This is a genomic window from uncultured Microbulbifer sp., from assembly GCF_947489355.1.
Taxonomy (GTDB): domain Bacteria; phylum Pseudomonadota; class Gammaproteobacteria; order Pseudomonadales; family Cellvibrionaceae; genus Microbulbifer.
Map to the genome: position 1 here is coordinate 1 of NZ_CANLDD010000026.1, position 55,398 is coordinate 55,398.

The following is a 55,398-nucleotide window of genomic DNA, read 5'->3' on the forward strand; positions in this document are numbered from 1 at the left end:
GTTCGTGAACTGAACCTGACCTGACAGACCACCGTCAGAAAAACCGGTAACTGTCAGATCAAGTCTGAACTACTACAGATTACTCACTCAAACTTTTACTCACCACTTCATATATATCTCCTGACAGGTTTCCAGAGTCCATGATCTTCTTTAACGCAATTTTCATTTTAGGGGCAAGATCACCTGTGTATCTCTTCCAGCGGGTAAGGGGAATCACTTGTTGCGCTGCAATCTGTGGATTCAACTTATCCAGAGCTATTACCTGCTCAGCAAGAAATTCAAACCCACTGCCATCACTCTTGTGGAATTGGCTGAAATTTCCTTTCGCGAAGCCACCAATCACTGCCCTGACCCGATTGGGGTTTTTCAAATCAAACGCCGGATGTTGAATGAGTTTTTCAACGGTTTTCAGACTTCCCCTGCGGCAACTCCTGCTCTGCTGGCCAAGCCAGAGTTCGACAACCTGGGCATCCTCTTTCCAACGCCGATAAAATTGCTCGATCGCCGCATTCGCCTGCCTATCACCGGCATGGTTAATCAAGGCACTTAAGGCGGCAGCCGTGTCAGTCATATTGCTCGCTATATCAAACTGCGCTTGCGCCAAAGCCAGTGCATCGGCTGTTTCTGTGACACAGAGATATAAAAGACAGGTATTCTTTAGTTTTCTCTCGGCAATGTCTTTCGCATTGATACTGTAGGGTTTTCGCACATTCAACGCATTATACCGTGCACGCAATTCGCCAGAAAGTGCTTCTGCCAGCGTTTGTAGGGCAAATTTTCGCGCGGCCACTATCGCCTCCGCATCAATGCATGCCGACTCCTCAGCAATAGACTGTTCACTCGGTAACTGTAATATCTCCGCAACCAATGCCGGGTCGAGGTCTCGATTCAGTAGCACACGTTTGTAGGCTTTTATCAATCCAGGCTGAAGCTGCAGCGCCCCACCTTTACGGTACGCCTGCTGAAGATCAGACAGTGCCATAAATGCCAGCCGCTGGGAAGCATTCCACCGGTTGAAGGTATCGGTGTCTTTTGACATCAAAAACAGTAACTGTTCAACACTGTAAGGGTAGTCAATTTTTACAGGAGCTGAAAAACCGCGTAACAGGGATGGCAGGGGCTTATTTTCAAACCCAGTAAATTCAAACGACTGCTCACTTTCTGTAACTTCCAATACACATTGGGTTGAACCAGTGCCATCTAGAATCAGGTCATTTCCACCTTTGTCCAATAACCCCAGCTTCAGGGGAATATGGAACGGGTGTTTTTCTTTCTGGCCGGGAGTTGGCGGACACGATTGACGAACAGTTAATCTATAGGTGCCGCGCGTTTCATCAAAATAGTCAGTTACATTGAGTTGTGGCGTGCCCGCCTGGCTGTACCAGCGCCGGAACTGAACCAGTTTAACCTGGTTGGCATCCTCCATCGCTGTTACAAAATCTTCACATGTGACTGCGCAGCCGTCGTGGCGCTCAAAGTAGAGATCACTCCCCTTGCGAAATCCTTCCGGACCTAACAGGGTGTGTATCATGCGCACCACCTCAGACCCTTTTTCGTATACGGTGAGGGTATAGAAATTTGAAATCTCCATAAAGGAATCCGGTCGGACAGGGTGCGCCATGGGTCCCGCATCCTCTGCAAACTGATTGATGCGCAATAGAGATACATCCTCTATACGTTTAACGGCTCGCGAGTTCAAGTCCGCAGAAAATTCAGCGTCGCGAAAGACTGTAAATCCCTCTTTTAGACTTAATTGAAACCAATCTCGAAGGGTAACCCGGTTACCGGACCAGTTATGAAAATACTCATGGCCAATGATCGATTCAATTCTTTGGAAACCTGCATCTGTTGCGGTCTCTGGACTTGCCAGAACGCAAGCCGAATTGAATATATTCAGCCCTTTATTTTCCATGGCCCCCATGTTGAAGTGATCAACCGCTACAATCATAAAAGCATCGAGATCATATTCTCTACCATAAACTTCCTCATCCCAGCGCATAGCGTTTTTTAGGGACCGTAAAGCGTGGTCGCATTTATAGATATTTTTTTCTTCCGTAAATATCTGTAACTTTACCTTTCTACCACTGGTAGTGGTAAAATAGTCATCCAAATACTTTAGATCTCCTGCTACCAGAGCAAAAAGATACGCAGGCTTGGCAAAAGGATCTTCCCAGGTTACATATTGACGTCCATCTTTACAAAGCCCCCGGTTAACCTCATTGCCATTAGAGAGTAGTACCGGATAATTTTTTGGCGCGACTATGGTAGTGGTAAATTTAGACATAATATCCGGCCTGTCGGGATAGAAAGTGATTTTTCTAAATCCTTCGGCCTCACACTGAGTGCAGTACATTCCATTGGAAAGATACAATCCCTCCAAGGAAGTATTACCCTCGGGATTGATGCGGTTTTGAATTTCCAAGTGAAATTCAGGCTTATCCACGGATATCGAAATTCCTTGCGGTATCTCCTCATAATCCTCTGATGAAAGCGGCATACTATCGATAGCGATGGACAATAGCTCCAGATCCACACCATCCAGAAGTAACGGGGGCAGACCCACCCCCGCCGCAGGATTTCGCCGAATCTTCAGCTGCGATTTGACCAGGGTTGCCTTTGGCTTCAACTCAAACTGCAAATGGGTATTGTCCACCAAGTAGTCTGGTATGCGGTAATCCTTGAGATAGATGGTATTTGGCTTGGCATCTGGCATTGTCAGGAATATCCTCAGTAAAAGTCGTTCACGCTGAAGGGGCATAAGGTATCACTACAAACAGAAACAACAAGTGGAAAAACCCTTATTACTCCGGCAACCAAACTTGCAGGGATAATTGTATCTTCTTGGTTTTGCACCCAGGTAAATAGTGTCGTTCGGAACCACTAACCGGGATAGAACGCCACTTTGGAGCGGTTGAACAGCGTTTGTCAGTACCGAGGCTTGAGGCTAGCATTTCACAACATTCTTCACTCCCAACAAAAGATGCCAAGTCAGCCATTTCCAACCGGCGCCATCCTGTTGTTTACAAAGGGGCATGCGCTTATGGGTAACAAGCTAATCGCTTTGCTACTTTTAATCGGTATTCTGATTTTTATTGGAACACCTGCCTCAGAGTCACGGCCTATCCAGCATAAAGAGTTTTACCTAGATACGTTTTACAGGACGTTTATCCTGCGCCATGAACGTCACTATCGGAAAAACAATAAAATAATATGTATCAATAGCGATTGACTATCATTAGATTGTTAACTCGGCGCAGAGAATAAAAAATGCAGTTTTTGGGTGACAACTTTCAAATTGAAGGCTATGCCATCAGCACTCTGAGGAATACCTCTAAGGTGCCCTCTTTGTATTTATTGTGTCAGGTATGTGAACTGGAGAGCAGGGGTAAGATGCTAAAAATGGCCACAAACCCCGTGGACAAAAATGTGCGCAGCGTGTCCTGACTGATAATTCGCCCTCCAAAGGGAAGTGGCTTACCCCAAGGAAGGAGAAACTAAGAGTACCGGTTAGCAACAACCAGCGTATTTGATATGATCAGCTAAAGTCACGTAGGGTTTCCCTTCAACCCGACTCAACCACGGAGTGACACGAGAGAGGGAAATACAAGCTGTTTCATAGAGCTTCTCCAATGTTTAGAGGTCAAACATCAAAAAGACCCTGAATTACTTATTGGGTTGCCGGGTTGCAAATACACAAGCAATAATACAGCCTTATCATTTCATCCAATGTCGAGAGGTTTAATGTGCGCAAATCACGTATTTTCTTTGCTGTGTTGACATTGGTTTTGATTGCTTTTTCCATTTTCAGTTGGTGTAACAGGGAACAGGTCGTATCGCAACTGATCAATCTATTTTACGGAAAGACTGTTATCCAGAATATCTCCAGTTTGGAATTGGGTTTGAGTGAAATTTCTGTTAATCAGATTCGATTGCAACCTGGCAGGGGTGATACTGTTATCCTAGACAGGGTAACCATTAGCCATCCTTTTCATATTATTTTTAGCCACAATACTGATAAGAGAGTAGATATTTCAATAGGAAAACTGACTCAACATATGGGGAATCGAACAGGGCCGACCAATGCATTGAACACTGCAGAGGAAACGCGTGGTTATCCAGCAATCTATCTAAGCAGAATCATTCAATATATTATCCGCTATATGCCGGATAAAGTTAATATCAACCAGATAGCAATCGATAAGATTGGTTTCATGGGCTCCCTGGAAATCACGCGTCAACATAGCCGTATAACCGTAAAACTGCCATACAAGCTCTCTCAAAAGGAAGAATACAGTTTATCCTTACAAGCAGATGTTGCCCTCGAAAAAATTAAATTAAACGTAAACCTAGACTCCAATAAGATAAATGCTATTTCTTATACCGATATAACTATTTTAAAAAAAGAACATGGTGGATGGATTTTTGATTCAAATATGTTTTTAAATTTGGATAGCATCTCGCCAGTTATAAACACTACCGTAACTTCAATAGTTGGACTTTCACCAGAAATCCATACACGCGGGACTATTACTATCCGTACCACATCCGATATACCCGATAATATCACTGCAATTTCTGGCTATCGAAATATCAGTTTGGAATTTGAGAGTGAGAATCTGAAAGCAGATTTTCACAGTAAACTACTCGATACAATGCTAGAAGCCAAGCTGTCGATTACGACACCTGTTGAGCTCAAATTTAGTGCATTAGATCCGTTAATTCCTGAGTACATCACTGGGTCCGGCAGCTTAAATCTGTTCCCAACGGGAAATCTCTCAGAGCAGAATTTTCTTTTGGACTTTGAATTCGAACCCCCTCTCCAGACAAATATTCCCGATGTACTTGTCAACGGATCGGTTAATTTTTCCTCTGATAAAATATTAACCAACTCTCCTCTCTGGAAAAGAGCTCCAACACTTGCATCACTTAAAAATCAGAATGGAAGGTTAAACTTTTATGGAGAGATCAACTTACAACCCCTGGATCAACTATCTTCTGCAGAAAAAAATGTGCTTGACCGGTTCACTCTGACCTTATCACCTGAAAGCCAAGTGTCTTTTATAGTCCCTATGCAAAATTTTACAGAGGGCTCCCCATTACAACCATTTGGCTTTGACAAAAGTCGGGTACAAGTGGAAATAGAGGACAGCCTTACAATCACGGGAGTAGCCTCTCAGTCCAACCAGATTAACCTGGCGGTCGATGGCGGAACCGTTTCTATAGGAATGAAGGGAGAGAAAAGCAACAGTTCAATCCAGAGCCATTTTCGGAAAATCCAATGCAAGATTACTGACAGTGCCGAGTGTGCTTTTGAGATAGAAGCTGAGATTCCAGAAATTGTCAATCCCACTTCCGGGATCTCTATTATACAGTTGTTTTCAGCGGCTAAAGTACATGTCAAAAAAATCGGCGATAAGCATAGATTGCAAGTCAAGCAGTTCAAACTTACTGCAAAAGAGATAAAAGATAGAAGCCTGCATCTGAAGAACTCCGAACTCTTTGCCCCAGATATAAACTGTGTCTTTCATAGGCAAAAATCCAGCTGTAACAGCACAGAGTGGAACAGTAACCTCACAGCAATTTTCGATGAGTCTCCCTCACTCTCAGGCGATGTCAATTTCAGTAATCTCAAGCTACAGATCGATGACGGAAAGACCGATTTTAGCAGCACATATAACAGTAAAAACCTGCATCTGACCACTCTGGAAAAATACGCTGTTGATGCCAGTCTATCTGGGTTTGTTTCTCTCACCGACAATGTGCTAGAGGGAAAAGGAAACCTGGTTTCCGGCTCATTGATAATCAATTCTCATTTACAGCATAACCTGAAACAAACAAAAGGCAGCATTCTCTTTTCCCTGCCGCCAGTCGATTTCAGCCCCATGCACCCCCTAAGCCAAACGGTTAAGGGACTCCCTATTGATGTGATTTCAGGGCAAATATCAGCCAATGGAACACTCTCCTGGCCCCAGCAACAAGACAGTGCCATCCAGTTGAGTTTGTCTGATATAGCCACTGTTTATGCAGACAGTTTTGCAACAGGCATTCACGGACAGTTGTTGCTTAAGGAAGATAATGGACAGTGGATCACAGCGGGACCACAAACACTGTCAGTAGAATCCATTGACGCGGGCATGCCCCTGGAAAAAATCCACTTCTCCCTTGTGTTAGACAGGGAAAAAGACCTGGTCCTGAGAAATTTCACTGCAGAGTTTCTCGACGGGGAGATGACTTCGAAAGCGCTGACATGGAACCTGTCTCATAAGAAGCGACAGAGCAAACTGTACGTGCAGGATATATCCCTGGAGCAACTGGCCCGCATAACAGAATCAAAACACTTTGAGGCTAAAGGGCGCCTCAATCTCACCATTCCCATCGTCACGGGTGCCGATGGGATCACTGTGGAAAATGGACAGATAAGGGCGCTCGCGCCCGGTGGCCAACTGCGCTACTACGGTGCCTTTTCTGCACAGATGCTGGCAGATAACCCGCAACTGATACTGGTTTCCAACGCCTTGGAGGATTATCTCTACCGCACGCTCGAAGGCAATATGGAGTACTCTCCCAAGGGAGACCTTCAGTTGAAACTTAAGCTTGTGGGGCGCAGTGACTCTGTGGATACTGACAGGGACCTGATTATCAATCTCAACCTTGAGAACAATATTCCAGCCATGTTGCACTCCCTCCAATCCAGCCGGGACATGGCAGAGGCGCTGAAAAAGCAGCTGGACCAATAGGCCGCTGATAAAGTAGGCTCTGCTGAGCTGGATTGAGCCCTGGGCGCAAGCCCCGGCCAGTTCAGAACCGGTTAAGATTGGGTCAGTACCATGGGGAGATATGGCCGCGCTTCCGACCCGATTGCCGAACCTGGCCGATCAGTTGCGGCAATCGCTGATGATGCCGCAAGTTAAAAGGTGCCCGACCGGCATTGCGAGGAATGTGAGATGAGAGCCAGACGACTGATTTCCGTGGGGTTGCTATACGCTATGGTTGTTACAGGGTGCACGCCAACCGTCGCTGTGAAGGCCCCCACCGAACCGATTACTGTCAATCTAAACATAAAGATTGAGCACGAAATCCGGGTCAAAGTGGACCGGGATCTCGATACTTTGTTCGAAGGTAAGGATGGCATTTTCTGAGGAGGAAAACATGAATATGCTGAAAAAAACCCTGCTGCTTTTGGGTATCCTAGTCACACTGCCGGCCTTGGCGATTTCTCTGGATGAAGCCAAGGGCCAGGGGCTGATCGGTGAGGCAAACAGCGGCTACATCGCAATCGTAGAGACCAGCTCTCCTGAACTGGTAAAACTTGTGAAACAAGTCAATACAAAGCGCAAGTCCGCCTATGCCCAGATTGCCAAGCGCAACAACATCGATATCGCCCAGGTGGCAGCACGCGCGGCAGAGAAACTGGAACAGCGTCTCTCACCGGGCGAGTTTTACCAGGATAACCTCGGGCGCTGGGTACAGAAGTAGATAAAATCAAGCCCGCTGTATTCACCCAAAACCCCACGAAGGCACCGTCTTCGCTGGGTGCTTACCTTGAGGGCCAGGTTTACAGGTTTCCGAACAGGGATTGTCCATCCAATCCTTGCTTTTCCATCACTTCGCGCAAGCGTTTGAGTGCATCGACCTGGATCTGGCGAACCCGCTCCCGGGTGAGCCCGATTTCCCGCCCAACCTCTTCGAGGGTACTGGCTTCAAAACCACGCAGCCCGAATCGACGTGAAACCACTTCACACTGTTTTTCGGGTAGCTCCCCAAGCCAGCGGTTGATGCTTTCAAAAAGGTCATTGTCCTGCAACAATTCCGCCGGATCAGACTCCTGCTGGTCGGGAATGGTATCCACCAGGGTCTTTTCAGAAGAGGGCCCTATCGGCGTATCCACGGAGGTAACCCGCTCGTTGAGCCCCAGCATCCGCTCGACATCCTCTACCGGCTTCTCCAGCAGATTGGCAATCTCTTCTGCAGACGGTTCGTGATCCAGTTTCTGTGCCAGCTCGCGGGAGGCCCGCAGATAAACATTTAATTCCTTGACCACATGAATGGGTAGGCGGATAGTCCGAGTCTGATTCATGATCGCGCGTTCTATCGTTTGCCGTATCCACCAGGTAGCATACGTGGAAAAGCGGAAACCACGTTCCGGATCAAACTTTTCTACAGCGCGGATTAACCCCAGGTTGCCCTCTTCAATCAAGTCCAGCAGAGCCAAGCCACGGCTGACATATCGGCGTGCAATCTTTACCACAAGGCGCAGATTGCTTTCAATCATCCGCTTTCTGGCCGCGGCATCTCCGCGCAACGCTTTGCGTGCGTAATAGACTTCCTCTTCAGCAGTCAATAAGGGGGAGAAGCCTATTTCATCGAGGTAGAGCTGGGTCGCATCCAGGTTTTTTTGCAAATGACCATCGCCATTCAGCCTGCGAACCCGGCTCTTTTCCGAGGGAGACGCGATGGAGTTATTTTTTGCCGCTTTTTTCCGCGTACGGCCTGTATCTATCCCTTTATCCCGATCCAGTTGCTGTCCATCATTTTTTACAACCAACTCTGGAGGAAAGTCTTCTGCCTGGCCAGCCATTGATTGGTCTTGCCGCTGTGCTTCCATTTCCCCTGCTCCTTGTACTTTGCCAATATCAGCCGCCAAACACACTTTAGAGACTGTTCAGGTGACAACCAGTCGCTTTGGGCATGTGGCGACAGCCACTGAATCAGCTGACCTTGCGGTCGTCACGATTACAGTGACTACCTCAAGTGGTATCAATAAAAAGTCCATTTTTATTACAGGGCCGCAGAACATCCGTCCGGCTTACGGCAAATAGGCAAGAGGGTCTACTGGCTGACCGTTTCTGCGAATTTCAAAGTGGAGCTTGTTGCGGTCGGTACCACTCGAACCCAATTCCGCTATCCGTTGTCCCGCTTTGACTTTGCTGCCCTCTCTCACCAGCAACCGGTGGTTGTGGGCATAAGCACTCAGATACTCATCACTGTGCTTCACGATCAGCAGCTTTCCATAACCTCTCAATGCACTTCCCGCGTAGATAACGGTGCCATCGGCCGCTGCCAGTACAGATTCTCCCTTTTCTCCGGCGATATCAACTCCCTTGCGCAGGGAGTCTCCGGAACGGAATTGGTTGATCACTTTTCCACGTGCGGGCCAACGCCAGTGAATTGAGCCCGTCCGCCGGGTCTGGCCCGAATGGCGCTTGGTACTTCGCGTTAAAGATTTTTTACTGGATGCAGAAACAGTCTTCTTTGCAGCCACCTTGCTGCTCGGCGTTTTATTAGCCTTTTCACGCGCCCCCGAAGCTGTGCTGACAGGGGCTTTTCCGCGCAGCTTCAGGCGCTGACCCGGGTAGATATAATAGGGGGATGTTATGCCGTTGAGTGCGGCCAGTTGCCGGAAATCCTTGCCGTAGCGCCAGGCGATCGAATACAGCGTATCTCCCCGGCTCACAGTGTGATAGTTCAACCGAATGTCGGGGGGCTGTTTCAGGGCACTGCTGGGAGCCCTGTGGGTACTACAGGAAAACAGGCTCAAAAGTAGCACGCCAGTGCCTAATATCTTTAACAACCTAAACAAAAAATGACCAGGTCCCAAACTATTGCCCCGCCAAAAACGGGGTTCAGGATGTTGTAAAAAATGACATTCCATTATTCTCTTTTTAAATCAGACCGCGGCATTTATGGAAAAAGCGTCTAAAGAAAAGCAGCAAAAATCCCGGAAAAAGCCACCTAAAAAGCTGCCATACCGAGATTTTCCAGATCTTATTGCGGTGTGGCACAAGATTTCCCCCTATGAGCTGCGCCAAAAAAGTCCACTGCAAGTACCAACAGGATAGCGGCAAGAGCCGAGATAACAGCCGCACCAAAGTGGGCCTCTTCGCCACTTTGCACAACAAAGTGTCCCGGAGAGATATTCGTCTGAAGAGGGGCCAGCTTACTGGACGTCACAATTTCCCCGCCCACAGGCAACTTCCAGGGCCAGAGTATTTTCAAGCTGCCCAGCAATATCCCGGCCAGAAAAGCCAGTGTTCTGGCGACATACTGGTGTATCAGCCACGAGAGCAGACGACTGAACAAGATCAAACCCACTGCAGCGCCAGCGGCAAAGCAAAATAAGTTGATGATCTGCAGTTCGTGCACTGCGGTGAGCACCTTGGGATAGATCCCAATCAACAAGAGAATGAAAGCTCCGGAAATACCCGGCAACACCATGGCGCAAATAGCCAGAGCACCGGAAAAAAACAGAGTCAGCGGGGTTGCGGGGACATCACCGGGACGCAGTTCACTCACTGTAACCGCCAGAATCGTCCCCAGCAGTAGAAAGACAAAGACCGATAGGGACCATCTGGGAATCTTGCGTAAAACGGGCACAGAGGATGCCAGTACTAGACCGAAAAAAAAGGACCAGACCACAATGGGATAGTCGTTGAGCAGATCACTGATCAGGCGCGCAAGGCTAAAAATACTGATCAATACGCCAACAAACAGGGATAGCAAAAAGCTGCCATTGATGTATTTCCATAGCGCCACTACCCCTTCATACTTCAACAGGGTAATGCAACGCGGGCCTATTTGGCTCAAAGAGTCCAGCAACTCCCGGTAAATACCGGTGATAAAAGCGATGGTACCGCCGGAAACACCGGGGACAACATCCGCCGCGCCCATTGCCATTCCACGCAGTAGCACTGCGGGATAACGACTTTTAAAGATTTCAACCAACTTCATCGAACAACACCACTGAGGAGTGGCACAAAACGCACCGCCTCCAGTTTTTCTACATCGAACAAATCACTGTCCTGGCGACGGATCAGCAGGGTCAAATACTGCTGCTCAGACCCTACCGGGATAACCATCACACCATTGGGCGCTAACTGCCGCTTCAACTCATCCGGCACGACTACCGGTGCCGCCGCCGCAAGAATGGCATTGTAGGGACCCTGATCCGGCCAGCCAAAGCCCCCGTTGCTGAGCTTGTACTCAACATTGTACAGACCCAGCTCTGCCAGACGTCGGCGTGCCTTTTCCAGCAGGGGTTCGACACGCTCAACAGAGTAAAGTTGTTCGACCAGACCGGCGAGTATGGCTGTTTGATAGCCGGAACCGGTGCCCACTTCGAGTACGCGACGAAGGGACTTTGCCCGACCCAGCAGCAACTCTGTCATGCGTGCAACAATATAGGGTTGGGAGATGGTCTGGCCGTAGCCGATGGGCAGGGCCGTATCCTCGTAAGCGCGAATCGCCAGGGCTTCATCCAGGAACAGGTGGCGGGGGATGGAAGCCATCACTTCCAGAACCTGCTCATTTTTAATCCCTTCTTCCCGCAGCCTCTGTATCAGACGGTTGCGGGTGCGCCGGGAGGTCATTCCCAAGCCTTCGTGTCTTAAACGGTCCATATACAGTTTAATTCCATGCCCTGTAAAACACCTGTCGCTTCCAGTACCGAATTTTATGTACTTGAACTCACATTGACCAGTTGAGCAACTTCCCTTAACAGAGCCGTTGCAAATTCGCCACGGGACAGAGAAAACTCAAGCACCAGATTGTCATCTTCCCATTGGTAGTTAAACGCCTCGGGGCGTAGAACCAAGGCCCGGCGTTCCTGCATGAGCCCACAGTGCTCCAACCAGTTGCACCAGGGCTGCCAGGGAAGCAGAACCCTCTGCTCCAACTCCTGCTGTACACGGGATGCAGGATTGCGTCCGCGCCCCCAAAGGGGGCCGCTGGGTTTTTCTTCCGGTTCACCATCGAGCACCTCCCGCCAATTACCCGCATCGACCCTTTCTGCCAGGACCTGATTAAACAGCCAACTGCGCGCTGTGGACATGGCGAAGGTTTTTTCGCTTTTGCGGCAGCGCCCGCCACCCTCGGCCAAACAGCGGACCAAATCCAGATTGCCCCCGTGGATACCAAAGCGCTGCTCACCAAAGTAATTGGGCACACCGGCGCCAATTTTATCCAGTGCCGGCTCGGCAGCAGCGTGTTCCCCGCGAATACTGCGCAGGCGAATTTTGAACCGGTTGCCACTGTGCTCTCCACGGCGCAACTTGCGCGAGCCGCGAAAAGTGTGCAGCACAGATATCTCCGCACCGTTTAGTCGCGACCAGTCCGCCTCGGGCCTTCTCCCCAACCATACACTGAACCACTGAGTGGTTACCGCATGGCGGTCTTTCAAACCGAAATAGCCCACATCCAGGCTGTTTACGCCGGCAAGGATCGCCAGCTGCTTTGCCACCCAGGCGGTATTTGCACCGCGCTTTTTGATCTGCAAATAAACGTGCTCACCGTTTTCAGAGGGTGGGGGAAACGCCAGTTCTTCAACAACAAAGTCTTCCGGCTCGGTGCGAAAGTTTGCGCTAACACGCACTGCGCCCAATGCCCGCGGCCAATCCAGTTTCCAACCTTCAGTCATGGGAGCACTCGAGCAAAACAACGGCCTGGGCTGCGATGCCTTCACCGCGCCCGGGAAACCCGAGTCTCTCCGTTGTCGTCGCCTTGACACTGATATCGCCAGGTACAACACCACAATCTGTGGCGATATTGGCACGCATGGCTTCAATATGGGGAGCCATCTTCGGCGCCTGGGCAATCAGGGTGACGTCGGCATTCACCAGGCGATACCCCTTGCGATTGACCAGGGTGACAGTCTGTCGTAACAACTTGCGGCTATCCACATTGGCGTAGCGGACATCCGTCTCCGGAAAATGGTGGCCGATATCTCCCAGGGCCAGGGCACCCAGCAGCGCATCCGCCAGGGCATGTAAAAGTACATCACCGTCTGAATGGGCCTCAAGGCCGTGCTCGTACGGAATGTTCACTCCGCCGATGACAATATGATTACCTGGACCAAAAGCATGTACATCAACGCCCTGGCCTATTCGAAAGCTCACTACTGTTTATCCTCTGTGGGGGCATAGCGCAGGCGCAAAATGGCCTCCGCTACCAGAATATCGGAAGGGTGGGTCACTTTGAGATTGTCGCCCTGTCCCGCTACGAGCTGTGGCGAGTGACCATACATTTCGAGTGCGCTGGCCTCATCGGTGACCGTTTTACCCTGCTTGAGGGCCTGGCTCAGGCAGGCATACAGCAATTGTAAAGGGGCGCGCTGCGGCGTTTGTGCAAGCCAGATGCGCTCCCGATCCAGTGTCTGTTCCGCACAGGGTGCTCCACCCAGAATACGGCTCTGCTTCACCGTATCACTGGCCGGGCGCGCTAAGAGGGCAGTGGACGAAACGTCTTCGTCGAGCAGTGCACCGATATCCTCCAGTGCAACACAGGGGCGGGCGGCATCATGGACGAGTACCGGCGTGTCATCCGCCGCACGCCCGGTGAGATACTGCAGCGCGGCCAGAACAGAATCTGCCCGCTCGGCACCACCAATAACCGTGTGTATCCGGGGGTTTTGGGCCTCTTTGAGATGGGGGAAAAAGCCGTCCTCATTCGACAGGGCCACGACAATGCCCGCAAGCCCTGGCCAGCTTAAAATATTCTCCAGTGTCAGGGATAACAGCGGTCGCCCCATAAGCGGCAGATACTGCTTTGGCCGGTCGGCACCCATGCGTTTGCCGGCACCGGCAGCGGGCACGACAACCCAGTAATCCCTAATCACTGCCCGGCCTCTTGCGCATCCAGAAAGATAAACAGCGTCTCCCCTTCCTTGATCAGTCCCAGGTCATAGCGTGCCCTGGCCTCAATCCCATCGGTACCCTCTTTGAGACTGCGCACCTCCCTGAACAATTGGCGATTTTCCTGCTCAAGAGCAGCATTTTTCTCTCGTTGTAAAGCGAGTTGCCGCTTGAGACGGGTGATTTCGGCGAAGCTGCCCGGGCCGATCCAGAGCCGATACTGGGAGGCGAGCAGTAGGATGGTGAGGATTGCCAGCAGCCATTTCATACGAGACCAAAATTGTTTCGCTGATAAAAGGGATTCACCTGGTAGCTGAACGGGCTACCAGGTGATTCGACTCGGGGCAAAGCCGTCAACCGCAGGCCACCGCAAGCCCATAAAGTACAGACAGCTCAGCGCATTTACCCCCATATTTCAAGGGCGACAGTCAGTAAAGTCATCGAAGCCCGATTTGCTGACCGGGTGAACATACACTGCAGCAGACCTCTCCCGCTGTGCGCTTGCACCCGGCAAGAACCGTCAGGTGAATTCAGCCCGGCCTCGGTAGGCCGCAGCACCATTCAGCTCCGCTTCGATACGCAGCAGGCGGTTGTACTTTGCGACGCGGTCCGAGCGGCAAAGAGAGCCGGTTTTGATCTGGCCCGCGGCGGTGGCGACGGCCAGATCTGCGATCGTGGTGTCCTCGGTTTCACCGGAACGGTGGGAAATGACTACGGTGTAACCAGCCTCTTTGGCCATTTTGATGGCGTCCAGCGTTTCCGACAGAGTGCCGATCTGGTTGAACTTGATCAAAATGGCGTTGCCCACCCCCTTTTCAATACCCTCTCTGAGGATCCTGGTATTGGTCACAAACAGGTCATCGCCCACCAACTGCACTTTCTCACCAATCTTATCGGTCAGTATTTTCCAGCCATCCCAATCGCTCTCATCCATACCATCTTCGATGGACAGGATCGGGTAGTTGGAAGACAGCTCAGCCAGGTAGTTGGCGAAGCCTTCACTGTCGAACTGCTTGTCCTCTCCTGCCAGATCGTACTTGCCATCCTTGTAAAATTCGGAGGAGGCGCAGTCCAGCGCCAGGACGATGTCATCACCCAGGGTGTAACCGGCCTTTTCCACCGCTTCGGCAATCACTTTCAGAGCCGCCTCGTTGGAGGGCAGGTTCGGGGCAAAGCCGCCCTCATCCCCTACGGCAGTACTGAGCTTATTGCACGACAGCACTTTTTTCAGGCTGTGGAAAATCTCGGCCCCCTGGCGCAGAGCCTCGGCAAAAGTTGTGGCTTTTACCGGCTGAATCATAAATTCCTGAATATCCACGTTGTTGTCGGCGTGCTCTCCGCCATTGAGGATATTCATCATGGGGACCGGCATGGAATACTGACCGGCAGTACCATTGACTTCTGCAATGTGCTGGTACAGCGGGATTTTTTTCGACGCCGCCGCGGCTTTGGCTGCAGCCAGGGATACAGCCAGGATGGTGTTTGCGCCCAGCCTGGCTTTGTTTTCAGTACCATCGGCATCGATCATCGCTTTGTCCAGGGCGCGCTGATCCACTGCATCCATGCCTCTAAGCAGATCGGCAACGATGGTATTGATATTCTCAACAGCCTTCAGAACGCCCTTGCCAAGATAACGGGCCTCGTCCCCATCGCGCAGCTCAAGCGCCTCGCGGGAACCGGTGGATGCGCCGGAGGGGGCACAGGCGGAACCGATAGAGCCATCTTCCAGAATCACGTCGGCTTCAACGGTAGGGTTACCGCGGGAATCCAGCACCTCGTAGGCTTTAACAGCGACAATCTTGCTCATTAAAACGGGCTCCATATCATACTTACTCAAAACAGGTCATGACTGAAAAGGGGATACAAACTGTTGCGCGAAGAGTATCGCCGGTTAAGCGACACCCGATCGGACAATCATTCCGCGGTTGAGGTATTGACAGCCGTTTCGCAACGGAAGTGCCACTGTAATAAGCATACCGCATCCGGGAAAGGGGTTCCCCGCGAATATTTTTTGCTGTTATTTTGTATCCAGTGCGGCAAAGCTTTTAACCAGATCATCCACCGCTTTCATTTGTGCAAGGAAAGGTTCCAGCTTGTCCAAAGTCAGCGCGCTGGGCCCATCGCACAGGGCCTTGTCCGGTTCCGGATGCGCTTCGAGGAACAAACCGGCGATACCGATCGCCAGGCCCGCGCGCCCCAGTTCTGTAACCTGTGCCCTGCGCCCACCGGATGCGGCACCAGAGGGGTCGCGCATCTGCAGCGAGTGAGTCACATCAAAGATCACCGGGGCCCCTGCGGAAGCATCCATCATGGTGCGAAAGCCAAGCATGTCGACCACGAGGTTATCGTAGCCAAAACAGGTCCCGCGCTCACATAAAATAATATTTTCATTGCCACACTCGGCAAATTTCCCCACTATATTTTTCACCTGGGGCGGACTCATAAACTGCGGCTTCTTCACATTGATCACTGCCCCGGTAGCGGCCATGGCCGCTACCAGATCGGTCTGGCGGGCAAGAAAAGCGGGCAACTGGATAATATCCACAACCTCGGCCACAGGCGTCACCTGGGACTGCTCGTGAATATCGGTAATCAGGGGAACATTAAAGGTCTCCTTGATTTCCTGAAAAATCTTCAGGCCCGCTTCCATTCCCGGCCCGCGATAAGCGCCAATCGAGGAGCGGTTAGCCTTGTCAAAAGAGGCCTTGAAAACATACGCAACACCCAGCTTTTGGCTGACTTCAACGAAGTGCTCTGCCACCTGCATGGCCAGATCGCGGGACTCCAGTACATTCATACCGCCAAACAGAACAAAGGGCCTGTCATTCGCAATCTGAATATTTCCGATATCAATGGTTTTCACTGTCTGTTTCCTGTTCTTTCCCCCAGGCCTTTTAAGCCAGTGGCGGAATGGTATTTTTTATTTTAGCCCCGACTCTCATGCTGCTGCATGGCTGCGGCAACAAAGCTCTCAAACAGCGGGTGGCCATCGCGGGGTGTGGAGGTAAATTCCGGGTGAAACTGACAGGCGACAAACCAAGGGTGGTTCGGCAGTTCAACCATTTCCACCAGTGTATCATCCGCTGAAAAGCCGCCGACCTTAAGGCCAGCCTGCTGCAGGCGGTCGACATAATTATTATTCACTTCATAACGGTGACGGTGGCGCTCCATAATCACATTTGCAGCATAAATTTCACGGGCTCTGGAGCCCTCTGCCAGACGGCACTCCTGGCCCCCCAGACGCATGGTACCACCGAGGTCGGATTGCTCATCGCGCGTCTCTACATTGCCTTCGCTGTCAATCCACTCTGTGATCAGGCCAATCACCGGATGTGGCGTCTTGGTATCGAATTCCGTACTGTTGGCACCTTCTAGGCCGAGCACATTGCGGGCGAACTCAATCACCACCGACTGCAATCCAAGACAGATACCCAGGTAGGGGATATCGTTTTCACGGGCGTAGCGCACGGCTTCCAACTTACCCTCAAGACCGCGCCCACCGAAACCGCCGGGTACCAGGATTGCATCGGCGCCCGCAATCAGATCGATACCACTCGGCCCCTCTACGTCCTCCGCATTGATAAAGTCAATATCCACTTTACAGCGGTGTTTGATCCCCGCATGGGTGAGGGATTCGATCAGCGACTTGTAGGCATCCAGCAACTCCATATACTTGCCAACCATGGCAACCCTGATTTCTTTGCGGGGATTGAGCTTGCCATCCACTACCCTGTCCCATTCGGACAGGTCCGGGGCCTGGCATTCCAACTGCAGCTTTTCCACAACGATATCGTCGAGACCATGGCTGTGCAGCAGGCGCGGTACACCGTAGATGGTTTTGGCATCGGGCAAGGGGACAACCGCGCGCTCCTCCACATTGGTGAACAATGCGATCTTGCGGCGGGCATCTTTGTGGATCTCACGCTCGGATCGACACAGCAGTATGTCCGGTTGCAGGCCAATGGAACGCAGCTCCTTGACGGAATGCTGGGTCGGCTTGGTTTTGGTTTCTCCAGCGGTGGTGATAAAGGGGACATAACTCAGATGAATCAGCAGTGCGCGGTTTATGCCCATCTCAACGCGCAGCTGGCGCACGGATTCCAAGAATGGCTGGGATTCGATATCGCCGACGGTACCGCCTATCTCGACGATGGCCACATCCATATCGCGACCGCCTTCCAGTACGCGGCGCTTGATCTCGTCAGTAATATGGGGGATCACTTGTACGGTACCGCCCAAGTAGTCTCCGCGGCGCTCCTTGCGCAGTACGGTTTCGTAAACCCGGCCAGTGGTGAAGTTGTTGCGCTTGGACATCCGTGTGCGAATAAAACGTTCATAGTGACCCAGGTCTAGGTCGGTCTCAGCACCATCTTCTGTGACATAGACCTCCCCGTGCTGAAAGGGGCTCATGGTGCCCGGGTCAACGTTGATGTAAGGGTCCAGTTTCAGGATGGTTACCTTGAGACCACGGGCCTCGAGAATAGCGGCCAGAGAGGCGGAGGCGATTCCTTTTCCCAATGAGGAAACCACGCCACCAGTGACAAATATATAGCGCGTCATGCAAAACCTTGATCAGTTGGGTGCTCGATGAAAGTCAAGCTTACAGGGCAGGCCCGGGCGTATAATCCAGCTTGTCCCGGTGCCATTGAGACGGGGGGCCAGACTAGCAGAAAACCCCTTTCCACTCAATCGGAAAACTGCCATCTGGGCGGCGGTGCCTGGGTGAGGCCCGCCACTTCGCAGGTAAACAGGCCGCCGACGGCCACCAGTTCCCCCGCGCGATACACCAGTGGCACCCTGTCTCTCAGCCAGGGCTCCAGGGCCCGCTCCTGCAATAACTTCTTCAGGGTCTGGGAGTGTACCCGATCCGATGGATGTGCCCGTTCACCCCCGCGACGATAGCGGACCCGATACTCTGAACCTGGCCAGCCCGGTGAGGGTGCCAGCACACCGCCTCCCGGCAGAAGCAACTCGGAGATACCATCCCAGCGCCACTGGTCCCCAATCTCTTTCATTGAGTAATGCACCAACTCAGGGGTCAGATATAAGCGTCCCTGATAGCGCCTCACCACTCTGCCTCCCAGTTGCACTGCAACCTGGGCATCGGCTGCCGCCGCGCTCAACTGTGCCAGTGCCTGCTGTAAAGGGGCCCACTCCGGCGCCTTACCGCCCTGTTGCAAACTCCAGTAGCGCAACAGGTTCTTGCGCCGGGCCAAACTCAGACCGGCAAACACCCCCAGCGCCAGACTCTCCCCACAGCGCTCCCGCCGGAATCCACAGTCGTGCAGATCCGCAAGTGCCAACGCCTGCAACAATTCGGCGGATTCCCGCAGGTTGTCCACTGCCCGCGCAACCCGCTGCCTGGCCGGCCAGCGCGCGGAAAGCGCAGGCAATACCCTGTGGCGCAGGTAGTTGCGATCCAGCGACTCATCGGCATTGCTCTCATCATTGATCCAGCTGAGCCCGTGATCCGCAGCCCAGGCCGCCAGCTCAGCACGGCTCGCCCCCAACAGCGGTCTCAACAGGGACCTGCCCGCACCCACGGTGCGTGATTCCGCGATACCGGCCAAACCCAATACACCTGCACCGCGCATGAGGCGCAGCAGGAAGGTCTCTGCCTGGTCATCGCCGTGGTGGCCAAGCAGAATCTGATCCCCCACAGACATCGCCTGGGCAAAAGCCCGATACCTCGCCCGGCGGGCCCGCTGCTCCAACCCTCCTTTGCCTGAATTCACATGTATCCGCACCGCAGTAAAGGGTACCGACAGACTACCGGCGAACTTCCGACAGTGGCTCAACCACCGGTCCGCATTCGCGCTCAAGCCATGATGCACATGCAGCGCCCGCACGGGAATTTGGCAGCTGGCGAGCAGATGCAGCAAAACCGTGGAATCCAGGCCACCGGAGAAGCCGACCCAGAGATGACCTGACACAGGGTGGCGCTGCAGTGCCGCCTGCAGGCGTGTCGGAAGCGGTTCTGGAATAGTGCATGTCACTGGATGGCAAGCCCGTTATTAACCTCGCCACAGTATACTCAAATGTATGATCCGGGCGGAAAGAGGATGCCCCCAGGGAAGACAGGATGGGATTGGAGAGAAATTGTCATTTACCCGGCAATCAATCCGGTATTGCTTGCTGCCCTTGAAAGCCCGGTAACTGCGTGGCGTTGCCGGGCTTTCAATACATTGCGCCAGCCTGCGACGGCACCTCTGCGTACCGCATTCACCCAGCCAGCAAAAAGCCAGTGAGGGTTAATCCCCCTGTGCGCCCTTCTACTGCCGGGTGAATCGTATCCAGTTCAGGTTCCATCCCCCCTGGGGCACGCCGACTCCAAAATTCTGCCTCCCGGCATCCAGGTAAACGGTCATGGAAATCGTTGTCCAGTTTTGCCATCCATCCGTATCGGGAATTCCCAATGTACCATAAACAGGATTGCCACCTGCGCGTTCAAAACTGAGGGTGCCACCATCCAGGGCCGCCACACGGAACTCTACCGTATAGTTTCCGCTCGAAGGGATATCAATATCGTGGTACGCCATCCAGTCTCCCACATCTATCCACCCAACGTTCTGTCCTCCACCGATATCACTGGTGGGCTCAACCTGTACGCCACCCATATAAGTGTAATTCTCGGCTTCGATAACGATCCCCTCACTGGGTGGGTCGGGGTTATTATTACTACTCTGAATATCCAACCAATTGAGATTCCAGGCGGGACCCAGAACCGCAATGGCTATCTCCTGCTCTCCGGCATCCAGTTGAACAGTCTTTTGAATCGTGGTCCAGCTTTGCCAGTCACCGGTATTGGGGATATCAAGTTGACCATATACCGGTGAACCGCCACGTCTTTCCAACTGCAATACGCCGCCGGTACCCATCGCAGCCACCCGGTAGGACACCGTATAGCCACCACTGCTGGGCACACTGATTTTGTAACTCATCCAGTCGCCTGCATCGAGATAGCCAACATTGCTGCCACCGTCCACATCCGTAGTGCTCTCAATCTGAACACCGGACATCTCGCAGAGATCCTCTGCTTCAATTCTTGCGGGCAAGGTGACTATGTCGCAGTCGGACGGGGTTGGAGGTGTATTCCCTCCCCAGGATCGAATAATCTGACGCACTTTATTCCCGGATTCAGTCAAACTGGAGGCAGACCAGCCGCCACCTGTATTCGCCCCAGGCCAGAGGGCAGAAGCCCCCTCATTTTTGTCATTGATTGACCAGTTTGCATGACTGATATTGTTGGACTTCAGAAAATCCATCCAACTATCCGTTTCAACATGATTCACTCCACCATTGCCGTCTGCATTCACAGTTCCCCATTCAGTGGCAAATAGCGCAATGCCATTGTTGAGTGCAGTTTGCGCTTTGTCTCTCAAGTATTGGCCGTGCGTACCAGCATAAAAATGCAGCGTATAGGCAATATTGGCGTAACCCCTAATTGGGTTATAAGAAGCCTCGTCGACATCCTGAGACCAGGTCGGTGTTCCGACAATAATCAGATTATCTGGATCGATAGCGCGTATGGCACTGATCACCGACTCGGCATAAGGCTTGACATCACTACTCCAGGAAACCTGTTTGGGCTCATTGTAAATTTCATAGATCACATGGTTTGTATGACCGTAATCAGAGGCCATACGCTTAAAGAAATTGATCGCCTGGCTCCAGTCATGGGTATGGGCATAGTGGGAGTGCCAATCAATAATAACGTACATATCATTGGCAATGGCCGCGTCCACTACCACTCGCACCTTGGCTTCGTTACCGGCCGGATCTTCAAAATATCCCCCACCGTCTTCAACCCCCATTGCAGCACGGACCAGTGTAGAATTCCAATCCGACTTCAGCCAATTGACAGTGCTCGCATTGTAGTATTTTTCTCCACCCCAGCCATTATTACTCCAGAAATAGCTATTGCCCGCAAGGCTGCCTGGTTGGCCACCAATCAAAATCTGGTTGCCATTGACACTCAGGGGGTCCACTGCGAATACACCGGCGGAGTGCAACAGCCACCAGCCTGTCAATAATGCCATAATGGCCCGCCCAGAGCGGAAAATACAATTGTTTGTTGTGTGCTTTCTCATTACTATTTTTATCCTTCGCTAATTATTCTTGTTCCACCGCATCTTGCAATGCGCAGTTTCTATGCCCAAAGGATATATCTACGGATAGGGATTTGTGATTTCCTCAGCTGTACCTGCGTCCCAGAGCCCGCTACACCGCGAATCTATCATTCATTCCACACCGACATTGGGCAATAAAAATCAGGTAAAGTGGTTCTTTCTCAAGGCGATACGGACCCTGCGTCCTGCACATATTGTCAGTTGTATCGGAAATACGACTTTCGCCCTGCCCCGACAGGATCATAGAATTGCGCCAGGCAAGTTCAAGCATCGCTCCATCACAGAGGCGATGACGGCCTTACTCCTCTGCATCTCCACGCAAATCCGGCGAGAAGGCCCCGTAGTAGACGATAAAGCAATAACACAGCAGAGGCACCAGAAATGAAACCTGGATACCGGCGTTATCTGCGACCAGGCCCTGTAAAAGCGGAATGATTGCCCCCCCCACGATTGCCATACAAAGCACACCACTACCCTGGCAGGTATGCCCACCCAGCCCGCGCAGGGCGAGGCTGAATATGGTTGGAAACATAATCGAATTACACAGCCCAACCGCAACGATTGACCACACAGCAATAGCACCGGAGGAATGCATAGCCACCGCAATCAGCGCTACTGAGCCCAGACTACAGACCGCCAACATTTTCCCGGCAGAGACGTAGCGCAGAAGCAATGCGCCGACAAAGCGGCCTATCATCGCACCGCCCCAATACAAAGAGACAAAGTGTGCGGCCTCAAAGGGTCGCATTCTTGCTACTGAAGGCTCCCCGAAAAAGCTCACCAGAAAGCTACCGATAGCAACTTCAGCCCCAACATAGGCAAAGATACCCACCGCTCCCAAAGTCAACCTGGGAAATCGCCAAATAGAAAAGACATCCTTTTCAAGTACCCCACGCCCGGGGGCTTTCAGGTGGTTGGGGGTCACCGGCAGACGTATCCAGGAGAAGAAGGCCACCATCAGCAACAATATGACCGCCAGCCAGAAATAGGGGGTCTCCACCAATGCCGCTTCACGGGCACGAAATTCAGCTATATTCGCGGCAGTATCCGGGTCAGAGCCCACAGAGATCGCGGTAAAAAATACCGCACCACCAATGACTGGTGCGAGCGTCGTTCCCAGAGAATTAAATGCCTGGGTCAGATTCAACCGACTGGGTGCCGAGCGGGCGCCACCCAGGGCGATAACATAGGGATTGGCAGATACCTGCAGTAGGGTAATTCCTGAGGCCAATACAAAGAGTCCCAGTAAAAATACCCCATAGATTTGCAAGCGTGCCGCTGGAATAAATATCAGACAACCGGCACAGGCAACCAACAGGCCCAGCACCAGCCCTAACTGATAACCCACTCTGTGCAGCAGCAATCCCGCAGGTACCGAGACCAGGAAGTAAGCGGCAAAAAAGCAGAACTGTACCAATACGGCCCGGGTATAACTCAGCTCAAAAACATTTTTCAGGTGCGGCACCAGCACATCATTAAGGCCGGTAATAAACCCCCAGATCAAAAATAAAGAAGTCAGGGCAGCCAGATTGAAATAGCCGGGGGCAACGCCCGCCGGCACTGAGCCCTTATGACCCGATTCCTTAACCACTATCTCCTCTGGGGAGCGCCGCGACTCGGGCAACATCTGGCTCATCGGAAAGTAATCCCCAAAACCAATAGTACATTTACCCCAATCAATCCACTCATCCCAAATCCTACAACCCCACCGCGACAAAAACTGCATAAAAGCGCGCATTCACCCGATCTACTAGTAAAGCAGGAAGGAAGCATACCCCACTCCCAGGATCGTATAAGGCATGGATGCCGATTACGAGCGTACAAGGATGTATTCACAGCGTGTCCCGGGAGAGGGATATTCTTTCCTTCCGACCCGGTAGTAAGTCAGCAAGAACTGAATCATACACAAACTACCCCCCTTCAAAATCACTTGCTCAGTTCGGTAAATCTTGAGAACAACCCCTCTGATTACTCTAAAAGCCGAACACAGCGATTTCACGGATAGCCGGCCTAATTTCTACAATCCATGCAACAGGTACAGGCAAGACCACCGATTCCCGCCACCAAGCCCAGATTGCCGGAATTTACTTTATTGTTCACCCCAAAATCAGGCAAAAAGGACTATTTGAGGGATAAGCCGGAAGGTTTGCATTGCCTGGCCCTGGCGGGACCGGGCAAGCCGAGGTAGTATCTACAGGATAATAATGAAGGCGATGGTGAGCGTCTATCCCGGCATTTTCATAATATTAAAAAAACGGGACATCATGCAGTACTCAACCCGTCAAAATAACAACCTAAGCACTGATATTCAGTCCAACCGCTGGTTTTGGAAGTTGCAGCTAGTGAGCTGGGCGGGGATATTGCTGGTCACTTTTCTTTCACTCAGCCTGTGGCATTCCCCCTCAGAATGGCCAAACTTTGAACCGGCAAATACCCTGTTTCAATGCGTTATCGCCTTTGTGCTGTCGCTTTTTCTCAAACCTATATTCGACATAGCCTGGGGTTCAGAGCTGGCCGTGCGCACAGTTATCTATCTGCTTGCAGTGGCGGTGATCTCCGGGATTTGGACGCTGGTGAGGATGGAGGCCTATATCCGCCTGAGCGGCGAACACTCCATCTGGTCTGAATTTGGCGGCTGGTATTACGCCTCTCTCTTCGTATTTTTATTCTGGAGCGCCCTCTATTGCGGAGTGAAATATCATCTTCTGCTGCAAGTTGAGCACAGAAAAATGCTTGAGGTTGCTGCAGTGAACGAACACGAACAACTACGCAGACTGCAAGCTGAGGCTATTGCCAGTGAGGCACAACTGAAAATGTTGCGTTATCAGCTCAACCCGCATTTTCTGTTTAATACGCTGAATTCCATCAATGCGCTAATCCGTTTTGAGCAGGCCGATGAGGCCGGCCAAATGGTAATACGCCTCAGCGACTTCCTGCGTCTGTCGCTCAAAGAAGATCCGATGCAGAAAATCGCGCTGGAACGGGAGATTGAAGCCGTACTGCTTTACCTGGAAATCGAAAAGACCCGCTTCGCCGACCGGCTAATCGTGGACCTGTCTATTGATGAGCAGACGCGGAACGCTCAGGTGCCCAGCATGCTGCTACAGCCTTTGGTGGAAAACTCAGTCAAATACGCCATTGCCCCCAATGAACTCGGTGGAACTATCGCCATTAGCGCACAACATGCCGGTTCCCGCCTGATACTGGAAGTCGCTGATACCGGCTGTTCAAGCAGGTTTTCTGATACGTTGGAGTGCCATTTTACCTCTACCGGCGTCGGCGTGAAAAATGTACGAGAGCGCCTTTGCAATCTGTATCCACAGAATTTCCATATAGAACAGTGTAAAAAAACGGATTCCGGCATGCTGGTGCGTATTGATATTCCGCTGGAAATACCTACACATACTACCCATCTAACACAGGGAGAAACCCTATGAACACACTCACTGTCGCATTGGTGGACGACGAACCCCTCGCCTTGCGACTGCTGAAAAGTATGCTTGAGGAATTCGAGGATTTAGAGATTGTCGCCTGCTGTCGGAATGGCCGGGAAGCACTGCAGGCTGTATTCGACAGCGCTCCGGATCTACTGATCCTAGATGTACAAATGCCCGGTATGAATGGCTTTGAAGTAGTCCGCCGTTTGCAAGGCGACACCATGCCGCTGATCGTATTCACGACAGCCTACGACCGCTACGCACTGAAGGCGTTTGAAGTTCATGCCGTGGACTATGTGTTAAAACCGCTGGACAGCAGGCGCCTGCAAACCGCACTGGAGCGGGTCCGCCAGCGGCTACAGCAAATGCACTCGTCACAGGATGGCAGCCGCCTAGGGCAAAAGGGTCGCCTGCTTAACTCAATTGCAGATGCCAGCCGGCGAGGTAAATTATCTGGTGAAAATGCGCTAACGCAACCTTTTTCCCATCGCCTGGCCATCAAGGATCGCGGCACCATCACCATGGTAAACCAACAGGATATCGAATGGATTGACGCAGCTGGTGACTATATGTGTGTGCATGTGAAAGGCGAGACACATGTGATGCGCAGCACAATCAAGGACCTGCAAAAGCAACTGTGCCCGTATAACTTCAAGCGCATCCACAGATCCACCCTGGTAAACCTGAATTGTATTATGCATATCAAGGTGCTGACTAAAGGCGAGTACTTTCTCACCCTCAGTAGTGGTGCCAAGGTCAAAGTCAGCCGAAACTATCGCCAGCCAATCAAGACATTTCTGGACTCCAACCACAGAGCCCAACAGGCAGCAACAAAAGCCTCTTAACCATAGCCTAACAAATACCACTTAATGGTTTTCACTGTCGATACTGAACTCCTGTTTACTACCGGGTCGGAAGCAAAGAATACCCTCCTCTCGGGACACGTTGTGAATACCTCCCTGTATGCTCGTAATCGGCGTCCATGCCTCATACGGTCCCGAGAGGAGGGTATTCTTCTCTTCCGCCTTGTCAGTAAGTCCAAAGCATCGAAAATTCCACCTGCACCCATTTCCAGTGAAGTTTTTCTAATCCATATTTAATTTTCAATTGTTTTGCAGGGCACACCCCCTGCTCAATATCAAAAAAAGCCGGCATACAGACACCGGCGCAAAGCGTTTAGGAGAGGGGAGGTAGTCCTTCAAGCGCGTTTATTCGGGCGATGCCCGGCGATCCCATAATAGAGAATATAGAGATAACAGAACACTGGCAGAACAAATGCCAGCTGGATACCCACACGATCGGCCAGCAAGCCCTGCAGGAAAGGTACAACAGCACCGCCGACAATTGCCAGACACAAAATCCCCGAACCCTGGCTGGTAGCACGGCCAAGTTTGGCCACTGCCAGGCTGAAAATCGTCGGGAACATAATGGAGTTACTCAAGCCCACCGCCAGTACCGCATACATTGCCAGATAGCCATCGCCAATCACTGTGATTAGCAGCAGAATACAAGAGACGATCGCGCATACAGCCAATACATTTCCGGCGGCAATATATCGCATGATCAGTGCACCGGCGAAGCGGCCCACCATGGCCCCACCCCAGTATAATGAGACAAAAAATGCCGCCTCCGATTCTTCCAGGCCGGCAATGGAATCCTCGGCCATAAAGTTCACCAGGAAACTGCCGATAGAGACTTCAGCCCCCACATACAGGAAAATGGCTACCGCACCCAGCACCAAGTGGCGGTAATTCCAGGCTGACTCAGCCTGTCCCTTGGTAACGGTATGGGCGGTCATTTGTGGCAACTTGAGAATGCCAAACACAATGGCCAGAACCGCAAGCGAGCTTGCCAGTATCAGGTACGGCACTGCAACCGCGGAGGCTCCTGCAGCGCTGGCCGCTACCCCTGCCGCCGGCAGGATCATTATCGCCCCGAATTGGGGGGCTATCGTTGTACCCAGAGAGTTAAAAGCCTGGGTCATAGTGAGACGGCTGGCCGCTGTGTGCTCATCACCCAATACCGTTACATAGGGATTCGCCGATACCTGCAGCAGGGTGATACCGGAAGCCAGAACAAACAGGGCCCCCAGGAAAAGCGCATAAATTTCCATACGCCCGGCGGGAATAAACAGCAAGCAGCCCAACACGGCAACACCCAGCCCCGTCACAATGCCCTTTTGGTATCCGATTCTTGATACCAGGGCACCGGCGGGAAGGGATACCAGAAAATAGGCTCCAAAGAAGCAGGACTGCACCAGCATGGCCTGGGCATAGTTCAGATCAAAAATCCCTTTCAGATAGGGGATAAGAATATCGTTTAGGCAGGTGATAAACCCCCACAGAAAAAACAGAGAAGTCAAAGCCACCAGCGCAAATCTTTGCGCAGACTGGTCGCCGGCTTGCAACTGCGCAGCACCAGATGCTGTGTTACTTTGCAATAATGTCATAGTGATTGATCCTGAGAGTACAGCCTTGGCAGGTGATTCGGTTGGGTGATGGAAAACCCGTACCTATCAAGCCATTTATTCATGCCGCTCTTTTCTATCATGTTAGCGCAGCTGTGCCCCAAGGGTTTTCGACAAAAGGGTAAAAATTGAAGACAACATGGACGTCCGCAGTCAGATTGACGAAGCAGGTTAAACCCGCTGCAACCCATAGCGTTGGATTTTTTCAACAAGTTCACGGTTTTTTGGCAGGGCAGAAAAGCATTGCCGGGCGAAGTTCTTATTCTGTGTGATAAGTTTCTGGTAGTCTTCCGTGTTATGCGCACGATGCCTTGTGGGTCTCGGTTGGGTTTTAAATCCCATTCCATAGAGTACGTATTGCCAGCTTGCGGAGGCAAAAACCTCCTCCACCAGGGGGAAGTCATGTTTGCAGGGGGGCTGCCGGCTCCACAGTTGCAACCATTCCTGCAAACGTTCGGAAGTAGTGGCTTCGCGGGTATGATCACGCCAGTAAGTGGTATCATCACGCTTGGAGATCGCGTAGTGTAGTTTCAGAAAATCAATAATACCCGCCCAGCGATACTCAAACCGACGATTATAGCGCTGGGCAATGGTGTCCATCACCGCTCTGTCCACCGGAAGATCATCACTGATCATGGCTGCTGCCATCTCCACCAGTACCAGCGCTGAGGCTTCCAGGGGTTCAACAAAGCCCGCGGCCATGCCCACAGCAACACAATTCTTATGCCAGAACTTGGCCCTGTGGCCAGGCTCAAAGGTAAGCTGGCGATAAGTTAGTGTATCGACCTGTTGCGCGGGAAGGCATTGCCCCAAGTAGACCCTCAGTGCCTCGTAGGCAGCGTCGTCCTCTATATGCGCGCTAGAATACACATACCCCACCCCCTTGCGCGTAGGGAGGCCAATATCCCAAATCCAACCCCCCTTTTGTGCAGCCCCGATGGTGTGAGAAGCGATGGGATCATTTTCACGGGCATAGGGCACCTGTACCGCAACCGCACGATTATTAAACAGCAGATTGATGCAGGACATAAAAGGAACCTGAAAGTGCTGGCCGATTAGACGGGCGGCACTGCCGGAACAATCGATAAACAGATCACCAGGAATTTCTCCGCCTCCCTCACGTAACAAAGCGGCAATATCCCCATTATTATGACTGCGCACACCGTCAATTTTTACCCGGTGATGCACAACCCCGAGTTTCTCCTGGCAATGGCGCGCCAGCAGCTTGCCGAGTTTTCCCGCATTGATATGGTATGCATAGTTGGCGATGGCAGCATACTCCGGTGTCGTCATCAGCTTAGGCGCCAGGCCGCGTTCGCACAAAAGACTTTGGAAGTTCACACGATCGGCAAAAGACGCACTCACCTCCTCTTCCTGCCACCCTCTCGCCAGATCAACCTCCCCATACCCCTCAGGCACCATCAATGGATGGTAATAGAACTCCCCCGCCTTGCCGGTTTCCCAGCCGCAGAACTTCGCCCCCTGCTTGAAGGAGGCATCACATTCACGGAACAGCTGGGTCTCGTTGAGACCGATCTTACGCAGGGTGTTGCGTATTGTCGGCCAGGTTCCTTCACCCACACCAATCACCGGAATATCCGGTGACTCCACCAATACCACTTGCAGGCCGCACGCATTCGCACCACAATGCTCTGCAGCGAGCAACCCAGCGGTTATCCAGCCCGCCGTTCCACCACCCAATACAACTACCCGCTTGATCATCCTGTTCATGCACAGGTATCCGTTTGCGAACGGCCCTTGCAATATCGCTCTATCGCCTGACGGTGTGTGGGAAATGCCGAAACTCTGGTCTCAACAAATTTTTTGTAGCTCAATAGAAATTTTCCCAGCTCATCGTCACTCATAAGATCGACAATGGGGTGGTAGTCGTTGGGTACCACCCGCTGTCCAAGTAACACCTGCACCCAGGAATCGATTTGAAACAGTTCTCTCTCTGTCCCAGACAACACACCTGTTTCACGAAATAATGCCAAGCGGCCCGCCAGTGAATCTGGAATCGCCATAGTGTTACAGTGTCGCCAGAAAGCACTATCTGTGCGCTCCGTCGCCTTGTAGTGCAGGATAATAAAATCCCTGATCCTCTCAATCTCGCCACGAGTCTGCTCATTAAAAGTGGTTATCGCCAGGTCAGAAATTCCATTCCTGGGGAATAACTTTAGCAAACGCAGAATTGCCGACATGGCTAGATGTATGGACGTGGATTCCACCGGCTCGAGAAAACCGCCCGACAGACCAATGGCCACACAATTCTTGTGCCACGCCAGCTTGCGCCGCCCGGTCCGATAGCGAAACCGGCGGGGCTCAGAGAGCGGTTCGGTGAACAAATTCTGCAACAAACGTTCACCCGCAACGGTATCAGTCACATACTGACTGCTATAGACCAGACCGTTGCCCACCCGGTTTTGTAGTGGAATACACCACTGCCATCCAAATTCCTGCGCTATCGCTTGGGTGTACGGGCGCAACTGGTCCTGTGCAGTACTCTGAACGGTGATCGCCGAATCACAAGGCAAAAAATGCCCATAGGATTCAAAGCCGACGTTCAGGGCAGAACCGATAAGTAGCGCACGAAAACCACTGCAATCGATAAACAAGTCTCCCTGAATTCTGGTACCATCTTCAAGTACCAGTGCATCGATATAACCATCGCTTCCCGTAATTTCTACCCGCTCTATTTTTCCATCAACATGACTACATCCATGCTTCAGCGCATGATGTCGAAGAAATTCCGCATATAAACCCGCATCGAGGTGATAGGCATAATTCAAGTTTCCGGCATCTCCCGGCAATAGGCGCTGTTTTCGCGCAGATTGCAACTCCACACAGTAGTCGCCAAACTCACTTGCCAATGCTTTCTCGCGACCTGCCAGCCAAAAATGATGGAAGTCACAGGCCCAGCAATCCTTACCGGTAATGCCAAAAGAGTGGATATAGCTATCACCCCGCTGTGCCCAGTGCTTGAATTCAATACCCAGCTTAAAAGTGGCCTGGGTTGCTGACATAAACTCAGGTTCCTGGATGCCAAGCAGACGGTGAAAATTCCTCAGAGGCGGTATTGTTGCCTCCCCAACACCGATACGCCCAATCTCTGCAGAATCCACCAGGGTAACCTCTACCTGTTTACCGTAGAGTTTGGCAATAGCTGATGCAGCCAACCACCCGGACGTTCCCCCTCCCGCAATAACGACTTGATGGATTCTGTCCATATCGATTCAACGCTCGCTGGATTTATCGGCATTGGGCATCCGCTCTTCACCCTGCCAGAGTTTATCCAGGTTTGCTGCGGAACTGGCAAGCAAATAGGCACTTCGCAAAGCCCCGCTTCTATTGAGCTGCTGGAGGGGGGCAGGCTGCAAATCCTGCAGTTTCCTTGGATTAATGGAATAGAGTCCCTGCAAATTGCACAAGGGAGCGCCCTTTGGATAGGCTACGGAAATCGGCTCAATCAGGGATTCAGCATTGAGCGCATCCATGAGGTGGTCGCTCTGAATTTTCCCCTGGTGGATCACGGAAAGTATCCTGGCAACTTCTTTTGCAGTCTCAGTGGTGAAGCCCTGTTCATCAAACAAGCGTTGCCCCTGCTCCCCTACGCGTGCATCATTCAAATCCACACACAGGCTCAATGAACCATCATTGCGACCAATCATGCAAGGCCCGCGCCTGGACATCAGGGGGATATAGCGGGAGTCCCAACTGCCATCACTTGAAAATATATTGCCGTTTTCCTGCAGGGAAAGTATAGCCACCAAAAAAAATTGGCCGGTTCCTGAATGTTTTTTAAAGAAAACCGGAAATTCTTTATGGGCAGCCTCTAACTCTGAAGGAAAAACCTGAATATGGCCCAGGCCATCCTGAGGAGTTAACCTGGGTTCAAATGCCACCTTGATATCTCGGTTGCGCTTACTGTCGAGAATTACAATATTGGTCACCCATACGACTCTCTTGTCATTTTTATTCAACCGGTATTGAATAAATTGTCCACCGCCTTTTTGGCTGTCGCATTCAAAAATCCGGCTGAAATGCCTGTAATTCTAATACGCACCTCAGCCCACGGCCGCAGCGTCACCTTAGTCTGGCAAGCTGGTTACCTGCCGGATAAATTCTTTGCCCAAACTACCTGCATGGTCTGACAAGACCTCAGGGCTCCCCCTTCAAAAATGATAGCGGGCACTCAGGGCATAGCGTGGGCCCAATATCTCCATACGCAACAGCTGACTTGTTGAACGCGCAAACTGACGGTGGTCCTCACCCAGTAGATTGATGCCTTCGAGACTGAGTTTCAGATTTTCTTGCACTTCATAGCCAATACTCAGGTCCACCTGACTGTATTCTTCGGTATAGCGTGGACGCCTTCCGCCATCCTCAATTCCAGCGAGGAACGCATCTCTCCAGTTATAGGAAAGCCGGGCAGAAAGGCCATACTTTTCGAAAATCAACGATACATTGGCGGTATCGCTGAGTCCCGTTAAGGCAAATTGCTCCCCTCCATTGATCGCAGGGTCCTGCTCCACATCGTACTCAATATCCCCATTCACAATGGTGTAGTTTGCCTGCAAACCAAAACCAGTCCCGCCAAAGAAGTGCTGAACGCCCAATTCCCAGCCATCAATCACCGCCTTCTCAGAATTTTTGGGTTGTGATACGCGGAAAATGATGGGTTCATCATCAGCATTACCGGTAACATCGACCCGATTTTCAAACTCTTCTGCGGTATAGTCATAGAAATCAACCCCGAGTATATTGGCCGCAACCATTGAAAAAAGATTGGTATCATTGAGTGGCTCTCCCAGTGCTGCCAAATCCGCCATTGCCTGGGTAGCGCGCGGACCGTTGGTGGGATCGGTGAGGCCATACAAGCTGACATCCGTTGTCGCAGTACCGATAAAGTTATCGACATCCTTGCGGAAATAACCCATGGAAACATAGCTGGACTCATCGAAATACCACTCCAGGGACAGATCCAGATTATCCGACTCCAGTGGCAATATACCTGGATTGCCCGATCCCGCTGTACCGAGGGCAGAACCTGAGAGTAGGGTCGGCAAGGAGGGGCCACCCAGGCCGGAGGCGGCAGACCCCATCTGGTCGTAATTGGCTCGAGCAATCGTCTTACTGTAGGAAAAACGCCCTTTCAACCCGGGAATAAATTCGATATCAAAGTCCACATTGGGAAGCCAGTGATTGTATCCCGCCTTTTCAGAGTAAGGGGTGGCCATGGCACCGGCAGGAATTTGGAAATCGTTGTTACTCTGCCAGACTACTTCGGTGGGTAAGTTGGCGAGATCTATGGATTCAATCTCCGTTTTCTCATACCGAAGTCCCACTACCAGATTCACCGGCATATCCCGCCAGTCCGTGCTGAAATAATATTGCGAGTAAGCCCCGTAGACCGTTTCGTGGACAGTGCGATCCAGATTGTCCACCGGGTTAACCGCCCAGGGCAATCCGACCGCGTTGGAGAGATGTCTGCCGATAAGTGCCGCATTGCCGGTGTATCCCAGAAGCAGTGGCCCAGCCCGACCATCGCTGACAAGGTCAAAGAACTCGCGACTGTTTGATCCCAGTGACAAATTATAATCATTGAAAAGCTTGGCATAGTCGATCGGAGACAGGTATTCAGCGGGAACGTCACCGGGATTGGCGATCCCCCATCCTCCGGCCAGCAACTCCTGATAAAAGGAGGATTGCAGGCGCGTTTCCATATCGCGGGATTCAATCCCAAAATCAATCGAATGTGCTTCATTGAACACAAAGTTGGCACCCAGGCGGGCCTGAGTAAACTCTGCCAAGGCGCGGTCATTAAATATCTGTCTTACCGAGGAACCGACTTCCCCCTCGTCCAGCTTCCCATTGCCATTGCCGTACACCTCATCATCGAAGTCTACGACCAGAATGGGCAGGCCATCCCGGGTAAAATCGATTCCCTGGCCGGCGGAGACATTTGCCCCGAGGCCAATATTGATCCAATTTCCATAATCCGCATCTGGCAAACTGGAGGACTTGGATTGATGCGCGTCGAACACCAGTTCAAACTCATCGCTGGGCTGCCATACCAGATTCAGCCCAAGGGATTCCAGTTTATTGACCTGATTTTGCTGCTGCAGAGCCAGGCCAATATCCCGGGGGTTCTGTTCGCGGCGCTCTTCCCAATAGAGCACCGGCGTATGTACCGGACCCGCATCAAAGACGATATCGCTTTTATAGGTGTCCATCCAGGCGGACAGTTCCGAACGGTTTTCATAGATATCCTGCCTGACGTAGGTGTAATCCACAGTGCCGGTCAGGGTATCGATCGGTCGCCACTGCAATGTGAGCTGTGTATTAATGCGGGTACGCTCACGGTCGGAATGGATATAACGTAGATCCGTGGGCAACGATCTCAATGCCCCCAGTTCCGGCTCATTGAGAATATTGATGGGCTCACCAGAGCCCTTACCGGGGGACTGGGGGATGGTGCCATCGTAAGCTTCGGTTATCCAGTTATTGGTATAGGCACCACTCGCGCCGCTGTCGCGCCGCTGGTAGGAACCGGTTAGGGCAAAACCAAGCCTCTCCCCTTCATCGGTCCAACTGAACAGTCCCGCAGCCTCCGGCGTATAGTCATCGCCTACGACATTGGTAGTATCCACCAGAACCTTGGCACCAAGAGACATGTTCAGCCCTGGGCGGTCGAAGGGTCGCTGGGTGATAACATTAATCGTCGCGCCCATTCCGCCAGAGGCAATATCCGCACGCCCCGTTTTGTATACTTCGAGCGCCCTGACACTTTCTGCTGCCAGGTTATCCATATCAAAGGCACGCCCCTGGCTTACCCCGCCACCATTTTGTGCAAGGGAGGTGGACGGCATCTGGCGGCCATTCAGGGTAATAAGGTTGTAGTCCGGCCCAAACCCACGCACGGTGACCCGACTGCCTTCACCGTTGCGGCGGTCGATGGAAACTCCAGTAATACGCTGCAGGGATTCAGCCAGATTGGAATCCGGAAACTTGCCCATGTCCTCGGCGGAAATTGCATCTACAACACCTGCACTATCCCGCTTTACATCCATGGAAGTCTTCAGGCTGGCCCGGATGCCTGTCACCGTCACTTCCTCGAGAGGGGTTTCGCCTTCTGCCGCCAGCACTAATGGGATACTGGTTACTCCCAGGGCGCCAGAAATAATGAACGCCAGGCGGTTTCTGTGAAAACACTTTTGTCTCATGGCTGATCACCCGGATATTGATTTTATGAAGCTAACTGGAAATATCTGTTGTCGCAGATTGGTTTATGACACCCCGGTACAAATGGGATTTCTGTAAGCCATAGCGACAGGTCGTTTTTATAAACTGCCGGCAGTGTGCCTTGCTCGACTCAATCTGCCATTAGGCCAGAGGCATAAACGGGATATTGCGGATTAAATCCGGGATAGCGGGGACTGTACCCTAAGGAAAAGCCCTGGCTAAGGTGATTGCTTAAGATTACAAGTCCCAGTCAAACGATGGGGGGTGAAGGGGAATTGACGGTAGTGTCTCGTCTTTTTTCAGGACACGCCTAAAACCCACAAATCCGTGGCAGACTACCGCCATCGAAAGAAACTCCAGGGCCATAGTGTAATACAACCCGGGCTCTTCGATGCCTAAGACCACTTTCGCACGCAGAATTAACGCGATCTCCTCACCAACCTGGATAGGCGAGTAGATCGAAAAGATTTTTGCGGCACTTTACACAAAGAGCATACAAAGGGACCTACGCGCAACGCCAGCAAAAGACCATTCGAAGGATTGATCTTGGTGTACAACCGACAACGACTCGACCGTCTTCAGAGGTAAAGTGTGTGCACATCTTTGGGGATACAGGCAAATAGATCCGCAGCACACAACGCTGTTCCGGACTTTAAAAGAATCAATTGAATGAGTCCGCTGATTAGACAAATCCAAAAAAATACTTAAGCAATAACCGCGAAAAATTACAAAAGAGATAGCTGATAATTATGGGGGGGTTAGCTCGCTTGTGGGGTAATTCGCCCAATATGGGTGGACCGGATCGTATTTACGCCTTGGTGAATATCCCCTTTTTCGACTGAAATCCGACGTGAATGATGAAGTTGCCGGGGGAGGCCGTGTTGTGCAGAGAGCATACCACTACCGCAATCCATCGCCGTAAGCTCTTTCCAGCGATCCGGGCTGGTTGAGCTTGGCATTCACCCCGGCAAGCGATCAGTTTGCCGGGCACGGTTGGCGTTACGAAGCGGTATTACCGTAGCTCATCAGGCGCTGGTAGCGTTTTTCGAGCAATTCATCAGTGGGGACAGTGCGTAATTGGTCCAGTTGATCGCTAAGTCTGTCCCTCAGTCGCGCCGCCATGGCGTCCGGGTCCCGGTGCGCACCGCCGAGCGGTTCCGGAATGGTTTCATCCACAATACCCAGTTCCTCCAGCACACTTGAGGTCACCCCCATGGCCTCGGCCGCCAGCGGTGCTTTATCCACAGTTTTCCAGATAATGTTGGCACAACCCTCCGGGGAGATCACAAAGTAAGTGGCGTACTGCAGCATATTCAACTGGTCGCCGACACCAATGGCCAGGGCACCGCCGGAAGACCCCTCACCGATCACGGTACAGATAATGGGCGTGCGCAGGCGCGACATCACCGCCAGGTTTTCGGCAATGGCCTCGCTGATACCGCGCTCTTCACTGTCGATACCCGGGTAGGCGCCCGGGGTGTCGATCAGGGTCAACACCGGCAACCTGAAGCGCTCCGCCATTTTCATAATACGCAGCGCCTTGCGGTACCCCTCCGGTTTGGGCATACCGAAGTTGCGCGCCACCTTCTCATTGACAGAGCGGCCTTTCTCCTCGCCGATTACCGCCACGGGTGTGCCCTCAAGGCGCGCAATACCGGCAATGATCGCCTGATCGTCACCAAAATGGCGGTCGCCGTGCAACTCATCCCAGTCAGTAAACAGGCGTTCGATGTAGTCTTTCGTATAGGGGCGCTGCGGGTGGCGGGCCACCTGCACCACCTGCCAGGGCGTCAGGTCGGCGTAGATGGATTCAGTCAGGTTTCTGCTCTTTTCTCGCAGCCGGGCCACCTCTTCGGCAATATTCAGTGCGTTATCGTCACCGACCAGCTGCAACTCCTTGATCTTGCTTTCCAGCTCCGCAATCGGCTGCTCAAATTCGAGAAAATTAAAATTCATGAAATCTGTGCCCTTAACTCTCTTCAACGCCACCGGACAATCACAGCGGCATAGCTTAACTGTCCGGAACCAGCCAGTCGAGCCCGATAGACTTTAGTGTTGCTCTGCATATTGCAGTACCACCCGTTCGCGCCCCAGCAGTTCCCGCAGCGACTGGAGCAACTGATCATTGGGCTCCAGATCCCACTGGGGCGGCAGGCGATAGAGGCCGCGCGCGTCACTGCGCAACACTTCAAGACTAACCTTGCAGTTGCCACCGGTGTACGGCTGCAGGCAGGCAGCCAATTGCTTCGCCAGACCCTGCTGCGCGCTGCCGCTGTGGATCTGTAGGCGCACGCCATGCACGCTGCGCCGGCGCAGTTCGTCCAGTGTCGAGACCCCGTTGACAGTCATCTTCAGACCGCCACTGTAATCGTCGTTGGCCACGGGGCCATCAAGCACCAGCAGGGCATCCTTTACGAGCTTCTCGCGGTGTTCACCAAACGCTTCACTGAATATGGCCGCTTCAATGCGGCCACTGCGGTCATCCAGGCTCACAATCGCCATAGTGTCGCCGCGCTTGGTTTTCATCACCCGCATGGCGACGACAAGCCCCGCCACTTTTTGCGATTCGCGCCCCGGCTTGAGATCGGCAATGCGCGCCTTCACCAGGTACCCCAGTTCATCGGCATACTCGTCGATGGGGTGGCCGGTCAAGTATAGGCCGAGGGTATTTTTCTCACCCTCTAGGCGCTCGCGAATACTCCAACAGCGGGTGCGGCGAAAATCCTCATACACATCCCCGTCGACACTCTGGGGTACCAACGCCCCGAACAGGTCCATCATGCCGGCGTTGGCATTGGCGGTCTGCTGCTCCGCCGCTTTAACCGCCTCATCCAGGGCGTTAAACAGCACTGCGCGGGTGTAGCCCAGGTCTCCGTCGCCGGTATCCGGCCCGATGCTATCCAGGGCGCCGGAGCGTACCAGCGCTTCCATTGCGCGCTTGTTCACCTTGCGCGGATCTACGCGGGCACAAAAATCGAACAGGTTGCAAAAGGGCCCGCCCTGCTTCCGCGCGGCGATTATCGCTTCAATCGGGCCCTCGCCGAGCCCTTTTATGGCACCGAGACCGTAAATAATCCGGTTATCGATATCCACTGAGAACTGGAAGCTACCCAGGTTCACATCCGGGGGCACCAGTGTCAGCCCTATGGCTCGGCACTCCTCGATAAAGGTCACCACCTTGTCGGTTTTGTCCATATCCGAGGACATGGTAGCCGCCATAAACTGGGCCGGATAATGCGCTTTCAACCAGGCCGTCTGGTAGGATACCAGGGCGTAGGCGGCGGAGTGGGATTTGTTAAAGCCGTAACCCGCGAACTTCTCCACCAGGTCAAAAATTTTCATTGCCAGCGTGGGATCAATGCCCTGGGCTTTGGCACCGCTTTCGAAAACAGCACGCTGCTTGGCCATTTCCTCCGGTTTCTTCTTTCCCATGGCGCGGCGCAACAGATCCGCACCACCGAGCGTGTAGCCTGCCAGTTCCTGGGCGATCTGCATCACCTGTTCCTGGTAGACGATCACGCCGTAGGTGGGCTCCAGGATAGGCTGCAGCTTCTCATGCTGATACTTGGCATCCGGATAGGCCACCTGGGCACGGCCGTGTTTGCGATTGATAAAATCGTCCACCATGCCGGACTGCAAAGGGCCCGGGCGAAACAGGGCCACCAGGGCAATCATGTCCTCCAGGCTGTCTGGCTGCAGACGCTTGATCAAATCCTTCATACCGCGGGATTCCAGCTGGAACACCGCAATGGTCTCGGCCCGTTTGAGCATCTTGAAGGTTTTTTCATCGTCCAGCGGTAGCGCGGCGATATCCAGCGGCGCCAGCCCGTCGCGGGCGCGCTGCTTATCCACCATGTGCTTGGCCCAGTCGATAATGGTCAGGGTGCGCAGGCCGAGGAAATCAAATTTGACGAGTCCCGCATCCTCCACATCGTTTTTATCGAACTGTGTGACCAGACCCGCGCCGGTTTCGTCGCAATAAAGGGGGGCAAAGTCCGTGAGCTTGGTGGGCGCGATCACCACACCCCCTGCGTGTTTGCCCACATTGCGTGAAACCCCTTCGAGTTGCAGGGCCATCTCCCAGATTTCCTGGCCCTCATCGTCGCTCTTGAGAAACTCCCGCAGCACATCTTCCTGGTCGTAGGCCTTGTTGAGGGTCATCCCCACATCCGGCGGGATCATTTTCGACAGCTTGTCGGCAAGGCCGTAGGACTTGCCCTGCACCCGCGCCACATCACGTACCACTGCCTTCGCGGCCATGGTGCCAAAAGTGATGATCTGGCTTACCGCCTGGCGGCCGTAGTTGTCGGCCACATAACCGATCACCCGATCGCGCTTCTCCATACAGAAGTCGATATCGAAATCGGGCATGGAAACCCGCTCTGGGTTGAGGAATCGCTCAAACAGCAGGTCGTATTGCAGTGGGTCCAGGTCGGTGATATCCAGTGCGTAAGCCACCAGTGAGCCGGCACCGGAGCCCCTTCCTGGGCCCACCGGAATATCGTGATCCTTGGCCCACTGGATAAAGTCCATCACGATCAGGAAGTAGCCCGGAAAACCCATCTGGAGAATGATGTCGAGTTCGAAGCGCAAGCGCGCCTCGTAGACCCTGCGCCGCTCTGTATACTCTGGGGCAGAGCGGTCCAGGGTTTTTTCCAGGCGCTTTTCCAGACCCTCTTTGGAGATTTTCTCAAAGAACTGGCCTTCGGTCATGCCCCCGGGAATCGGGTATTCCGGCAGGAAGTACTTACCCAGCTGAATCGGCGCTGAGCAGCGCCTGGCGATTTCCACAGTGTTCTGCAGCGCTTCGGGAAGATCGCTGAACAGCGCCCACATCTCCTCGGGTGTGCGAAAATACTGCTCGGCGGAATAACGGCGCTCCCGGCGCGGATCGTCGAGCGTGCGCCCCTCGTGGATACACACACGCACCTCGTGGGCCTCGAACTCACTCTCAGCCATAAAGCGCACGTCGTTGGTGGCCACCACCGGCAGGTTCAGTGCCTGGGCCAGATCCACTGCCCCGTGCAGGTACTCCTCGTCGCCTGCACGACCGGTGCGCTGCAGCTCCAGATAGTAGCGATCGGGGAACAATTCTGCCCACTCCCGGGCCAACTCCTCCGCCTGGGTACGGCGCCCGGCAACCAGGGCACGCCCAACATCACCATATTTGGCACCGGACAGCATCAACACGCCTGCACTGTACTCCCGCATCCACTCGCGCTTTACATAGGCATTACCGTGATACTGCCCCTCCATCCAGGCGCGCGAAATCAGCGCAATGATATTGCGGTAGCCATCGCCATTCATGGCATAGAGGGTGAACAGTGTCGGTTTGCCTTCGCCACCTTCATTTAGCCAGAAATCCGCCCCGGTCACCGGCTTGATACCGGCGCTGAGACAGGCCCGGTAAAATTTTATCTGGCCGTACAGGTTGCACTGGTCAGTCAGCGCCAAAGCCGGCATCTGCAACTCCCGGGCACGGGCGATGGCGGGCTTGATACGCACCAGGCCATCCAACAGGGAAAATTCAGAGTGGACTCTTAAGTGGACAAAGGATTGGGTCATGTGTGCGTTTTACTCAGGGCCCTGTGGGGCTTAGACCCGGCAGAGCACATTCAATTATTTACCAAATACGGCCCATCTGCCGTGCCCGCTCGGTGCAGCGCTTCAGCACCGTACGGCGCTCATCGTTATTCATGGCACCCCAGCGGCTGATCTCTCCCGCGCTGCGAAAACAGCCCTCACATATATCACTGGCATTGAGGGCACATACGGAAATACAGGGGGACTGGACCGGGCGCTGTGCCGATACGGGGGGTTTTACCGGCTGTTTACACATCTTCGGCCCCAAGGGGTACCAACTGCCCGGCAAAGTACTTGCCGTTCGCCGCATAGTGGTCACTGCTGGCTTTGAGCAACTCGCCGACGGCTTGATCCAGGGTCTTCACCACCTTGCCGGGGGTGCCCACTACCATAGAGTAATCGGGCACCACGGTATCCTCGGCGACCAGCGCATTGGCGCCGATAATACAGCACTTGCCGATCACGGCCCGGTTCAACACCACCGCATTGATCCCTATCAGGCTGTAATCGCCAATATCACAGCCGTGCAGCATCACCTTGTGGCCGACAGTGACACCGGTACCCACCACCAGCGGACTGCCGGGGTCGGCGTGAAGTACCGCACCGTCCTGTACATTGCTGTACTCACCGATGGTGATCGGTGCACAGTCTCCGCGCACCACCGCATTAAACCACACAGAACTGTGTCTGAGCATGCGCACATCGCCGATGATATGGGCACCGGGGGCGATATAGTGGCCTTCGCCTACCAACTGTGGCTGTTGACTCCCCAATCTGTACAGCATCCGGTCTCCGCTTTGATGGGACTGCTATGACTTATTATCCCGCGCTGGCAAGGCTGTGGCCAGTGGATAAATCCGGTGTTTTTTGGCCTGAACACTGGCCGGGAATTTTGTCAATCCTGCGAACAGATGAACACCCCGTTCAGGTGTAAATCTCCAAGCAAATCCCTTAAAAAATCCTCCCGCTCAGGTCCCCAGTCCTGACTATGTCGGTGGGTCCATTTGGCGGGCCGGGTAAAACACACGGGTACAGGCAGGACAGGTTGTGACTGTTATCTTGGGGGGATTGTTTCAGGCGGGGGCATGCCATTGTCTTTGGGCATCATAGGTGCCGGCGGCGGCCACTCGGGCAGTCGATCTCAGGGACGTCAGCAGGGCAGGCCGACATCCCTACTCATAAGGAGTCCATTCAGCCTCTATTGGGGCTTATGAGGATTCCGCCGGTGAGATAACGTCCAGGTCGTACCAAGGCGTCGGGTTAATGGGGCAGCGGAAACGGACACCATCCTCAGTAACGGTCACCCGCGAGGTGCGTGTCTCACCCGGTTCCAATGGAAACATGTCTAACCTGGCGCGGGTTTTATAGTTCTGGATTTGAAATCCCACCAGCTTATTCGCTTTATTGGTAACAACGAATTCGTACTCACCGGCTTTCAAACCTGCAACGGTTTCCTTGGCCTCAAAATAGCCGTTGTATTCATCAAGGTGGATCACAGTCACGCCGTCACTATTTTTTTGCGGTGTGCCGGCAAAACCTACCGCAGCCATCAAAAGCCCGGTGGCCAGAATAAACAGGGCTAAGGTCTTTCTGATTGACATGGTTCATCTCTCCAAAATGTTTGATCAGTGTTTGCAACCAGGTTGCGAAATGGACTATAAAGTAGAGATGGATGTACTTAATATGCCTTTTTGTTCATCTTTTCGATCAAATAGTACATTCTTGTGCTTTTACTGGTTATACGGCTGTTATGTATCTGGATGACAAAGATGCCTTGAGCAAGATTCTGCAGGGCCTTGGACTGAGAGTGGATGTCTACGCCCACGGAGATTTCTGTGGCCACTGGGCGATTGATACGTCGGGTTCACGGCGTATGCCGTTTCACCTGCTGACATTGGGCAAGGCCTGGCTGCATCGACCTGGCCAGGAACCAACCCTGTTGACAGCTGGTGATCTGGTGTTGTTTCCCTATGACCACCAGCATGTGATGTCGAGTGAATCGAAAGAACCCCCGCAGGATCAAGTCAATCAACCGATCGACCAGCACCAGGCGGTTTCTGCCAACATGGTCTGTGGCTTTTTCGAATTCAGCAGCCGAAATGCCTGGCCATTACTGGATGCCATGCCACCCGCAGTGATTCTGGATTTTCGAATACAGAGTTGCCAGCCACAAATCCGCACCATTGTCGATCTTTTAATCAATGAACTTCAGACACGGGAGATGGGCTGTTTCGCAGCTGCAAATCACCTGGCTTACCTGCTGTTCATCGAGGTGTTGCGCCTGCAAATGCACCGAACTGAACAACACGGCTTGTTGGGCGCATTAGCGGATCCGAAAATCGGCAAGGCCCTAAACCTGATGCACAACGAGCCGGAAAAACCCTGGACACTCGATACTCTTGCACATGCCGTCGCCATGGGCAGAACGGCCTTTGTCAACCACTTCCGCGATCTGGTCAATATCACGCCGATGCAATACCTGACGCAATGGCGTATGCGCAGTGCACAAGAGTGCCTCTTGACCAGCCAGCGCGGTATTGCGGATATTGCTGAAGAAGCCGGTTATCAATCCGAAGCCGCCTTCAGAAAGGCATTCAAACAGGTTACCGGATGTTCACCGGGCCAATACCGCAAACGGGAGTGTGAATAGCCCGTTCAGGCTGTGTAGTGCTGTTGTGGAGACAAGGTGTTGTTGGTAGGTAAGACCTAAACCTAAGGCAGACGAATCTCGGTTACCACCTCGGTCTTCACGGAGTTGGCAATAAAGCACTGCTTGTGGGACAGGTGGTGCATTTTTTCCAATTGTGCCCGAGTGGGGCCTTTGTCACCGGAGAAAAGCACTCGAGGGCGCAGGGTGACCTTTGTAACGGCCATTCCGCCTCCCGCAATGGCACCCATCACGCCCACCGCTTCATCGCAGTACTCATCCACAACAAAACCGCGCTTGGCCGCCACGGCGAGGAAAAACAGCATGTGGCAGCTGGAGAGTGCCGCCACAAAGGCCTCTTCCGGATCGACATGCTCCGCCACTGAATAAGGGACTGGGACTACCTGTGGGGAGGCGGAAGCCGGTACTGATACACCGCCATCAAACCGCCAAGTGTGCGCGCGACTGTATTGGTTATCGGTAAAGATCTGGCCATCGCGCTGCCAGACAACCGTGGATGTGTACTCAGACAACTTGCCTCGCCTTCCCGCCGGCATCCACACCAACCCAGGCTGCGCTCCCTGCCGGTTTAAGGGTATATGCAAGCATTGGATTTGGATGCCACAGGTGGCCGGCATTAAGCCGGCACGAACCTGCCCTGTACCGCCTTCCGGCCAAAAGAGCTGAACACAGACAGGGAGATCATTTCTCTACTGGATCAATAACCGAGGACTTTGCCTAGTCCGCGTCCACTTGCTGATCCGTACGTGCAGCCATAATAAAGTCATTCTTGTGCAGGCCCTTGGCTTCATGGCTCCACCAGGTCACAGTGACTTTGCCCCACTCGGTCAGCAGCGCCGGGTGGTGTCCCACTTCTTCGGCAATGGCGCCAACCCGGTTGGTAAAGGCCAATGCCTGTTTGAAATTGCGAAATTTGAAAACACGCTCCAGCTGCAGGATTCCGTCTCGGGTGGCCGGCGTCCAGTCGGGGATTTGTCGCAATAGCCCTGGCAGTTCATTGTCACTGACAAGCGGCGCATCTGCGCGGCAGGCTTCACATTGTTGTTGAGCTAGTTCGGTCATGGATGGGCCCTCAAAACCTTGCTTGTTATCCCTTGTTTTACCTGGGGCCACTCTAACCGGGGGACTTCAATGAAACAAGCGCGCACCCTAAAAACGCATTTTATACGGTTTTGCGACACCAATATGGCACTGCATGCGATTAGCTTTTGGGTGCGCTCTGCACAGAGGCAGCCAGTGTCGCCGCACCCTGTCAGTCAATAGAGTCAAACAGGGGCTTTAGCGCAATGGGGTACACCGCTCTTATGGCAACAGGCGCCGAGAACCTGTCGTTATTGTCCACCTGGTACACGGTATGACCAGTGTTTTAACGGCTTGAGCGCTTTACCCTTTCCCACGACGCACTGTGAATACATCCCTAACCACTCGTAATCGGCACCCGTGCCTCATACGATCCTGGCAGAGGGGTATGCTTCCCTCCTACCTTACTAGCAAGTGCCAAGACCGAATCACACACATTAAGGTCAGGCCCATCACGCTCGGCTTCTCCTGCCCCAAAACGATACAGGATGTATTGTAGGTGATTCAATCTGCGATACAAACCCAAGCGGGGAATTGACGTTTTGACGTAATATCCATTTATATGCTCAGCAACGTTGATAGGCGTCCTATTGATCTTCACCAATCCCATCGTATACTGAATTACGAAATGACCAATAGAATTAAATTCGAGCAGGACTTAAACCGGAGCTTGCACAAACTTGGCACAAAAAAGAAACAGCTTTCGCTGGGAAACCCGATCCGAATTAAACCGATGACGGCTTGGCCCGCGTCAAACCCCATATATTCATGGCCAGTATAAGAAAAGGACACAATTGGTATGCTTAAAAAAATATTTTCTTTTTCGTTGTGGTTTTTTTCTTCCTACGTAATGGCAAAAAGCTATGAAACGGAACATTTCACAATTGAGTATGATGACAATGTCCCTAAAAGTGCTGTTGAGCAGTTGGCAAAAAGGGTGAAAGACAATAGAGAAGTGGTTTTAGCCTACTTGAAACAAACCGGAGAATATACAGGCACCCCCATTAAAGAGCCTCTGGCTGTATACATTTCCAAACAACGGCGCACGCCTTATCAAAACTGGAACACCATTCATATTCCTGAACAGAGAGTCTTAAATACTTTTTTGGAAAATGATCAGGAACACGCGGGAATGGCGGTTATTCACGAGCTTACTCATGTATATGCCGTAAGTGCTTACCGAAAGAACAAGAAAAATAGCTATGAAGATCGGTTTTATGACGATGGTTTAGCCGTTTTCATGCAGCATCGGTTTGGCGAATCTCCAGGATACCCTGATTTTGGCAAGGATTTATACCGTGCAGTGCTTGAAAAATCGATTGAGTACGGTGAGCTAATACCATTAAAACAAACAGAAGAAGTAAGACATTCGGCAAGAACAGGCTTGGGTAGGCAACTGGCCTACCTTCAAGAGGGTGCATTCACGCAATTTCTAATAGAAAACTATGGACTGGATGCTTATTGGAAATTATATAAAGGCCAACAGCCAAAAGACGTTACGGGGAAAAGCTTTGCACAACTGGAAAGGGAGTGGTCTGCGCTAATGAATAGCTTTAAAACCTAAATTGGAGACAGAACTTTTTGTCATTGCCGTAAGGCGCTCTATTAAGGCACAAAAAAACTGGGAGCGATCACGCCAGGCGAATGCTCTCACCTTGTGGCCGCGCAAGCGCTTGTATTTTCGCATGGTCCACCGGGCTTTATCCCCGTCGATATACACCGCAACAGACTGGAACTCTGAGCCCAGAAAACAACAATAGTACCTAATCCATCCTCGTGTGCGAGACGCTGCCATCCGGGCGAGGTCACACAGAGACAGCTCACTACGAAACGGAAGATGCCATCGCCGCATCACCTGACGAGATGATGGAGAGCACCGATGACTGCCCTGGACACCATCGAACCCCAGATTGGCGCCCCGCAGGACGCTCGCCCCATGCGCCCGTTCTTCATCCTTTGGATCGGGCAGGCGCTTTCGTTCCTCGGCAGCCAGACCGTGCAGTTCGCCATCATCTGGTGGCTGACCGCGGAGACGGGTTCCGCTACAGTCCTCGCCACCGCGTCATTCTTCGGACTCTTGCCTCCGATCATTATGGGTCCGTTTGCCGGAGCGCTCGTCGACCGTTGGAATCGCAAGCGTGTGATGCTGGCTGCCGACGCCATGGTGGCCGTCACGTCATTGGGGCTCGTCGTTCTCTTCGCGATGGACCTGGCCAGTATCGGCGCCGTCTTTGCCGCGCTCTTGATCCGTGCGATCGGCGCGACGTTTCACTCGCCGGCGATGCTCGCATCCACGACGCTGATGGTTCCCGAGCGCCACCTGACTCGCATCCAGGGCATCAACCAAATGCTGGAGGGCGGGATGCTCGTCATCGCGGCTTCACTCGGCAGCCTGTTGGTCGCAACCCTCAGTATGAAGGGCATCATGCTGGTCGACGTCTTTACCGCGTTGATCGCGATCCTGCCGCTCTTGTTTATCACGGTGCCGCAGCCGGAGCGGACTCCCGAACAGACCGCCCAAGAAGAAGCGGACGCGGTCGGTCCCGTCCAGCGCACTTTCCTCAATGTCGGGGAAGGCCTGCGTTACCTGCGCAACCGGCCTGGGCACATGGGAATCGTCGGGATCGCGATGGGCGTGAATATGCTGTTGATTCCGGCGTTCTCACTCCTTCCGCTGCTCGTCAGCGAGGAACTGAGCGGGACTGCGATCGATCTCGCCTGGATCAATTCGGCATTCGGCGTCGGGGCGATCATCGGCGGGATACTCCTCGGTATCTGGGGCGGGTTCAAACGACGTGTCGTGACGACGTTGGTCGGCCTCATCTTAATGGGCGGCGCGTCGCTGGCCGTGGGAATCGCCCCGACCGTGCTCGCCGCCGTTGCTGCGATGTTTGCCGTCCGCGTGATCGTGACGCTCGTCAACGGTCCAATCCAAGCCGTGTTGCAGGCGACCGTTGCTCCCGACTTCCAAGGCCGCATCTTTACGTTGGTCGGTAGCCTCGCCGGCATCACGGCTCCGGTCGGCCTACTCCTCGCGGCGCCCATCGCCGAACTCGTCGGCGTCCGCGCCTGGTACATCGCCGGCGCCACCGCCTGCTTTCTTATGGGCGCCATCGGCTTCGCCCTTCCAGCCGTCCTCAAAATCGAGGACGAGCCCCCCACCGAGACCCCAGCCGTCGTCCTCCCCGAGGTACCGTCTACCTAAGGGCCCTTAAGGTAGACGGTACCGTGCAAAACTGGGGGTGGGGCGTAACCTTTGTGCTCTGACACCGCGTAGACGGCTTGGCCAGTACAGGTAAGAAAGGCCATGCAGGGCCTCTCTCAATCGCCTTTTAGCGAACCGGGCCTTACCAGGAACCCCAAGCTTACCCCAAGCCCTCTTCAATCCTGGCCTTCCAGATCAGTGGGCCTGTGGTGTGTACCGACTCACCCCGGCTGTCTACCGCCACTGTCACCGGCATCTCTTCCACGTCAAATTCATAAATGGCTTCCATACCCAACTCGGGAAAGGCAACGACCCTGGCCGCCTTGATTGCCTGGGCCACCAAATAGGCGGCACCGCCCACAGCCATCAGGTAAACCGCCCGGTTATCGCGGATGGCCTCGATTGCCATAGGGCCGCGCTCCGCTTTACCAATCATGCCCTGTAGTCCGGTTTCCTCAAGCATTGCGCGGGTAAATTTATCCATCCGTGTGGCGGTGGTGGGACCTGCAGGGCCGACCACTTCGTCACGCACCGGATCTACCGGACCCACGTAGTAAATAAAACGGCCAGCCAGGCTCACCGGCAGCTTCCCGCCTTTGGAGAGGATATCTACCATCTTCTTATGGGCCGCATCACGGCCTGTGAGCATTTTTCCGTTGAGCAACAGGGTTTCACCGGGTTGCCAGGTCTGTACCTCCTCCGCGGTCACCAAATCCAGGTTTACCCGGCGGGTGTTGCTGCCGGCTTCACGGGTAATTTGCGGCCAGTCTTCCAGCTTGGGCGGCGTCTGGTGCGCAGGGCCGCTACCATCCAGGGTAAAATGAGTGTGGCGGGTGGCCGCGCAATTGGGAATAATCGCCACCGCCTTATTGGCTGCATGGGTTGGGTAGTCTTTGACCTTGACATCCAGGACGGTGGTCAGACCTCCGAGACCCTGGGCACCGATGCCCAGCTTGTTTACGGAATCATACAATTCCAGGCGCAGCGCCTCAGCGCGATTAGAGGCGCCGCGTTCCTGCAGATCCTGGATATCGATCGGATCGAGCAGGGATTCTTTTGCCAGTAGCATGGCTTTTTCCGCGGTACCGCCAATGCCAATACCCAATATGCCAGGGGGGCACCAGCCGGCACCCATTTGTGGAACCATCTTCAAAACCCAGTCAATCACCGAGTCGGAGGGGTTCAGCATGGCGAACTTGGTCTTGGCCTCGCTGCCACCGCCCTTGGCCGCCACATAGACTTCGACGGTATCGCCGGGTACGATTTCGTAGTGGATCACCGCCGGGGTATTGTCACCGGTGTTCCTGCGCTCACCATCGGGATCCGCAAGAATTGAGGCTCGCAGCAGGTTGCTGCTATTCAGGTAGGCGCGGCGCACGCCTTCGTTCACCATATCAGCCACACCCATATCCGCTTCCCAGCGCACATTCATCCCCACTTTCAGTTTGACAGTGACGATACCCGTGTCCTGGCAAATGGGGCGATGCCCCTCGGCACACATACGCGAGTTGATCAGTATCTGTGCCATGGCATCCCTGGCTGCCGGATTGGCCTCCTTCCTGTACGCCTTGTCTAGGGCCTGGATGAAGTCTTGCGGGTGATAGTAAGAAATGAATTGCAGCGCGCCGGCCACGCTTTCGATCAGATCACCCTGGCAGATAGTGGTCATAACCAACTCCGATTAACGTCACAAAGCCGGCGATTTTACACGAAATGCAGGGGTCTTGGCCCGGCCCGAGGGCCCTGTTTACCAACCTGGGCAGGTGGCAATAAAAAAGGCGAACACCCGGTTCGCCCCTTGAGAAGTCCCGATTCAGGTTACATCGCGGAAGCTGTCGGCTCGCTGACCTGCAGAGAGCGAATGGCATCGCGCAGCTGCACCAGGTCCTTGTTGACCGAGCGACGATAAGCATCAATCGACTCCACCGCTTCCTCGTTGGCCCCGACTCGCATGGTCAGATCACTGCGCACCGATACCAGCTGACGCTCCAGTTGGGACAGTTTATCGGCCACCTCGCGTTTGCTTTGGGTGTTGCTGTTGCGCAGCTCGGCCAGGGCGGACTCCACGGCTGCGATCTTTTTCACACTGGCGCCGAGGCCGTTCAGCTTGGTATTGAGCGCGGCAACCTGCTTTTTGTTGGCCGCTGCAGTCGTCTTGTTTGCAGCGATGCTCTTGCGGTTGGTATCGTAGGCGACGCCCCAGAGCTTGCGGATTTCAGAAGTGTTCTCCCTGGCTTTGGCATTTAGCACCTCTACGGAAGCGGTGGACTCCTCGTCGGACAGATTGAAGCGCTTCTCCAGTTCGGCAATGCGATACTCCGCATCGGCAATGCGGTTTTCTGCATTGGCCAGTTGCGTGCGCCCCGCCTGCCACTGCTGGTAGAGGAAGCCTGATGCGGCGAGTCCGCCCAAAGCGAGCACCAGCGCACACAGACCCAGGAAAGAGAAACCACCGCGATGCTCCTCCACGATGACCTGAGGCTCTGGCACCTGTTCGCGCAGCTCGGAAGATTTGAGGTCCAGTGATGGTTCAATAGCGGCATTGCCGTCCAGTGTGGGCTCTTTGCGTTGCATGGATCGATACACCCGGTGACTTTTCTGGTAGGTCGAGTACTGGTCAGTCCGGCATCACTCTATTCCAGTGGCGGCCAACCAATACTTACGTGCCAATTAAGTTGAGACAGATTCGTCGAATTCTGCGGCAGTTATACCAAAAATTGACGAAAAAGTAAGCGTTCAATGGTAATAATAGACGACAGTCGGACGATGCCGGCACGAAACCCCTCCCCTTGAGTTTGAGCAAATCATACCGGCTTCCTCTATTCCATTGCACCGGCTTAATTCCGACACGCAGCGCGTGTAGAATACTCTCACCAATAACCTCAGACAAAGGAAGGAAGACACCATGGCTTTCGAATTGCCCGAACTCCCCTACGCGAAGAATGCCCTGGAACCACATATCTCCGAAGAAACCCTGGAGTACCACTACGGCAAGCACCACAAAACTTACGTCGACAAGCTAAACGGCCTGTTAGAGGGCACCGCCGACGCCGACAAATCCCTGGAAGAGGTGGTCAAGTCCTCCTCCGCTGGCGTATTCAACAATGCCGCACAGGTCTGGAACCACACGTTCTACTGGAACTGCCTCAGCCCCAATGGTGGCGGTGAAGCCAGTGGTGCCGTTGCAGAAGCCATCAACTCGGCTTTCGGCGGCTTTGACAAGTTCAAAGAAGAGTTCACCACCAGCGCTGTAAACAACTTCGGCTCCGGCTGGACCTGGCTGGTGAAGAAACCTGACGGCTCAGTCGCTATTATAAATACCTCAAATGCCGGCACCCCATTGACCGAAGAGGGGCTAACCCCCCTATTGACCTGCGATGTGTGGGAACATGCCTACTACATCGATTACCGAAACCTGCGCCCGAAGTACATGGAAGCCTTCTGGGCCCTGGTAAACTGGGAATTTGTAAACCAGAACTTCGCTTGATCACAAAATCACTTAATAGCGGGCCAACAATGCCCGCTTTTTTATTCCTGCACCTCCATACAACCAACCTTATCCGCAAAAACGTTGTATCTGGCCAAAAGCTGCGCGAGTGCGCACAATACCCACTGACCTGCGCGATCATCCTGCACGAAATGAGGATCGTGCAGAAAAGTATTTCTAAACCGTGTCCTTTTGGTGGCACAAAGTTACAACAATTAACCGAACCCCAGGAACATGCTCATGAAATTGAAACCCACCCTGATCGCAGCCGCTATAAGCGCGCTGGTTATCAGCGGCTGTAACCGCAGCGCCGACAATGCTGCGGAGCAAAACACCATGACTTCCGCGCAGAGTACAGTCACTCAATCTGCTACTGACAGCCCTGCCAAGGTGAGCCAGGAGGCCATCAAACAAACCAAGCAGATGTTCGAGGACTTTTTTCAGGAACACCTGGCCCGCAGCCCGGAATTCAAAACCTTTCTGGGCATGAAAGAGGACTACGACAAGTGGGACGATCTCTCCCCGCAGTTTGAAGAGGAAACCCTGGCGATCAACAAGCGCCAACTGGCCGAGTTGAATACCATTGACCCCGAAAAACTGGACAGCGCCACCCGCCTGAGCCTGCGACTGGCCAAGCGCAACCTGGAGCAGGATATCGAGGGCTACAAGTGGCGCAACCACGGTTACCCGGTCAATCAGATGTATGCCACCCACACCAGTGTGGCCTCCCTGTTGATCAGCCAGCACCGCATTGACAGCGTAAGCGATGCAAGAGATTACATCTCACGCCTGAATGGTCTGCCCCAGCACTTTTCCCAGTTGGAAGAAAACCTGAGGGAGAACGCAAAAGCCGGCACTATTGTGCCGAAATTCGCCTTCCCCTATGCCATCAGTGATGCCAAGAACCTGATCAGCGGCGCCCCCTTTGATGGCGATACGGACAGCCCGCTGTTGGCCGATTTCAAGGGCAAAGTGGAAAAATTGGATATTGCCGCTGAACAGAAAAAAACCTTGGTAGATCAGGCCACCGCCGCGCTTAAAAACCGTGTAAAACCGGCTTACGAAAAGCTGATTGCCTATCTGCAGCAGCTTGAAAAAGGCGCTACCACCGATGACGGTGCCTGGAAACTGGCGGATGGAGAGGATTTCTACAACTTTCGCCTGGGCGTCTACACCACAACAGACATGAACGCCGGCGAGATCCACCAGATTGGTCTCAAGGAAGTTGCACGTATCCACGAAGAAATGCGTGAGATCATGCAGAAGGTGGGCTTTAAAGGCACCCTGCAGGAATTTTTCGAATTCATGCGCACCGATAAACAGTTCTACTACCCCACCAGTGAAGAGGGCAAAGCGGCATACTTGAAAAAAGCCACTGCCATTATCAATACCATGAAGGGCAAGCTGGACCAACTATTTATCACCAAGCCCAAGGCCGACCTCGACGTCCGGGCGGTGGAGCCTTTCCGCGAGAAGTCCGCCGGCAAGGCCTTTTATCAGCGCCCTGCACCGGATGGCTCGCGCCCCGGTATCTACTACGCCAACCTGTATAAAATGGAAGACATGCCCACTTACCAGATGGAGGCGCTGGCTTACCACGAGGGTATTCCCGGACACCATATGCAGCTGTCTATCGCCCAGGAACTGCCGGATATTCCCAAGTTCCGCAAATACGGTGGTTACACTGCCTATACCGAGGGCTGGGGTCTCTACTCCGAGTTGGTACCGAAAGAGCTGGGCTTCTACGAGGACCCCTACTCCGACTTCGGCCGCCTGGCCATGGAGTTGTGGCGCGCTGGCCGCCTGGTGGTGGACACCGGTATCCACAGCAAAAAGTGGACCCGTGAAGATGCCATTAATTACCTGGTGGAAAACACCCCCAACCCCAAAGGGGATGTGGTTAAGGCGATTGAACGCTATATTGTCCTACCGGGCCAGGCAACCGCTTATAAAATCGGCATGCTGAAAATTGTCGAACTGCGCGAGAAAGCCAAAACCGCCTTGGGGGAAAAATTCGACGTGCGCGCCTTCCACGACACTATTTTGGCCAACGGAGCAGTACCGCTGGATGTACTGGAAGAGCTGGTTGACGCTTGGGTGGCTGAGGTCCAGGCCCAGCAGTGAGTGGCTGGCGATAAACAGCCGATCACCCGCAATCCTGTTCGCTCAGAGCATGAAACCACTTTGCAATAAACAGGGCCGCTCTTCTTGGCGGCCCTGTTTTTTACCGGCATAGACCGGTAACTGATCATTGCCCCTGAGGGGCTTATAACCTATTGATCGCCGCACTCACCCTTCCGCACGGCAATCCATGCACCGATCTGATACTCCAGAACTGCCGAGGCACAGTACTATTGCTCAAAGACATTGCCCAGTGCCTGTCCCTGTATAACAAATAATACTTAAATTTCCGTGGCCATTCCGGCCTCTGTCATCGGTTTTCTCCACCCTGCACTTGATTGCCTCATCGCGCTTCCCATACTTACAGTGCAAACTGGTAACTAACCGGCGCACTGCATAAATATCTCAGACAGAAGCGACCCGGGTCATCGTAGGGAGGCCAGGAAGCCCGACATCCCGGCAACCCACTCTGCGTACAGAGCCCAACCTTCCGGGTAGACAATACATAATTTCAGTTTGCGCAATGTGCGGTAGGCCCGGATGCGCATTCCTAACAGGTTGTTGAAAAACTATTTTTCAACAACCTGTTAAGTTTCTTGTCTCATGCATATCACGAAAGTTCGCGTAAAACACCCCCAAATGCGGACCGTGCATAGCTGGTGAATGTATAAAATCCCTACACCCATACCCCAATCCAGACTTTAATTTCGCCTCACTGAATTCGCATTTTGGGTTCTGAAGTTGCAGTGGGCAATATCGAGTGGCCGGGTGCTTTTTTTGGTGCTCCTATGCAGCTCCTTGCGTTGATTCAAGCGCTCTGCCGGCATTGCAAGGGCGTCGGGCAAGCAAGAAGTGAAACTATCTCATGACCATTAGGTCAACCGCTAAATGCCACTGCAGTGGTGATATACTCAGCCCAACGCCTGCTGTCCCCGCATTTGGTGTGCCTGGGGTTTCACAGGAATTGCGGTGATAAAAATAGTAAAAAATCGAATTAAATAGGCGCTGAGCGCCTGCCGGAGGTGTGGTCATGCGTTTGCACCCATTGCGATACAGTTTCGCCTATATATTGCCGGTACTGGTACTACTGGGGTTCTGGCAGGAAGGCTTCTGGCTGTTTTTACCCCTTCTGTATCTTTACGGACTGCTGCCACTACTGGAACTCGCCACACCCGCACCGACCGCCAACCTGGGACCGGAGCAGGAGCAAACTACACTCTCCAATCCATTGTTCAACTGGATGCTGTACTTGTCTGTCCCGGTCCAGTATGGAGTCCTTCTCTACTTCCTGGTGCTGGTGCCCTCGCTGCAAGCCTGGGCTCTTGCAGGGGCAATCCTCAGCATGGGGCTGATGTGCGGATCCTTCGGCATTAATATCGGCCATGAGCTGGGCCATAGAACGAGTCGCTTCGAGCAAACTTTGGCAAAACTGCTGCTGCTCACTTCCCTCAACATGCATTTCTACATCGAGCACAATCGTGGGCATCACCGGCGTGTAGCAACACCACAGGATCCCGCCAGTGCACGCTATGGCGAAACACTCTACGGCTTTTGGCTGCGCTCAATCGGACAGGGGTATGTTTCCGCCTGGCGGCTGGAAGCACAGCGACTGGCCAAGCGCGGCAGGTCCTGGTGCAGCCCCGCCAACCAAATGCTGCAATTTCAACTCACCCAACTTGCGTTCATTACCTCGATCGGCTGGCTCTTTGGCGCTAAAACCGCAGTTTGTTTTGTCCTCGCGGCACTGCTGGGTATTCTCTTGTTGGAAACGGTCAATTACATCGAACATTATGGTCTCAGCCGCCGACAAGCATCTGACGGCCGATACGAGCGGGTTATGCCGGCACACTCCTGGAATTCAAACCACATCCTTGGTCGGCTGAGTCTGTTCGAACTATCGCGCCACTCGGACCACCACTTCCGTGCCAGTCGCAAGTACCCTGTTCTTCGACACCATAAGGGCAGTCCCCAGATGCCCACGGGCTACCCCGGTATGATGCTGCTGGCTGGTATCCCTGCACTGTGGTTTAAGATCATGCACCCGCGGCTGGCAGCCCTGGGCAGTTAAGAGACATGGGTGTCCACCAACTCCGTTGAGGCTGTACACCGCCAGTTCCGCAAGCTGACTAAAACCAAGGGCGGCTTTGCCAATGAGAACAGCTTACTCAAGCTGCTTTACGCCGGTATACTGAAAGCTTCCGAGCGCTGGACGCACCCGATCCAGAACTGGGACTTGACGTTGTCACTGTAGTGGTCAAGTATTTTTGGCCACCGTCTTTTGAGCATTCCAATATTTTTCTTCAGCCACATTCGGCGGCAAACCGTCGTTGTTCTGGTGTGGCCGTATCTGGCTA

The 55,398-nt window shown here is 53.1% G+C and carries 42 protein-coding genes and 1 pseudogene; 13 read left to right on the forward strand and 30 right to left on the reverse strand.

Features of this window, described 5'->3' with window-relative positions; genetic code table 11:
* Window positions 1-79 precede the first annotated feature (79 nt).
* Window positions 80-2,713, reverse strand: a complete 2,634-nt coding sequence (gene pepN / locus Q1A48_RS11795; protein ID WP_299944970.1) for an aminopeptidase N — start codon at window positions 2,711-2,713, stop codon at window positions 80-82.
* Window positions 2,714-3,743: 1,030 nt separating this feature from the next.
* Here pepN and Q1A48_RS11800 point away from each other — a divergent pair.
* From Q1A48_RS11800 to Q1A48_RS11810, 3 genes are all read left to right on the forward strand, one after another.
* Window positions 3,744-6,737, forward strand: coding sequence for a YdbH domain-containing protein (locus Q1A48_RS11800; protein ID WP_299944972.1), 2,994 nt, complete (start codon window positions 3,744-3,746; stop codon window positions 6,735-6,737).
* A 207-nt stretch (window positions 6,738-6,944) separates the two neighbouring features.
* Window positions 6,945-7,139: a YnbE family lipoprotein gene (locus tag Q1A48_RS11805; protein ID WP_299944975.1), complete on the forward strand. Its 195-nt coding sequence runs from the start codon at window positions 6,945-6,947 to the stop codon at window positions 7,137-7,139.
* Window positions 7,140-7,149: 10 nt separating this feature from the next.
* The gene (locus tag Q1A48_RS11810; protein WP_299944978.1) at window positions 7,150-7,476 is read left to right on the forward strand and encodes a YdbL family protein; all 327 of its coding nucleotides are present in this window, start codon (window positions 7,150-7,152) and stop codon (window positions 7,474-7,476) included.
* A 79-nt stretch (window positions 7,477-7,555) separates the two neighbouring features.
* Here Q1A48_RS11810 and rpoS read toward each other — a convergent pair whose 3' ends face one another.
* The 14 genes from rpoS to Q1A48_RS11880 form a co-directional block, all read right to left on the reverse strand.
* Window positions 7,556-8,605, reverse strand: a complete 1,050-nt coding sequence (gene rpoS / locus Q1A48_RS11815) for an RNA polymerase sigma factor RpoS (RefSeq protein WP_299944979.1) — start codon at window positions 8,603-8,605, stop codon at window positions 7,556-7,558.
* Between the two features lie 201 nt (window positions 8,606-8,806).
* On the reverse strand, window positions 8,807-9,547 hold the full coding sequence (locus tag Q1A48_RS11820) for a peptidoglycan DD-metalloendopeptidase family protein (protein WP_299944981.1): 741 nt from the start codon (window positions 9,545-9,547) through the stop codon (window positions 8,807-8,809).
* Window positions 9,548-9,765: 218 nt separating this feature from the next.
* Window positions 9,766-10,728, reverse strand: coding sequence for a DUF368 domain-containing protein (locus tag Q1A48_RS11825; protein WP_299944984.1), 963 nt, complete (start codon window positions 10,726-10,728; stop codon window positions 9,766-9,768).
* Window positions 10,725-11,396, reverse strand: a complete 672-nt coding sequence (locus Q1A48_RS11830; protein WP_299944986.1) for a protein-L-isoaspartate(D-aspartate) O-methyltransferase — start codon at window positions 11,394-11,396, stop codon at window positions 10,725-10,727. The genes Q1A48_RS11825 and Q1A48_RS11830 overlap by 4 nt, the downstream gene beginning before the upstream one ends.
* A gap of 53 nt (window positions 11,397-11,449) precedes the next feature.
* On the reverse strand, window positions 11,450-12,412 hold the full coding sequence (locus tag Q1A48_RS11835; protein ID WP_299944988.1) for a tRNA pseudouridine(13) synthase TruD: 963 nt from the start codon (window positions 12,410-12,412) through the stop codon (window positions 11,450-11,452).
* Window positions 12,405-12,890, reverse strand: coding sequence for a 2-C-methyl-D-erythritol 2,4-cyclodiphosphate synthase (gene ispF / locus Q1A48_RS11840; RefSeq protein ID WP_299944990.1), 486 nt, complete (start codon window positions 12,888-12,890; stop codon window positions 12,405-12,407). Before ispF ends, Q1A48_RS11835 begins: the two co-directional genes overlap by 8 nt.
* Window positions 12,890-13,609 carry a 2-C-methyl-D-erythritol 4-phosphate cytidylyltransferase gene (ispD, locus tag Q1A48_RS11845; RefSeq protein ID WP_299944992.1) on the reverse strand — a complete coding sequence of 240 codons (720 nt, stop codon included), beginning with the start codon at window positions 13,607-13,609 and terminating at the stop codon, window positions 12,890-12,892. The genes ispF and ispD overlap by 1 nt, the downstream gene beginning before the upstream one ends.
* Window positions 13,606-13,893 carry a septum formation initiator family protein gene (locus tag Q1A48_RS11850; RefSeq protein WP_299944994.1) on the reverse strand — a complete coding sequence of 96 codons (288 nt, stop codon included), beginning with the start codon at window positions 13,891-13,893 and terminating at the stop codon, window positions 13,606-13,608. The genes ispD and Q1A48_RS11850 overlap by 4 nt, the downstream gene beginning before the upstream one ends.
* A gap of 252 nt (window positions 13,894-14,145) precedes the next feature.
* Window positions 14,146-15,432, reverse strand: coding sequence for a phosphopyruvate hydratase (eno, locus tag Q1A48_RS11855; protein ID WP_299944996.1), 1,287 nt, complete (start codon window positions 15,430-15,432; stop codon window positions 14,146-14,148).
* Window positions 15,433-15,642: 210 nt separating this feature from the next.
* A complete protein-coding gene (kdsA, locus tag Q1A48_RS11860; protein ID WP_299944999.1) occupies window positions 15,643-16,488 on the reverse strand; it encodes a 3-deoxy-8-phosphooctulonate synthase in 846 nt (281 codons plus the stop codon).
* 62 nt (window positions 16,489-16,550) lie between these two features.
* Entirely contained in the window at window positions 16,551-18,185 is a 1,635-nt protein-coding gene (locus Q1A48_RS11865) for a CTP synthase (protein WP_299945001.1), read from the reverse strand.
* Window positions 18,186-18,310: 125 nt separating this feature from the next.
* Window positions 18,311-19,558, reverse strand: a complete 1,248-nt coding sequence (tilS, locus tag Q1A48_RS11870) for a tRNA lysidine(34) synthetase TilS (RefSeq protein ID WP_299945003.1) — start codon at window positions 19,556-19,558, stop codon at window positions 18,311-18,313.
* A 339-nt stretch (window positions 19,559-19,897) separates the two neighbouring features.
* Complete coding sequence (locus Q1A48_RS11875) at window positions 19,898-21,664, reverse strand: cellulase family glycosylhydrolase (RefSeq protein ID WP_299945005.1); 1,767 nt, start codon at window positions 21,662-21,664, stop codon at window positions 19,898-19,900.
* Window positions 21,665-22,052: 388 nt separating this feature from the next.
* On the reverse strand, window positions 22,053-23,390 hold the full coding sequence (locus Q1A48_RS11880; RefSeq protein ID WP_299945008.1) for a sugar MFS transporter: 1,338 nt from the start codon (window positions 23,388-23,390) through the stop codon (window positions 22,053-22,055).
* A gap of 628 nt (window positions 23,391-24,018) precedes the next feature.
* On the opposite strand from Q1A48_RS11880, the gene Q1A48_RS11885 reads away from it, so the two are divergent.
* On the forward strand, window positions 24,019-25,191 hold the full coding sequence (locus Q1A48_RS11885; protein ID WP_299945011.1) for a histidine kinase: 1,173 nt from the start codon (window positions 24,019-24,021) through the stop codon (window positions 25,189-25,191).
* Window positions 25,188-26,036, forward strand: coding sequence for a LytTR family DNA-binding domain-containing protein (locus Q1A48_RS11890; protein ID WP_299945013.1), 849 nt, complete (start codon window positions 25,188-25,190; stop codon window positions 26,034-26,036). Before Q1A48_RS11885 ends, Q1A48_RS11890 begins: the two co-directional genes overlap by 4 nt.
* Before the next feature lie 353 nt (window positions 26,037-26,389).
* Here Q1A48_RS11890 and Q1A48_RS11895 read toward each other — a convergent pair whose 3' ends face one another.
* The 10 genes from Q1A48_RS11895 to Q1A48_RS11940 all read right to left on the reverse strand — a co-directional run bounded on the left by Q1A48_RS11895 (window position 26,390) and on the right by Q1A48_RS11940 (window position 42,084).
* Window positions 26,390-27,640 carry a sugar MFS transporter gene (locus Q1A48_RS11895; RefSeq protein WP_299945014.1) on the reverse strand — a complete coding sequence of 417 codons (1,251 nt, stop codon included), beginning with the start codon at window positions 27,638-27,640 and terminating at the stop codon, window positions 26,390-26,392.
* A 189-nt stretch (window positions 27,641-27,829) separates the two neighbouring features.
* Window positions 27,830-29,389 carry a tryptophan halogenase family protein gene (locus Q1A48_RS11900; protein WP_299945016.1) on the reverse strand — a complete coding sequence of 520 codons (1,560 nt, stop codon included), beginning with the start codon at window positions 29,387-29,389 and terminating at the stop codon, window positions 27,830-27,832.
* Entirely contained in the window at window positions 29,386-30,885 is a 1,500-nt protein-coding gene (locus Q1A48_RS11905) for a tryptophan halogenase family protein (RefSeq protein WP_299945018.1), read from the reverse strand. The genes Q1A48_RS11900 and Q1A48_RS11905 overlap by 4 nt, the downstream gene beginning before the upstream one ends.
* Before the next feature lie 6 nt (window positions 30,886-30,891).
* Complete coding sequence (locus tag Q1A48_RS11910) at window positions 30,892-31,608, reverse strand: SapC family protein (protein WP_299945021.1); 717 nt, start codon at window positions 31,606-31,608, stop codon at window positions 30,892-30,894.
* A gap of 222 nt (window positions 31,609-31,830) precedes the next feature.
* Complete coding sequence (locus tag Q1A48_RS11915; RefSeq protein WP_299945023.1) at window positions 31,831-34,881, reverse strand: TonB-dependent receptor; 3,051 nt, start codon at window positions 34,879-34,881, stop codon at window positions 31,831-31,833.
* Between the two features lie 1,018 nt (window positions 34,882-35,899).
* Window positions 35,900-36,856 carry an acetyl-CoA carboxylase carboxyltransferase subunit alpha gene (locus Q1A48_RS11920; protein WP_299945025.1) on the reverse strand — a complete coding sequence of 319 codons (957 nt, stop codon included), beginning with the start codon at window positions 36,854-36,856 and terminating at the stop codon, window positions 35,900-35,902.
* A gap of 93 nt (window positions 36,857-36,949) precedes the next feature.
* Window positions 36,950-40,465, reverse strand: coding sequence for a DNA polymerase III subunit alpha (dnaE, locus tag Q1A48_RS11925; RefSeq protein WP_299945028.1), 3,516 nt, complete (start codon window positions 40,463-40,465; stop codon window positions 36,950-36,952).
* Window positions 40,466-40,523: 58 nt separating this feature from the next.
* Window positions 40,524-40,739 carry a DUF1289 domain-containing protein gene (locus Q1A48_RS11930; RefSeq protein WP_299945031.1) on the reverse strand — a complete coding sequence of 72 codons (216 nt, stop codon included), beginning with the start codon at window positions 40,737-40,739 and terminating at the stop codon, window positions 40,524-40,526.
* Window positions 40,732-41,268 carry a gamma carbonic anhydrase family protein gene (locus Q1A48_RS11935; protein WP_299945034.1) on the reverse strand — a complete coding sequence of 179 codons (537 nt, stop codon included), beginning with the start codon at window positions 41,266-41,268 and terminating at the stop codon, window positions 40,732-40,734. The genes Q1A48_RS11930 and Q1A48_RS11935 overlap by 8 nt, the downstream gene beginning before the upstream one ends.
* 423 nt (window positions 41,269-41,691) lie before the next feature.
* The gene (locus Q1A48_RS11940; RefSeq protein ID WP_299945036.1) at window positions 41,692-42,084 is read right to left on the reverse strand and encodes a hypothetical protein; all 393 of its coding nucleotides are present in this window, start codon (window positions 42,082-42,084) and stop codon (window positions 41,692-41,694) included.
* A gap of 149 nt (window positions 42,085-42,233) precedes the next feature.
* Between Q1A48_RS11940 and Q1A48_RS11945 the strand changes: the two genes are divergently transcribed.
* On the forward strand, window positions 42,234-43,133 hold the full coding sequence (locus tag Q1A48_RS11945) for an AraC family transcriptional regulator (RefSeq protein WP_299945038.1): 900 nt from the start codon (window positions 42,234-42,236) through the stop codon (window positions 43,131-43,133).
* A gap of 62 nt (window positions 43,134-43,195) precedes the next feature.
* On the opposite strand, the gene Q1A48_RS11950 is transcribed toward Q1A48_RS11945, so the two are convergent.
* Window positions 43,196-43,663, reverse strand: a complete 468-nt coding sequence (locus Q1A48_RS11950) for an OsmC family protein (protein WP_299945041.1) — start codon at window positions 43,661-43,663, stop codon at window positions 43,196-43,198.
* A gap of 205 nt (window positions 43,664-43,868) precedes the next feature.
* A complete protein-coding gene (locus Q1A48_RS11955) occupies window positions 43,869-44,213 on the reverse strand; it encodes a 4a-hydroxytetrahydrobiopterin dehydratase (protein ID WP_299945042.1) in 345 nt (114 codons plus the stop codon).
* Between the two features lie 817 nt (window positions 44,214-45,030).
* On the opposite strand from Q1A48_RS11955, the gene Q1A48_RS11960 reads away from it, so the two are divergent.
* A complete protein-coding gene (locus tag Q1A48_RS11960) occupies window positions 45,031-45,795 on the forward strand; it encodes a hypothetical protein (RefSeq protein WP_299945044.1) in 765 nt (254 codons plus the stop codon).
* Here Q1A48_RS11960 and Q1A48_RS11965 read toward each other — a convergent pair.
* Window positions 45,772-46,083, reverse strand: a complete 312-nt coding sequence (locus tag Q1A48_RS11965) for a group II intron maturase-specific domain-containing protein (RefSeq protein WP_299945046.1) — start codon at window positions 46,081-46,083, stop codon at window positions 45,772-45,774. The two genes, Q1A48_RS11960 and Q1A48_RS11965, sit on opposite strands and share 24 nt — an antisense overlap.
* 27 nt (window positions 46,084-46,110) lie before the next feature.
* Here Q1A48_RS11965 and Q1A48_RS11970 point away from each other — a divergent pair, with 27 nt between their 5' ends.
* A complete protein-coding gene (locus Q1A48_RS11970; protein ID WP_299945049.1) occupies window positions 46,111-47,436 on the forward strand; it encodes an MFS transporter in 1,326 nt (441 codons plus the stop codon).
* Window positions 47,437-47,596: 160 nt separating this feature from the next.
* Here Q1A48_RS11970 and Q1A48_RS11975 read toward each other — a convergent pair whose 3' ends face one another.
* Both Q1A48_RS11975 and Q1A48_RS11980 read right to left on the reverse strand, forming a co-directional pair.
* On the reverse strand, window positions 47,597-49,105 hold the full coding sequence (locus Q1A48_RS11975; protein ID WP_299945052.1) for a fumarate hydratase: 1,509 nt from the start codon (window positions 49,103-49,105) through the stop codon (window positions 47,597-47,599).
* A 149-nt stretch (window positions 49,106-49,254) separates the two neighbouring features.
* On the reverse strand, window positions 49,255-50,010 hold the full coding sequence (locus Q1A48_RS11980) for a hypothetical protein (RefSeq protein ID WP_299945054.1): 756 nt from the start codon (window positions 50,008-50,010) through the stop codon (window positions 49,255-49,257).
* 331 nt (window positions 50,011-50,341) lie between these two features.
* Between Q1A48_RS11980 and Q1A48_RS11985 the strand changes: the two genes are divergently transcribed.
* From Q1A48_RS11985 to Q1A48_RS12005, 5 genes and pseudogenes are all read left to right on the forward strand, one after another.
* Window positions 50,342-50,923, forward strand: a complete 582-nt coding sequence (locus Q1A48_RS11985; RefSeq protein WP_299945057.1) for a Fe-Mn family superoxide dismutase — start codon at window positions 50,342-50,344, stop codon at window positions 50,921-50,923.
* Window positions 50,920-51,225 carry a hypothetical protein gene (locus Q1A48_RS11990; RefSeq protein ID WP_299945060.1) on the forward strand — a complete coding sequence of 102 codons (306 nt, stop codon included), beginning with the start codon at window positions 50,920-50,922 and terminating at the stop codon, window positions 51,223-51,225. Before Q1A48_RS11985 ends, Q1A48_RS11990 begins: the two co-directional genes overlap by 4 nt.
* Window positions 51,164-53,047, forward strand: a complete 1,884-nt coding sequence (locus tag Q1A48_RS11995) for a DUF885 family protein (RefSeq protein WP_299945063.1) — start codon at window positions 51,164-51,166, stop codon at window positions 53,045-53,047. The genes Q1A48_RS11990 and Q1A48_RS11995 overlap by 62 nt, the downstream gene beginning before the upstream one ends.
* Window positions 53,048-54,074: 1,027 nt before the next feature.
* On the forward strand, window positions 54,075-55,112 hold the full coding sequence (locus tag Q1A48_RS12000) for an alkane 1-monooxygenase (protein ID WP_299945066.1): 1,038 nt from the start codon (window positions 54,075-54,077) through the stop codon (window positions 55,110-55,112).
* 12 nt (window positions 55,113-55,124) lie between these two features.
* Window positions 55,125-55,295 (forward strand): annotated as a pseudogene (locus tag Q1A48_RS12005) (IS256 family transposase); the annotation flags it as partial.
* Window positions 55,296-55,398: the final 103 nt, after the last annotated feature.

Coding starts and splice junctions, on each gene's coding strand:
- pepN (WP_299944970.1), bottom strand. CDS start 2,713: ATGCCAGATGCCAAGCCAAATACCATCTATCTCAAGGATTACCGCATA.
- Q1A48_RS11805 (WP_299944975.1), top strand. CDS start 6,945: ATGAGAGCCAGACGACTGATTTCCGTGGGGTTGCTATACGCTATGGTT.
- Q1A48_RS11810 (WP_299944978.1), top strand. CDS start 7,150: ATGAATATGCTGAAAAAAACCCTGCTGCTTTTGGGTATCCTAGTCACA.
- rpoS (WP_299944979.1), bottom strand. CDS start 8,605: ATGGAAGCACAGCGGCAAGACCAATCAATGGCTGGCCAGGCAGAAGAC.
- Q1A48_RS11825 (WP_299944984.1), bottom strand. CDS start 10,728: ATGAAGTTGGTTGAAATCTTTAAAAGTCGTTATCCCGCAGTGCTACTG.
- Q1A48_RS11830 (WP_299944986.1), bottom strand. CDS start 11,396: ATGGACCGTTTAAGACACGAAGGCTTGGGAATGACCTCCCGGCGCACC.
- Q1A48_RS11835 (WP_299944988.1), bottom strand. CDS start 12,412: ATGACTGAAGGTTGGAAACTGGATTGGCCGCGGGCATTGGGCGCAGTG.
- Q1A48_RS11850 (WP_299944994.1), bottom strand. CDS start 13,893: ATGAAATGGCTGCTGGCAATCCTCACCATCCTACTGCTCGCCTCCCAG.
- eno (WP_299944996.1), bottom strand. CDS start 15,432: ATGAGCAAGATTGTCGCTGTTAAAGCCTACGAGGTGCTGGATTCCCGC.
- Q1A48_RS11865 (WP_299945001.1), bottom strand. CDS start 18,185: ATGACGCGCTATATATTTGTCACTGGTGGCGTGGTTTCCTCATTGGGA.
- Q1A48_RS11875 (WP_299945005.1), bottom strand. CDS start 21,664: ATGGCATTATTGACAGGCTGGTGGCTGTTGCACTCCGCCGGTGTATTC.
- Q1A48_RS11880 (WP_299945008.1), bottom strand. CDS start 23,390: ATGAGCCAGATGTTGCCCGAGTCGCGGCGCTCCCCAGAGGAGATAGTG.
- Q1A48_RS11885 (WP_299945011.1), top strand. CDS start 24,019: ATGCAGTACTCAACCCGTCAAAATAACAACCTAAGCACTGATATTCAG.
- Q1A48_RS11890 (WP_299945013.1), top strand. CDS start 25,188: ATGAACACACTCACTGTCGCATTGGTGGACGACGAACCCCTCGCCTTG.
- Q1A48_RS11895 (WP_299945014.1), bottom strand. CDS start 27,640: ATGACATTATTGCAAAGTAACACAGCATCTGGTGCTGCGCAGTTGCAA.
- Q1A48_RS11900 (WP_299945016.1), bottom strand. CDS start 29,389: ATGAACAGGATGATCAAGCGGGTAGTTGTATTGGGTGGTGGAACGGCG.
- Q1A48_RS11905 (WP_299945018.1), bottom strand. CDS start 30,885: ATGGACAGAATCCATCAAGTCGTTATTGCGGGAGGGGGAACGTCCGGG.
- Q1A48_RS11915 (WP_299945023.1), bottom strand. CDS start 34,881: ATGAGACAAAAGTGTTTTCACAGAAACCGCCTGGCGTTCATTATTTCT.
- Q1A48_RS11920 (WP_299945025.1), bottom strand. CDS start 36,856: ATGAATTTTAATTTTCTCGAATTTGAGCAGCCGATTGCGGAGCTGGAA.
- dnaE (WP_299945028.1), bottom strand. CDS start 40,465: ATGACCCAATCCTTTGTCCACTTAAGAGTCCACTCTGAATTTTCCCTG.
- Q1A48_RS11930 (WP_299945031.1), bottom strand. CDS start 40,739: ATGTGTAAACAGCCGGTAAAACCCCCCGTATCGGCACAGCGCCCGGTC.
- Q1A48_RS11935 (WP_299945034.1), bottom strand. CDS start 41,268: ATGCTGTACAGATTGGGGAGTCAACAGCCACAGTTGGTAGGCGAAGGC.
- Q1A48_RS11940 (WP_299945036.1), bottom strand. CDS start 42,084: ATGTCAATCAGAAAGACCTTAGCCCTGTTTATTCTGGCCACCGGGCTT.
- Q1A48_RS11945 (WP_299945038.1), top strand. CDS start 42,234: ATGTATCTGGATGACAAAGATGCCTTGAGCAAGATTCTGCAGGGCCTT.
- Q1A48_RS11955 (WP_299945042.1), bottom strand. CDS start 44,213: ATGACCGAACTAGCTCAACAACAATGTGAAGCCTGCCGCGCAGATGCG.
- Q1A48_RS11960 (WP_299945044.1), top strand. CDS start 45,031: ATGCTTAAAAAAATATTTTCTTTTTCGTTGTGGTTTTTTTCTTCCTAC.
- Q1A48_RS11965 (WP_299945046.1), bottom strand. CDS start 46,083: ATGCGGCGATGGCATCTTCCGTTTCGTAGTGAGCTGTCTCTGTGTGAC.
- Q1A48_RS11970 (WP_299945049.1), top strand. CDS start 46,111: ATGACTGCCCTGGACACCATCGAACCCCAGATTGGCGCCCCGCAGGAC.
- Q1A48_RS11975 (WP_299945052.1), bottom strand. CDS start 49,105: ATGACCACTATCTGCCAGGGTGATCTGATCGAAAGCGTGGCCGGCGCG.
- Q1A48_RS11980 (WP_299945054.1), bottom strand. CDS start 50,010: ATGCAACGCAAAGAGCCCACACTGGACGGCAATGCCGCTATTGAACCA.
- Q1A48_RS11985 (WP_299945057.1), top strand. CDS start 50,342: ATGGCTTTCGAATTGCCCGAACTCCCCTACGCGAAGAATGCCCTGGAA.
- Q1A48_RS11995 (WP_299945063.1), top strand. CDS start 51,164: ATGAAATTGAAACCCACCCTGATCGCAGCCGCTATAAGCGCGCTGGTT.
- Q1A48_RS12000 (WP_299945066.1), top strand. CDS start 54,075: ATGCGTTTGCACCCATTGCGATACAGTTTCGCCTATATATTGCCGGTA.